The sequence below is a fragment of the Ruegeria sp. AH7 genome, from assembly GCF_056541325.1.
The window spans coordinates 1-55,063 of the sequence record NZ_JBQFYF010000005.1; the positions used below are offsets into that span (position 1 = coordinate 1).

Here is a 55,063-nt window from a genome sequence, read left to right on the forward strand (position 1 = left end):
CCGGCGCGGGCATTGCCCGCGCCGGCCCGGCCCAACCATCACAGTCGTTTCGCCAGAAACGGCGAAGATGGGCGGGAGCCTTCCCTACACATCCAAAGACCGTGCAATGAGCTCCTTCATGACCTCATTGGTGCCGCCATAGATCATTTGCACACGCGCATCGGCATAGAGACGCGCAATCGGGTACTCCATCATGAAGCCATAGCCGCCAAACAACTGCAGGCATTCGTGCATGATCTCGTTCTGCACTTCAGAGCCCCAATATTTGACCATCGAAGCAGTGGCAGCGTCTAATTCACCGGCTTCCAGCTTGGCGATGCAGTCGTTTACGAAACTGCGCAGCACTTCGGCTTTGGTCTTACACTCTGCCAGCTTGAAGCGTGTGTTCTGGAAATCCATGACGCGCTGCCCAAAGGCCTTGCGCTCTTGCACATATTTCACCGTTTCGGCTATGGCGAAGTCGATCGCACCCAAGGCCATCAAACCAATCGTCAACCGCTCCCACGGCAACTGCTTCATCAGCTGATAGAACCCCTGACCTTCTTCCGCACCCAGCAGATTGGTCATTGGCACCTTGACGTCTTCGAAGAAAAGCTCGGCGGTATCGTTGCCCTTCATGCCAAGTTTCTTGAGGTTCCGACCGCGGCGGAACCCCTCGGTCCCTTCGGTCTCAACCGCGATCAGAGAAACACCTTTGGCACCCAGAGATTTATCCGTCTTCGCCGCGACGATCACCAGATCCGCCGACTGACCATTGGTGATAAAGATTTTTGAGCCATTGAGCTTGTAGGAATTGCCGTCCTTTTCGGCCAAGGTCCGCACGGCCTGAACATCAGATCCGGTGCTGGGTTCTGTCATAGCCAAAGCCCCAACCATCTCACCTGATGCCAACTTGGGCAGCCACTTCTGTTTCTGGTCTTCGCTGCCATAAGCCGTGATGTAGTGCGTCACAATGGATTGGATGCCATAGCCCCAACCCGCATCACCCCTTGCGGTTTGTTCGTAGATGGTAACGGCATCAAACCCCATGCCACCGCCAACGCCACCATATTCCTCGGGGATTGCGCCAGCCATCAGGCCCGCTTGCCCTGCTTTGTGCCAGAACGCGCGATCTACCACGCCATTGTCGACCCAGGTCTCAATATTGGGAACAAGTTCATCGTCCATGAAACGGCCTGCCATATCGGCAAACATGCGGTGTTCGTCAGTGACCCAGGCGGCGGATGAGGAAAAAAGCAACATCTTGAGCTCTCCGATAAGTGGTTATCCAAAGGCTACAGGTCTGCGTGCGTCTCGCCAATCCATGTGACGCGGCGTTTCTGGCGGTTTCAACGTTGCGTTCTTGCAGAAACCAAGCGGGAACGCGTCGTGTTTACAAAGAAATACCACGCACCCCTTGACCTTCCCGTCACTGGAACCCTCATCTAGGCATCAGCAAAGGATCGGGATGAGTCGGATGGCGGACGCTCAACAGATAAAGATCAAAATAGCTGGAATGAACTGCGCCTCCTGCGTTGCGCGGGTCGAAGCCGCGTTATCCGGCAGCGAAGGTGTCGAAACCGCCACGGTCAATTTCGCGACACAGTCAGCGCAGGTGACCGGCAATACAGCTATGTCTGTATTGAATGACGCATTGGAACAGGCCGGGTATCCTGCCGTCCTCGCAGACAGCGTTCTAAAGATTGACGGCATGAACTGCGCGTCATGCGTTTCTAAGATCGAACGGTCGCTGGCCAAAGCGTCGGGCGTTGTCCGCGCCGATGTCAATCTGGCCACCCAGACAGCGCATGTAACCTATGCCGAGGGAAGCACTACGCCCGCCATTCTTGCAGGGATCGTTACCGATATAGGCTATCCCACACAGGCGAACTCGTCAGAGGCGAATATCAGTTCGAACACGACTGAGGCGACCGACCTGCGCCGTGCGACGCTTCTTGCGGCAGTCCTAGCCCTACCGGTGTTTATCCTTGAAATGGGTGGTCACTTGGTCCCCGCCTTTCATCATTGGGTTCACGGAACAATCGGGGTACAGACCAGCCAGCTAATTCAGTTTGCACTAACCTCTGCCCTGCTGATCGGACCGGGGCGCATATTCTATCAAAAGGGTATTCCAGCGCTGCTGCGCGGCGCGCCAGACATGAATGCCTTGGTCGCGTTGGGAACGGGTGCTGCCTATCTGTATTCGGTCACGGCCGTTTTTGCGCCTGGGCTGTTGCCTCAGGGGTCAGCCAATATCTATTTCGAGTCTGCCGCCGTGATCGTGGTTTTGATACTTCTGGGTCGCTGGCTCGAGGCGCGGGCAAAAGGCAAAACTGGCGCGGCAATTCGCAGGCTGGTCGGGTTGCAGCCCAAAACCGCTCGGGTTGAGGTCGAGGGCGAGACCCAAGACCTCCCAATTGCTGAGATAGCCGCCGGTGATATCCTGCATATCCGTCCCGGAGAGCGCATTCCGGTCGACGGGCAGATACTGGAAGGCAGCACCTATGTCGACGAAAGCATGATCACGGGCGAACCCACCCCTGTGGGCAAAACTGCCGGTGATCCTGTTGTTGGCGGAACCGTCAACGGAACCGGAGCATTGAGAGTCGAGTCCACACATGTGGGGGCTGACACCGTATTGGCGCATGTCATTCGAATGGTAGAACAGGCGCAAGGAGCCAAACTGCCAATTCAGGGTTTGGTCGACCAAATCACCTATCGGTTTGTTCCTGCAGTCATGGTCGTTGCGGTTGTTGCCGTTGTCGCATGGCTGTTACTGGGTCCGGCACCTGCCCTGTCGTATGCCTTGGTCGCGGGGGTTTCAGTCCTGATAATTGCCTGCCCGTGTGCGATGGGTCTGGCCACGCCCACCTCGATCATGGTGGGAACCGGCCGCGCGGCTGAACTGGGCGTGCTGTTCCGGAAAGGCGACGCCTTGCAGCAGTTGCAGCAGGCAAAGGTGATTGCTTTGGACAAAACCGGGACGCTGACCCTTGGACGTCCCGAACTGGACAGCGTGACCCCAGTCAATGGATTTGCCTCGTCTGATGTTCTGCGGATTGCCGCGGCTTTGGAGGCGCGGTCTGAGCACCCCATTGCAACTGCAATCACCCGCGCTGGCCCCGCCAAGTTACCCGAGGCCTCAGAGATTCAGTCGCTCACCGGCCTTGGCCTGCACGGGCAGGTCGAAGGTCAATCCGTTTCAATTGGCTCCCAATCGCTCATGGATCAGCTTGGGATTTCGGTAAGTGACCTACAACCAGAGGCCGATAACCGTGCCTCCGAAGGCGCAACACCGTTGTACATAGCCGTCGACGGGCAGTTGGCGGCAGCGATCTATGTCTCGGACCCAATCAAACCCGGCACGCCCGAGGCGCTGGCGCGCTTACGCGAAACAGGTGTGGCCTTGGCTATGGTGACTGGCGACAACGCACGTACGGCTCAGGCACTGGCGGATCGTTTGGGCATTGATCACGTCACGGCGGAGGTTCTTCCCGACGGAAAGCGGGATGCAATTGAAGAGTTGCGTGACAAGTTTGGCACGGTGGCTTTTGTCGGCGACGGTATCAACGATGCCCCCGCCCTCGCAGCCGCGGACATCGGAGTGGCGATTGGCACTGGCACGGATGTGGCAATCGAAACCGCTGATGTGGTCCTGATGTCTGGCGATCTGCGCGGAGTTGCGAACGCTGTTGAAATCAGCCGCCAGACATTACGCAATATACGCCAGAATCTGGGCTGGGCATTCGGGTATAACATTCTACTGATCCCTGTCGCTGCAGGTGTCCTCTATCCCTTTGGCGGGTCTCTATTGTCACCGGCATTGGCCGCCGGGGCCATGGCCCTGTCGAGCGTTTTTGTCGTTTCCAATGCCCTGCGCCTGCGCCGGGTCAGGGCTGATTTACCCCAAGTCAGGACCAGCACATCGAAAGAGGCAACCGCATGAATATTGGAGATGTCGCCACCCGCACAGGTTTGCCCGCGAAGACCATCCGGTATTATGAAGAGATCGATCTGATCAAACCGCTGCGCGACAACAATGGCTATCGTGTTTTTCGCGCGCAGGATTTGCATAAGCTGAATTTCCTCGGACGCGCCCGCGCATTGGGTTTCACGATTGAGGATTGCCGGACCCTGCTTGCCTTGTATGAGGATGAGACCCGTGCGAGCGCAGATGTAAAACACGTCGCCCGAGATCATCTTGCGCAGATCGATGCGAAAATCGCGGATTTGAAAGCCATGCGGGATACGCTTGGTCATCTGATCGATGCATGTGCTGGGGATGATCGGCCCGATTGTCCGATCTTGCAGGATCTTGGCGGCAAGTCCTGACGCGGGGTTGCCCTTTGGGCGCAGCTTTGCTTTGTCTCTGCCCAACCGGTCTTGCCTGCGGAACGTCGCCGGCCTCAAGGCCCGATATCAGAGAGGTTATTCAAAATGGCAAAAGTCGCTTTTCTAGGCCTTGGCGTCATGGGTTACCCCATGGCGGGGCATTTGCAGGCTGCCGGTCATGACGTAACCGTCTACAATCGCACCGCTACAAAGGCCCAAACCTGGGTGGACCAACATGGTGGGTCAATGGCGACCACTCCGCAAGCTGCCACGCATGGGGCCGAGTTTGTCATGGCCTGTGTCGGCAATGATGATGACCTGCGCATGGTCTGCACAGGCAATGATGGCGCCTTTCACGGTATGGCCTCAGGCACGACGTTTGTCGATCACACCACGGTTTCCGCCAAGGTGACCCGCGAGCTGTATGCAGCGGGCCAAAGCAAGGGTATCGCTTTTGTAGATGCTCCAATCTCGGGCGGTCAGGCTGGTGCCGAGAATGGCGTTTTGTCGATCATGTGTGGCGGTGATCAGGCCGCTTACGAGGCTGCCGAGCCCATCATGCAAGTCTATTCGAAAATCTGCCGTCGGATCGGTGACAGTGGTGCAGGACAGATGACCAAGATGTGTAATCAGATCGCCATCGCCGGTCTGGTTCAGGGCCTCAGCGAAGCGCTGCATTTTGCCGAAAAGGCCGGGCTGGACGGCCGTTCGGTAGTCGAGGTTATCAGCCAAGGCGCAGCGGGCAGCTGGCAAATGGCCAACCGATATGAAACCATGCTGGACGATCATTTTGACCACGGATTCGCCGTGGATTGGATGCGTAAAGATCTGGGAATCTGCCTGGATACCGCCAATGAAACCGGGGCCTCACTGCCCGTCACAGCGCTGGTGGATCAGTTCTACAAGGATGTGCAAAAACTGGGCGGCGGTCGGTGGGATACGTCTTCTCTGTTCAAACGTTTGCGCGCTTTGGATTGACGTCGAAGGGGGCTGTCTGCCCCCCACCGCGCCTTTAGGCGTGCCTCCCCCCGAAGATATTTTTGACCAGATGAAGGATGGATCCTTCGGTCAGAAGGATAAGGTATGAGCGATACAGCTGCTTTCTGGACAACAGCGTTGCGCGCGCAATGGGGGCTTGAGGCGCGTTTGACGCGCTTGGATGGCGAGTATGATCTGAACTTTCTGGTCGAGGCCAAGAACGGGCAGGATTATGTGCTCAAGGTCATGCGTGCAGGATGTGAAACCGGCCTTGTGGATCTGCAAATCAAGGCATTGGCGCATATTGCCTCCGCTGCGCCAGGGCTGCCCTTTCCAAAGGTTTTTGCCGATCTGAATGGGCACCTTTTGCCCGAAGTTCAGGACGAAGCAAGAACCCCCCGGCTTGTTTGGTTGCTGGAGCGCTTGCCCGGTCAATGCTACGCCAAGACCGCGCCCAAGAGCGAGGAGCTGATCTTAAAACTGGGGCGCGTTCTGGGCGCGACGGATCGTGCGCTGGAGGGTTTCACCCATGCCACCTTGGAGCGGCCAAATTTCAAATGGGACCTCATGCAAGCGGGTTGGATTGAAGCGCATCTGGATGCTGTTTCAGACCCAGATCGGCGTAGGTTGCTCGCCGAGATAACACAGGGATTCAGGGCGCTTTCTGATCAGCTTCTCCGCTTGCCAAAGCAGGCCATTCACAATGACGCAAATGACTACAATATTCTGGTCGATGGCGATTTTGGGCAACGTCATAAGGTTTCGGGCCTGATTGATCTGGGGGATATGTGTGCGTCCCCTCGGATTTGCGATCTCGCGATCGCGGCAGCTTACATTGTTCTGGATCATCCCAAACCCGAACGCGCGCTGACCGCCTTGGTGCGCGGCTATCACGCAGCAAACCAACTGAGCGCGCAAGAGATCGATCTGGTCTGGCCGCTGCTGCGCATGCGTCTAGCGGTTTCGGTAGTGAACTCGACCCTGATGGCCGCCGAGAACCCGGACGACCCTTATGTCACAGTCTCGCAAGCACCCGCATGGCGGTTCCTGGAGAACGTATCTGTCAACGGCGGCCTGATGTCTGCGCGCCTACGCGCAGCCTGCGGCCTGCCCGTGACTGATGGAGCTGATCGTGTTCGCGCCTTCCTCGCCGATAATCGCGGTGGGTTCGCACCGATGTTCGGGGAAGACCTGAGCAATGCCCCTATGGGGTCCCTATCTGTTGAAAACTCGGTCTGGCCGCAGAACCCGTTCCACATGCCGCTGGAAGAAGCCGCTCGCGTGGGAGAGGAGTTCGGGGAAGGGCTCTGGCTGGGCTACTACAACGAACCGCGTCTGATCTATGCAGAGCCAGGGTTTCGCAAGGGTCCTTGGAAAGCCTCGGACCGGCGGACTGTGCATCTGGCCGTGGATGTGTTCGCCCCGGCCGGTACTGCACTGCATACGCCACTGAGCGGGCGGGTTGAGGTCGCAGAGAACCGCAACATGCATCTGGACTATGGCGGCATTGTAATCCTGCGTCATGAAACACCCGAGGGCGATCCGTTTTACACGCTCTACGGTCATCTGGACCCTGAGGTTTGTGAGCGGCTGCAACCCGGCGACCCGGTGGCGCAAGGGGCGGCTTTTGCCCAGCTTGGGGATGCCAGCCAGAATGGCGGATGGGCCCCGCATGTCCATTTCCAGCTGGCACTGACCACGGATGGGATGGAGAGCGACTGGCCCGGCGTTGGTGATCCCGACGAAATGTTCCTATGGCACAAGCTCTGCCCAAATCCTGCCGCGCTGCTGAACCTGCCAGACGAAAAGGTTTTCTATCAGCCTACCGACAAAACCACTGTTTTGAAGGGTCGACATGATCATTTCGGCGGCAACCTCAGCCTGACTTACGATGACCCGGTCATGCTAGTGCGGGGCTGGAAACATCATTTGTTCGATGAATGGGGCCGCCCCTATCTGGACGCGTACAACAACGTCCCACATGTGGGGCATGCACATCCTCGGATACAGGCCGTTGCTGCGGATCAGCTGAAGCGGATGAATTCAAACACGCGCTATCTGCACCCGGCACAAACGGCGTTTGCAGATAAGATATTGCCCAAACTGCCCGATCATTTGCAGGTCTGTTTCTTCGTCAATTCCGGCACCGAAGCCAATGAGCTTGCCCTGCGACTGGCCCGTGCCCATACCGGCGCCAAAGGGATCGTAACACCGGATCATGGGTATCACGGCAACACCAACACTGCCGTTGCAATTTCAGCCTATAAGTTCAACAAACCCGGCGGTGTTGGGCAGGCCGATTGGGTCGAACTGGTTGAGGTAGCTGACGACTTTCGCGGATCTTTCAAACGCGACGACCCCGACCGCTCCGCTAAATTCGCCGCGCTTGTGGACCCTGCCATTGCAGCACTGCGTGACAGAGGCCATGGGATAGCCGGCTTTATCGCTGAAACCTTTCCATCGGTTGGGGGGCAAATCATCCCTCCGAAAGGATATCTGCCTGCGGTTTACGAGAAAATCCGGGCAGCCGGGGGCGTTTGTATCGCTGATGAAGTACAAACGGGACTTGGCCGTTTGGGGGAATACTACTTCGGCTTCGAACATCAGGGGGCTTTGCCCGATATCGTCGTGTTAGGCAAACCCATTGGCAACGGCCACCCCCTTGGCATTGTGGTCACCACCAAGGAAATCACCCGAAGCTTCGATAACGGGATCGAGTTCTTTTCAACCTTCGGCGGCTCGACCCTTTCCTGCCGGATCGGCAAAGAGGTGTTGGATATCGTCGATGACGAAGGCCTTCAGGGCAACGCACGGGACATGGGCGCACGGTTGATCGAAGGGCTGAAACAGATCGAATCTGATTTCACATGCGTCGGGGATGTACGCGGGATGGGGCTGTTCCTGGGGGTTGAGCTGATCAACCCTGATGGCTCGGAAAGCACAGAGATCTGCCAATATGTCAAAAACCGAATGCGCGATCACCGCATCCTGATCGGCAGCGAGGGGCCCAAGGACAACATCCTGAAAATTCGCCCACCCCTGACAATCGAGGCCGAAGATGTGGATATGATCCTATGGGCTCTGCGGGATGTGTTATCAGAGGTAGGAGATTATACTCCTGAACCGGCGTGCGATCATGATCACCATCACGCCGGATGCGGGTGTTGTTAGGGGACTAGTGCAAAACAGTTGACGGTGTCTGATGACCGGTGCTTGGCGGCGGTACAGATTTCGTCATCCGGCGCAGGGCAAACCCCAAATCCTCGGACAATGACGCCAAGGCCGGGGCAAAATCCGGACGCACGATCAAAGACGCCATCATCATGGCATCCTCGCGTGCACCATCAGCCGCCGCCCCGATCATCTGCGCGAAACAGTTCTCATCGGCACCAAGGCACGCGCATCCAAGGCCATGCCGTACCAACTGGCGGCGACCGTGAGTGGCGCAAAGCGAGCATAACCGGTCCAGCGTCAGCATCGCGGCCTGTCCGTGATCCACGCCCAGCGCGATATCAAAGTCGCTTGCGGCGTCTGCACGGCCTGCGGGACCATCACCCCACAGCCGCAAATACATCACCGCGCCTGCTTCTATTGGGCTCAGGTCGGATAGCCTGCCAACGGCTGCACCGCCACGGGGTGATGCGCTGCTCATTTCGTGAGGATCAGCTTACCTGCGCGGGTAATCCGCAGCGTATACAGTTGATCCCCCAGCTCGATATGCGCAAGATTGCCGCCTTTGGTCAGATCATCGGCTTTGTAGGATGGCAAGATGGACATTGAATAAGACTGGCTGGGATTCGGGTTCTGCACATTCATCGGTCAACTCCAGAAGGGTCAAGGCAAACGCCTGATCTGTTCGCGTTTCTCAAGTTCTGGCTGACCCGAAACCGGGTTGGCTCACTGTCATGGCTCTTAACCTGATTAATTTAGTAAGATATGTCAAGCGTCCAATCTATCGTTACCAAAGATTGACGGTTTACCGCCCAAGATCCGGCGCGCTAGACAGCAAATCTAACGGCAAAGAAGGAATGTGATCTATGGCAGCGGCAATCATTTTCGACCTTGATGGAACGCTTGTCGACAGCCTTGGAGATATCGCAGCAGCGGCCAACCGAACGCTGGAAGACATCGATTTTCCGCCACTACCGAAAGAGGTCATTGCCTCTTTCGTAGGCAATGGGTTGCCTAAACTGGTAGAACGAATGATCCGGCATGTGGGACTTCCTGCGGAACGACACACCGAATTGACCAAACGCATGCGCGCCCATTACGACGCCGCCGCCAGCAGCACGACAGTTCCTTATCCGGGCATCCCTGGTGCGTTGGAAAAGTTGCAGGCCAAGGGCCATTCCTTTGGGGTGTGTACGAACAAACCCGATGCCCCTGCACGCCACATTCTAGATGCGCTGGGTCTGTCGCGTTTCTTCGGTGTGGTTCTGGGTGGAGACAGCATGGCTATGCGCAAACCGGATCCTCGGCATCTGCTGGCCAGCTTCGACGCCTTAGACAGCGCAGGGCCGCGCTTGTTTGTCGGCGACAGCGAGGTTGATGCAGAAACAGCGGTCCGTGCTGACGTACCGTTTCTATTGTTCACGCAGGGCTATCGAAAAACACCCGTTGTCAACATCCCACACACAGCGGCCTATGATCACGCAGCAGAGTTGCCATCGCGGGTCACCCAACTGCTTGAGGTGAAGTGACCCCAAACTAAGTGAGGGGCCGGCCAGAAGGGGGTATAGGCCAGCCCCTCATCGGGGAAAAACTATTTGGTCGCGAAGGACCTGACAGACTTCACCCTGATACAGCATCCCAAACTGACGCGATATTGGGGGTTTCCCGTAGGGAAACAAAAAACTTAAAAAATGTTGGATTGGGGCGCCGTGTCAGGGCCTAAGTTCCATTTGATCGCACATCAACGGAGCTACTAAAAATATTTTTCGCCATATGAAAAATCCTGAATTCCACGTACCGTTCTCGCAAGACGCAGGAGGACCCGAATTTGGACATTCAGAAACGACCGCGCGGCAGGCCCAAATCGTTGTTCAAGGAAAGTTCCGCTGGGACGCTGCAATCCCTCGATCGCGCTCTGGAAGCGCTCAGCACCCTTGCACGGCTTGAACGCAGCACCCTCAGCGATCTCAGCCGCGAAACGGGAATACCCACCGCAACCACACACCGCATCCTGACCACACTCGCCAAGCACAGCTTTGTCAGGTTCGACGAAATCCGCCAGGAATGGATGATCGGGATCGAGGCCTATCGCGCCGGTGCCTCGTTCCTCAAGCGCAACAGCGTGATCGAGGTGTCGCAACCCATCATGCACCGGCTGATGAACGATACCGGAGAAACGGCGAATCTGGCAGTACCCGATGCGAGTGACGTTGTATTTGTAGGCCAGATCGAAACCAAAAATCCGATCCGCGCGTTCTTTCCGCCCGGTGCACGGTCGCCGATGTACGCCTCGGGCATCGGTAAGGCCATCCTGTCAGCGATGGAGCCCGAGGCCGTTTCAAGGGTATTGGCCGCGAGTGAACCCGAGGCATTTACCGACCGAACACTGAGTGATCCCAAGGCACTGATGGCTGATCTTGAAACCACCCGGCAACGTGGGTGGTCTTATGACATAGAAGAACGCTATGTTGGGATGTCCTGCATCGGCGCGGTGATTTTCAACGAACAGAACAGTCCCTGCGCCGGGATTTCAGTCTCTGGTCCGACGGCCCGCTTCAACCCTGATACATTTGAGAACCTTGGCAGACTGGTTGCCGAAGCCGCACGAGATATTACCTTGGCCGTCGGCGGGCGTCCCCGATAGTTCAGATGTCCTGTCCCGGAGGGACCAGCAAACCACCCGGCTGCAACAAGGCGCGTTCTGACAGCCATGGATTAAGCTCGAGCGCTTGTTTCAGTGTGGCCCTGGCCTCATCCAGCCGTTTCAGGCCCATTAACGACAACGCCCGCCCACTGATTGCAGCAACATGGTTTGGCGACAATTCAATGGCCACATCAAGGTCTTGTAAGGCCGATCCGAAATCCTGCCTGAGGTAGTTCACAAAGGCCCGCTGGTTGTAGCCTTCGGCAAATTCCGGGCAGTATTCTACCAGCTGATTAAGCTCCTCCAAAGCGCCGACCAGATCCCATGTCTCGCGCCGTGCCATACCACGATCCAGCAGGGTCTGTGACTTTGCGTCTGGCGCGTCTGTCCAAAGCTCCCACATCTGGTTGGAATACGTGCGCGCCACAACCTCAGACTCGGCTTGTTGAAGCTGTGAAATCAGATCGCTCACTCCCTGCGTATGGTCCGGAGCATCCGGGCAGGTTTGCGCGGCTGCGGATGTGGTCAGAGCCACGCTAATGATCAGACCGTGAAGCATATGTGTCATACCGCAAGGATGACCCTGTTCCGCGTTCTGTCAAGTTGCAGGGAAATGACCCGGTGCGGCATAAGCTGTTCTTGACGCCGCGCTTGGAAAAGCCCAGCGTCGCGCCATGTTTCCGATCCGCGATCATAACCCCTCGGGGCGTACACCCTATGTCGTCTACGCACTCATGGCCGCCAATATCCTGATCTTTGTCAGCTATGTGGGGATCATGAATGACGCGCCGCTGATCAACCGGTTGTACTACGACTACGCGATCATTCCCGCGCGGATCACGGATGGCTATGCGTTCGAAACCTTCGTGACCTCCATGTTCCTGCATGGCGGTTGGATGCACCTGGCAGGCAACATGCTGTTTTTATGGATTTTCGGCGACAATCTGGAAGATGAGATGGGTCATCTGCCCTTCCTCCTGTTCTACCTTGTGGCCGGAGTCGGCGCCGGGTTGATCCATGTCATCACCGCGCCAGACTCGGTGGTGCCAACGATCGGCGCGTCTGGCGCAATTGCCGGGGTAATGGGTGGCTATCTTCTGCTGTTCCCAAAGGCCCGCGTCGACATCCTGCTGATCCTGATCGTGTATTTCCGTGTGTTTTCGATCCCGGCCTTTGTGATGCTGGGTGTCTGGTTGGGAATGCAGTTTGTGGGCAGCTTGAACAGCAATCCTGACGAAGGCGGCGTTGCCTATTGGGCCCATACCGGGGGGTTCTTTGTCGGGCTGATCCTGTGCATTCCACTGTGGTTGAAACGCGGTGGCGCGGCATATTGGGATCGCACGCATGGCCATCCGCCTCATCCCGAGGCAAAATACAAACTGTCGCAATCCCGCATCCCGCGCGTGCCCCGCAGGTAAAGGCGTTTAGCCCCGGATCACCTTGGCAAAGCTGTCAAAAATGGGCTCGTTGGCGCAGATCACTTCGCCATCGTCCAGAACGCTGCCTTCGGGATTGAGGGGCTGCACAAAGCCACCGGCCTCTTTCACGATGATGATGCCTGCGGCCAGATCCCAAGCATTCAGGCGGCGCTCCCAGAAGCCTTCGTAGCGGCCGGCGGCCACATAAGCCATATCGAGCGCAGCAGCGCCCCAGCGGCGCACACCGGCGCAGGCAGGCATCAGACGCGCAAGGTCTTGCAGGGTCGCTGGCAGATCGGACCGGCCACCGAAGGGCAGACCCGTTGAGAAGATCGATTCAATCATGCGATGACGACCAGAGACGCGAATCCGCATGTCGTTCATCCAGGCGCCCTCGCCTTTTTCGGCAAAGAACATCTCGTCCTTGGCGGCGTCATAGATCACTCCTGCAACGATCTTACCTTTGTGTTCCAGTGCGATGGACACCGCCCAATGCGGCAAACCGTGCAGGAAGTTGGTGGTGCCGTCCAGCGGATCGACGATCCAGCGGCGGGTCGGGTCCTCGCCGTCAATCGCACCGCCCTCTTCGGCCAGCCAGCCATAGGTCGGACGCGCGCCCAGCAGTTCCTCTTTCAGGATGGCTTCGGCGGCGATATCGGCCTTGGACACAAAATCGCCTGCGCCTTTCATCGACACCTGCAGGTTCTCGACTTCACGAAAATCCTTGACCAGAGACCGCCCCGCTTTGCGCGCGGCTTTGATCATGATGTTGAGATTTGCACTGCCAACCATTTTGAAAAGGCTCCTGTCCGGTCAAACCGCGCGTATACTGATGCAATGCGCCCTTGCCAAGAGGAATGATCGCATAGCAGCCCCGTGCAAAACGCCGCTACTGAGCCTGCAGCTTGCGCGCCTCGTCGCGCGCCAATTTGACCAACTCTTGCACGAAGGGTTTTTCCAGGTCTTCCGAGCGGACAGCGGCATACAGACGGCGGGTGATCCCTTCTTTCGTCAATGGCCGGGCAACGTAATCTGAGTTGTATTTGACCTCGCGCACGACCCAATCCGGCAGGACTGAAATCCCCCGGTTCGAGGCGACTAGCAGCAGGATGACAGCGGTCAGTTCAACCTGTCGGATGGCGGCGGGTTCAACCCGCGCCGGGATCAACAATTGGCTGAAAACATCCAGACGTGTGCGCTCAACCGGATAAGTAATCAGGGTCTGACCCCGAAAATCCTCAGCCTCGATATAGTCCTTCTCGGCCAGCGGATGCGACGAGGCGGCGACAAATACAGCATTGTAATCAAAGAGTTCGACAAATTCGACACCCGGCAGATCTTCGGGGTCGGAAGAGACGACCAGATCAACCTCTTCCTTCTGCAAAGCGGGCAAGGCGTCAAAGGCCAGACCGGGGCGAATGTCCACATCAACATCGCCCCAGGATTTCCGAAACGATTCCAGCACCGGAAACAGCCATTCGAAACAGGCATGGCATTCGATTGCGATATGCATGCGGCCCGTGCGCCCATCGCGCAGCGACGTGAATTCTTGCTGCGCGGCTTCGACCTGCGGCAGGATCTGTTCGGCCAACCGCAACAGGCGCAGACCGGCAGCAGACAGTTTCATCGGCTTCGACCGGCGCAGGAACAATTCAACCCCGGCCTGATCCTCCAACCCTTTGATCTGATGGCTCAGTGCGGATTGAGTGATGTTCAGCTGGTCGGCCGCACGTGCCAGACCGCCGCATTCATGGATGGCTTTGATGGTCCGCAGGTGCCGGAACTCGATATGCATATGTCGCACAACTCATGTTGTTCTTGAAGAATATGAGTTTGTCTCACATCGCTTCACATGGCACAAGAGGCTCAATTGATCCTGCGAGGCCGTGATGACCAGACCTGAAATTTCATTTGAGTTCTTTCCGCCCAAAACACTTGAGGCGTCATTCCGCCTTTGGGACACGGTGCAGACTCTGGCCCCTTTAGAGCCCCGCTTTGTCTCGGTTACTTATGGCGCTGGTGGCACCACACGAGAGCTAACACGGGATGCGGTTGCGACGTTACACAAGTCGTCTGGCTTGCCGGTTGCGGCGCATCTGACTTGCGTTGATGCGTCGCGTCAGGAAACGCTGGAGATCGCAGACAGGTTCGCCCGAGCGGGCGTCGAGAACATTGTGGCCTTGCGCGGTGATCCACCAAAAGGGCAGAACACGTTCGTCGCTCATTCCGAGGGCTTTGCCCATTCCGTCGAACTGATCGAAGCGCTGGCCGAGACCGAGATGTTCAGCATCCGCGTTGGTGCCTATCCCGACAAACACCCTGAAGCCCGCGATATGCAGGCAGATGTAGACTGGTTAAAGGCAAAGCTGGATGCAGGCGCGGATGAGGCTTTGACCCAGTTCTTTTTCGAAGCAGAAACCTTTTTCCGCTTCCGCGATGCCTGCGTGAAGTCCGGGATCGACAAGCCCATCGTGCCGGGCATTCTGCCAATCGAAAACTGGAAAGGCGCGCGCAGCTTTGCCCAGCGTTGCGGAGCCCATATCCCGGATTGGATCGATCAGGCATTTGAGAAAGCCGTGCGCGACGACCGCGAGGATCTATTGGCCACCGCTCTTTGCACCGAGCTGTGTTCTGACCTGATCGAAGGCGGTGTGGATAAGTTGCATTTCTATACTCTGAACCGTCCGGAACTGACCCGCGATGTATGCTTTGCATTGGGGATCACCCCGAAAACCGAACTTCAGAACGTCGCCTAACAAAACCGTTTCTTTTGGATTTCTGCCCGGACTGCATCGCGGTCTGGGCTTTCCATATTACAAGGCTCAGTTGTTGCCGCATTGTGGTTCTGCCCAAGGTGAGCATTGAATTCAAAAACAATCCGCAAACCATGCGCACATTGTCATCCCTAACCACCCCAATACTCTGTAAAAATTGACAAAAATGTGACGATGCCGAAACTCGGATCATGTGTTTGTAAAGAGTGTATTGAGTATGGAGACTGTTGACAAAGTTAAGGCACGCACCGACGCATTGGCGGACCTCGGGTTGGACCCAAATGCCGCTCCGGATGATATCCGGGATGCGTGGCGACGTATCGCCTTTCACGCCCATCCCGATCACACGGGTGGGGATTCTGCAAACTTCGCACGGGCCAAAGCGGCCTATGATTATCTGCGCAAAGAAGGCTTGACCGCCAAAGGGGCCAATAACGGGCCCAGCCAACCGCGGCGACCACGTCTGCGGCGGCGCATTATCGAGCTGGAACCCGAAGATATCGCCAATTGTGTAGCCATGCTGGACCCGGGCCGTGCCTTGCCAAGTGCGGAATCGCATAGTGCCACTGACCCTGACGCGGCCACGCTAGCGGAATCGGATCACGTTCCTGACGCAGTTGGATGCTATGGGCGCGATCTAACTTATTTTGTGCCAACGCCGGTGTGTGAAGGCGCAAATCGTATTGCTCTGCCGACCTCGGTTCTAAGCTCGTCGAGAAACAGCGAAACCGAGGTTCTGAGCTTTCAGTCAAACGACCAGGGCGCTGGTGAGGTCGTCATTCCGGATACGATCTGCGAAAGCAAATTCCCCGGCGCGAAAAGCGTGCGTATTCGGTTCGAAGCTGATCAGGCGATCCGGAACGAGTATTGGCTCGCCAGCTGATCAGCATAAGGCCCGGCTTATGGGGGTAAGCCGGGCCTTGTTTCGTGAGTGGTCGGTTAGTTGCTAACCGGGCCTTCCGAGGTGAATTTGGGGATAACACTGGTCGACGCATCACCGGTTTCAATGCCCGGCCAGTTGCCTTCGGCCAGATTGATATTGCCCGGCACATCTTCTTCCCAGAAGCCAACCACGACATCCGTGATGTTCAGATACAGTTTGTCATCAACGATGCGCCACAGGTTCGGGTTCGCCGGAACCTTGCCACCTTTTGAGACACCATAAGCGCAGTGGCCATCGTACTGGGGCGCATAGTAGGCCGGGTTTTCCAGAAACTTGTCGCGGTTTTCTTCGGTCGAAAACGCCCAGGTCGCACCGTTGTATTCAGCGGTGATATCCGCATTTCCACGAACGCCCGAGGGCTGACTTTGGCCAACAGGAACCTGATCCAGGTTGCGATAGGCAACCACGTCATAGCCCGAGACGGCAAATCCGGTGCCGTCAACATATTGCGGGCCGGCGAAGGCCGGAACAGCCAGTGTCATGGCCGCAGCGAAAGTCAAAGCAAAGCGTTTCATATGGTCATTCCTTTTCTAGGTCATGTGCCCAAGGGCGCCGTGTTGGCGGGACTGCGCTAACAATAAGCGAATTTGTTTCCCGTCGTAGCCCTGCTCGCGCCGCTGTGACCCAGAACGAGAAATCGTGAGATGTTCGCCGGGGAATATTACAGGAAGCACCGATAGGCGGGGTTGGACTCGGAAGATTGCAACATTAGCTGTAGGAGGATCGGGCGCGCGGGCACCCGGATTTGGTAAGAAAGGCACTAGATGAGCGATCAATCCACATACACTCCCCCCAAGGTCTGGACATGGGACAGCGAAAGCGGCGGGCGATTTGCTAACATCAACCGGCCTATCGCGGGCGCGACCCATGACAAGGATCTTCCCGTTGGACGCCATCCTTTGCAGCTGTATTCGCTGGCCACGCCCAATGGCGTCAAAGTTACCGTGATGCTGGAAGAGCTGTTGGCCCTGGGTCACGAAGGTGCCGAATATAATGCCTGGTTGATCAACATAGGAGAAGGTGATCAGTTCAGCTCGGGCTTTGTTGGGGCCAACCCAAACTCGAAAATCCCTGCGCTTTGGGATCGATCCGGCGACCAACCGCTCCGCGTTTTCGAAAGCGCCTCGATCCTGTTTCATCTGGCCGAGAAATTCGACGCCTTCCTGCCCAAGTCCGGCCCAGAACGGACCGAGGTGATGAACTGGGTCTTCTGGCAAATGGGCAGTGCACCGTATCTAGGCGGCGGTTTTGGCCATTTCTATGCTTATGCACCTGAAAAATGGGAATACCCGATCGACCGTTTCGCAATGGAAACCAAGCGCCAGTTGGACGTTCTGGACCGAGAGCTCGCCGAGAAAACCTATATCGCGGGCGAAGACTACACCATTGCAGACATGGCCATCTGGCCCTGGTATGGGCAACTGGTTCTGGGCCGCCTCTATGACGCTGCAGAGTTTCTGGATGTCGAATCCTACAAAAACGTCATGCGTTGGGCCAAAGCGATTGATGCGCGTCCGGCGGTTCAACGGGGTCGCATGGTCAACCGCCCGTTCGGCGAGCCGCACACACAATTGCACGAACGCCACGAGGCCAGCGATTTCGAAACGCGCACGCAGGACAAGCTGGAAACAGCATCCGAATAAGACAGATCATATCCTTCCGCGGTGTCGCTTTGGCGCCGCGTAAAGGGTAGGTCGTCACTTCAGGATCGGTGGCTTTTCAGGATCACTCCCCGGAGCTGGGCGTATAGTATCCGGTTTTTCCAGCTGTGGCAGGTCGAACCGTAAGCCTGTTTTCGCCAGCAGCCCAGCCGCGACATCATCCATCGCGAAGAACCCAACATCCATCGCACCCGCTTCGACACCTGAAAAGGTCAACGCCTCGGATGCGGCTTTGGCTAGAGCCGCCTCGGCCCCTTCAATCGCACCTACAAACCCCAGCAGATGTCCTGATGCACCGTGTGCTGATTTCGTCGCGACCAAATAGGCCGATTGGGCCAGCCCACCGGCGGTTGCGAGTTTTGTATCAAGTGCAGTCAGCAGGTTGTCGGGCAGCCCTTTCGGTGGCAGAAACTCAGCGATCCTTTCCTGCACTTCTTCCGGGCCGTGCTGCAAGGTCGTCGCCAACCAGCCCAGCGCCTCGGCCGGGATCAACATCGAAGACGGGGCCACCTCCAGGTTCAGACCCAGGCCGATCCCCTGCCCCGCAAGCAACGATGACAGCACCCGACCGGACAACGCAACGTAAGGCACCGGGCGGTCCGCGAACTGCGCCAGCCTGTCTTCGCGATCAAACGCCAACACAAACTGCCCGTCCGCCACGTCGAACACCTCGGGCGAGATGTTGTCGCCCTGGACCTCTTCGGTCAGCATCAGGAACAGTTCACTATCTGCTAAACGCTCGAAGAACTTCAACCGAGCTTTGTCATCGTTCGGGGCGGCGTGCATCGCGGCGTGGGCCGTATCCAAGGCCGTTGTTTCAGTCATCCAGTACCTCTTGCACTCTGGCCCGCAAAACTGGCAGCAGCTCGGCTTCGAACCACGGGTTTTTCTTTAACCATGCCGTATTGCGCCAGGACGGATGAGGCAAGGGGAAGACATGTGGTGCGTGAGACTTCCAGTCTTTGACCGTATCTGTGACCGAACCACGCGCACCAAGGTGGTACTTATGCGCATGACCACCTACAAGAACCGTTAGCGGAACCTTACCAAGCGCCTCAACCACGCGGTCATGCCATGTCTTTCGGCAAATCGCAGGAGGCGGCAAGTCCGCGCCCTTGGCGTCATATCCCGGAAAACAAAAGGCCATGGGCACGATGGACAGTTTGTCCCGGTCATAGAAGACGGAATCATCAATGCCCAACCAAGAGCGCAATCGATCCCCGGAGGGATCCGTGAAGGGGCGGCCTGACTCATGTACGCGCGCGCCCGGCGCCTGCCCAGCAATCAGGATAGGTGTGTCCGGCTTAAACCAAACGACAGGGCGCGGCGAATGGGCCGTCTCAGTTTGCGCGAATTGATCAGCGCAAAGGCGGCAAGCTTGAATCTCATCGATCAGATTGACCATGGAATGTTACCTGTTCCTTCCAACCGCTGGCGGATATTGATGATTTGTTTCATAATTCGACATAATGTAGCCAACATGGACCGATAGGAAATGCACCTCATCGCCATGTGATAAGAGCGACACAATACTGGATTGAGCAGCAGAGAGCAGATGCTTGAGTTCGAGAATGTCAGCAAATCCTTCTGGACCGGGAGCAGCCGAAAGGTGATCCTGGATCAGGTCTCATTCCGGGTTGAGCTGGGCAAATCGCTTGGCGTTCTCGCCCCCAATGGAACCGGAAAAACCACTCTTATCAATATGATGGCGGGGCTGGAAAAGCCGGATGAAGGGGTCATTCGCCGTGATTGCAAAGTGTCGTTTCCGATGGGATTTACTGGCGGTGTGTCCAGCAAAATGTCGGCGCTGGAAAATGCGCGCTACATCGCCAAAATATACGGCATGGATCCCGATTATGTTGAGGCCTATTGCAGTTGGCTTTGCGGTTTGGGTGAATATTTCAACCAGCCACTTGCGACCTATTCCTCGGGGATGCGGGCGCGATTCACCTTTTCGCTGCTGCTGGCGCTGGATTTTGACATGTATCTGATTGATGAGGGGATGCCCTCTTCTACGGATGTTGAGTTCAACAAAAAAGCTGGGGACATCCTGCAGGAGCGTCTGCGCACGACGACCTTGGTGATTGTATCGCACAGCCCCGAAACACTAGAGAAGTTTGCCCAACAGGCGGCGGTTCTGTTGGACGGGCAGCTTTACATGTTTGAAACCTTGGAAGAGGCAAAACAGCTATATGACTACGAAACCCAAGGTTAGAAAGTACAATCTGGGCCGCAAGCGGCAGGTCGATGCCTCGGCCGAGGCGCGCGCGGATGCTATTGCGCGCATCCGCAACGCCACGCAAAGCCCCGCCGCCGCCAATCAAACCCAGCCCGGAACAGAACTGGACGACATAAAGCGCGAAGGTTTGACCGGACGCCAATTACGCATCGCACGACGTCTTGCCCAAAAGCACGGGCTTGCCGCGTCCTCGGACTATGACGCCGTGCGCCTGCTGCGCAAAAAGGGCATTGATCCGTTCGAGCGAACAAATCTGCTAGAACTTGCCGCTGCAAAAGAGCCGGGCGCGGACGCAAATCCCGGCAAACCCAAAGACAAAGTCCGGGTTCAGCTGCCTCAAACCACGCAGGAAAAACAGTATGGCGTTCCGGGCCCTGAAATGAGCCCGGCCGAACGGCGCAATCTGGAAATCGGGCAAATTCAGAAAGAGATCGCGCGCAGGCGGCGCATCAAACTGTTCACCCTATTCGCCAGATTGGCCGCGTTTGTTCTGCTGCCGACCTTTGTGGTGGGGTTCTATTTCTATCGCATCGCGACGCCGATGTATGCCAGCAACTCCTCCTTCTCAATCCTGCAAGCGGATGCTGCGGGTGGCTCTGTAGGCGGCTTACTGTCGGGCACACAGTTTGCCACGGCCCAGGATTCGGTTTCGGTGCAGGATTTTCTGGAATCAAAAGAAGCACTGCTGCTGCTGGACCGGGACGCGGGGTTCGCTGAGGTGTTCAAGCAGGATTGGATTGATCCGGTCCAACGTCTGGCTCCAGACGCAACACTTGAAGAGGCATATAAGCTTTATAAGCGCATCGTAACGATCGGATACGATCCTACCGACGGAATCATCCGGATGGAAATCATCGCCCCGGACCCGCAAACCTCGACCGAGTTTTCTGAGCGCCTGATTTCCTACGCAGAAAGCCGCGTGAACACGCTGTCTGGTGAAAAGCGCGATGACCAAATGCGGGATGCGCTTGAAAGTTTCGAAGCAGCGCAAGAGGCGCGCAGACAAGCCCAGGAAGACCTGATCGAACTACAGCTTCAAGGCGCGGTTCTTGACCCCGAAAACGTTCTTGCAGGTCTGCGTGGTCGGATTAACGAGATCGAGATTTTGCTGCAAGACAAACGCCTTGAGCTGGCTGCCTTGCTGGACAATCTGCGCCCCAACCAGGCCAAGGTCGACGGGGTGAACGCAGATATTACCCGACTGGAAAACGTGCTGGACGAGCTGAATGCCGAGATGCTGGATGTCTCGGCAGGCGAAAACTCGCTGGCCCGCCTGAGCGTTCGGATTCAAATGGCACAGGCTGATTTGGTCGCACGGGATATGTTGCTGCAAACCGCGATGCAGTACATGGAAACCACACGAACCGAGGCCAACCGGCAGGTGCGGTATCTGACCGTCTCGGTCAATCCTGTGCCAAGCCAAGATCCCAGCTATCCGCGCAAGTTCGAAAATACGATTTTGGCTTTCCTGTTGTTTGCTGGTATCTACCTGATGATCTCGCTTACCGCGTCGGTCCTTCGTGAACAGGTATCCTCGTAAAACACATGAAACATGTCAAAATCTCCGACCTGACGGTCGGCAACGATCTTCCGCTGACCATTATTGCCGGTCCGTGCCAGCTTGAAACAGCCGAACATGCCCAGATGATTGCGGGCAAGATGAAAGAAGCCTGCGAGGCTGCGGGCGCGCAATACGTGTTCAAGGCCTCGTATGACAAGGCCAACCGGACCTCGCTGTCGGGCAAACGCGGTATGGGTATTGATGCGGGGCTGAAAGTTCTGGACGACATCCGTAAAACCATTGGTGTGCCGGTGTTGACAGACGTCCACACCGAAGCCCAATGCGCCATCGCCGCAGAGGCGGTGGATGTCTTGCAGATCCCTGCCTTCCTGTGCCGTCAAACGGATATGCTGTTGGCTGCCGGAAACACCGGTGCTGTGGTCAATGTTAAAAAGGGGCAATTTCTGGCCCCGTGGGAGATGGGCAATATCGTCGACAAGATTGAAAGCACCGGGAACCAGAACATTCTTTTGACAGAACGCGGTACGTCTTTTGGCTACAACACCTTGGTGGCCGACATGCGAGGACTGCCCGAGATGGCCAAGACAGGCTATCCGGTTGTGATGGACGCGACCCACTCGGTACAGCAGCCGGGCGGTCAAGGCGGTTCATCTGGCGGCCAGCGTGAGTTTGCTCCCGTTATGGCACGAGCCGCTGTGTCTCTCGGTATTGGTGCTGTTTTTATTGAAACGCACCAAGAACCAGATGGCGCACCTTCGGATGGTCCAAACATGATCCCGCTAGACCAAATGCCAAAACTCATCGACACATTGATGCGTTTCGATGAGCTCGCCAAAGCGAACCCCATCCAGATTTAACGATTGAGTGCTGTTGTGACCAAACCTATCCCCGAGGTGTCCCCTAACACCTGGAGCTTTCTGCGCGACGCAATGATCAAGCCCACAGGGTTTCGGGAATATGACGCGCGCTGGAAATACCCAGAAGAGATCAACCTGCCCGGGATGACGGCGCTTGGCCTGGGTTTGGGCACACAAATTCAGCGGCGCGGGATCGAGCCTGTCATAGCGGTTGGAAACGATTACCGCGACTATTCCCTATCGATCAAAAACGCGCTGATCCTGGGGCTGATACAGGCGGGTATTCAGGTCAAGGACATTGGCCCGGCGCTCAGCCCCATGGCCTATTTCGCGCAGTTTCATTTGGACGTTCCGGCCGTCGCCATGGTCACGGCCAGCCACAATCCAAACGGCTGGACCGGCGTGAAGATGGGGTTCGAGCGTCCTCTGACCCACGGCCCTGATGAGATGGCCGAGCTGCGCGACATCGTTCTGAGCGGCGAAGGGCAGCCCCAATCAGGCGGGTCATATGAGTTCGTCGATGGCGTGAAAGACGCCTATATCGACGATCTGGTTGGCGATTTCAAAATGACTCGCCCGCTGAAAGTGGTTTGCGCCACCGGAAACGGCACAGCTTCAGCGTTCGCGCCCGAAGTCCTCGAACGGATCGGGGTTGAAGTCGTGCCCAGCCACACCCGGCTGGACTACACGTTCCCCAACTACAACCCTAATCCAGAAGCCATGGAGATGCTGCACGACATGGCCGATACCGTTAAATCAAGCGGTGCCGATCTGGCGCTTGGCTTTGACGGGGACGGCGATCGTTGCGGTGTTGTCGATGATGAAGGCGAAGAGATATTCGCCGACAAGGTCGGTGTCATCATGGCCCGCGATCTTGCCAAACTACATCCAGGGGCGACATTTGTTGCGGATGTGAAATCCACTGGCCTATTCGCCAGCGACCCAAAGCTACAGGCCCTGGGCATCAAAGCCGACTATTGGAAAACCGGGCACAGCCACATGAAACGGCGCGTCAAAGAGATTGGCGCTTTAGCAGGGTTCGAGAAATCCGGGCACTACTTTCTGGCCGAACCGGTCGGGCGTGGTTACGACTGCGGCATGCGCGTCGCCGTTGAGATTTGCAAGCTGATGGATCGTAATCCGGACCAAAGCATGTCGGACCTGCGCAAGGCCTTGCCTAAGACATGGTCCACACCAACCATGTCGCCCTACGCGGCGGATACAGAAAAATACGATATTCTGAACCGGCTGGTCGACAAGCTGGTCGCCAAAGCAGAAGCGGGCGAAAGCCTTGCGGGCCGCGCGATCAAAGAGGTGGTGACCGTCAACGGTGCCCGCGTCATTCTGGACAATGGCAGTTGGGGGTTGGTGCGTGCGTCTTCGAACACACCCAACCTAGTGGTTGTCTGCGAAAGCAGCGAAAGCGAGGCCGAAATGCGCGCCATCTTTTCGGATATCGATGCCGTGATCCGCTCGGAGCCCGGAGTCGGTGACTACGATCAGACTATCTAAGGACAAGGGGCGCTGAGGCCCCAGCCCAGTCAGCTCAATCGCCGCCGAACAATTTCAGCAGGCCTTTCTTGGCCTCTTCCTCCAGCTTGTTCTTCAGCGCGTCTTCGATCTGATCGCTATCAGTCACAGTTGTGTCCAGCTCTTGCCCGACCTTGTCGAACACCTTCTGTTTGGCGCTGTCTTCCAGTTCCTTGACCTTCCCTTCAGCCGCAGCCTCGATGACTTTCGTGAGATCGGGTTTGATCGAGGGGTTGCTCCACGGCCCTTCAATGCGCACCGGGACCGAAATACCATCGCCAGAATTGGCCCGCAGCGCGGTTGGCGTGAACAGATAATCGATGCTACGCGAACCCAGATTGACGCTGCCTTTGCCATCGGCGCGGAAGTTCTTAAGCGACATCAACAGGTCATTATTGGTCAGCACACCTTTGTCGATCACATAGCTGGCGGTCAGGCTGTTAAACACCGTTGTGCCGCCTGATCCCGTGCCGCGGCCCATAAGCCGATCCAGATCAAAGCCTGAGATCACACCGCTCTCAACATCTACGTTGCCCTTGCCGCTGAGCGAGCGCATGATCTGATCTTCGGTCTGCCCCACCCCCAGAAACTCGACCGCCCCTGATGCGGTACCGGACAGGCGCTCTACCCCTGCGAGGGTCGTTAACGCCTGTTGCAGATCGAGGCCGCTGGCTTTCAGGTTGCCGCCCACGGACAAGCCGTTTCGATTGTTCGCGACCACCTGCCCGTTCAGCTGACCGGAAAACAACGTCGCGGGCTGCATTTCCAACACCGCGCGAGCGCGATCCAAACTGAGTGTAAGGTCCGACGCGCCAAACTCCATGCCCGGAACCGCAATAGACTTCGCGGTCAGGCGAATTTGGCCATTCGCCAGAGACAAGGCCGATGCATCAATCGGGTCTTTGGACCAGCCTTCGCTGGCTGAGGGCGCCGACCCCCCATCCGATCCCTCCACCGCGCCAGTTGCCTTGGTCAGATCCAACGCCCCCGCGTCCAACCGGGCGACGATGTTCGGCGTCGTGGCAATCGTGATATCGGCTTCGCCCGCAAAACGGTTGTTATCAAGCTGGGCCACCATATCGCGCAGTGACACCTTCCCGTCTTTTGTGTAGGTCATCTGGGTCGAGATATCCGCCGTCTGACCCAAGCCATAGGGAACGCCGACACCTCCCTGACCGAAAGCGGCTAACATCTTTTCAGTGCTTTGGGTGGTGATTAGTGTTTTTCCGTCCATCTCTCCGGACAGGTTGACCCGACCGTCGAACCCTATCTCGCCACCAGGCGCTTTCAATGACAGTTCTAGGGGCGTCACCTCACCAGCGGAAAACGCAGGTAGATCGGGGATCTTCAGGTCCACCTGCACCGCACCGCCCGGCACACCCATGTTGGCCTGCATGACCATAGGGGCCGACACATCAGGCCAGCTGGCCGACAGCGTCACACCCGAGAAATCCATCTGGGTTTCGCCGTTTTCAATGTAGATGAGGCGGGCGTCCGTAAGCTCTAACCGTTCCAGCGTCACCGCTGCACTCGATTCAGTTGGCGCTGCGCTAGAGGCGCTACCACCTCCGGACGATGCAGAAGAAGGCGCGCCCAACACCCAGTTTCCCCGCCCCTCTGACAGTTCGAGGCGCAGAACAGGATTATCTGCAAAGACACGTTTGATCTTCAAATCACCTGCCAGCAGAGCGGCGGCATCAACACCCACAGCAAGGCTTTGCGCGCTTAGCATCGGTTCGGGACCGGCCCAGAGGGCGTTGCCGAATGTCACAGGACCGGTTTCCATACCCAGAACTGGCCAGAACGACAGGTTTACGTCACCTGTCAGGGTCAGATCGCGGCCGGTTTGGGCCTTCACCTGCTCGGACAAGATTTTGGCCAGCTTGTCGCCAGGCATCAGCAGTAAGGCACCAATGACCAGCCCAACAACAGCGACCAGAATGAACACGATGCGTATTAGCCATTTCATGTGTCTGCTCTCCACCTGCTGGCCTGTTTGATTTCATCATCCAAATGCATCGCGACATTTGCAAGGGGAAGCTTTCCCCACTATATGCCGCGCCATGACCACAAACCCGCCAAATCTACGCCCCGACCTGGCGCCCGCCGCCCGGATGCCCGAGACGTCCCGTTCAAACCAGCCAACCATTGGCATGGTGTCGTTGGGTTGCCCCAAAGCACTGGTCGACAGCGAGCGCATCCTGACCCGCCTGAGGGCCGAAGGATATGGTATCTCACCCGATTATGCCGGGGCCGATGCCGTCATCGTGAACACCTGTGGGTTTCTGGACAGTGCCAAAGCCGAGTCGCTGGATGCGATTGGTGAAGCACTGGTTGAAAACGGCAAAGTGATCGTCACCGGCTGCCTTGGGGCGGAACCGGATTATATCCGCGAACATCACCCGCGCATCATGGCCGTCACCGGACCCCATCAATACGAACAGGTTCTGGATGCGGTACATTCGGCGGTTCCGCCGGACCCGGACCCGTTCGTCGACCTGCTACCTGCCAGCAGCGTGCAACTAACCCCGCGCCACTACAGCTATTTGAAAATTTCGGAAGGCTGTAACCACAAATGCAAGTTCTGCATCATCCCCGACATGCGTGGGAAGCTGGCCAGCCGCCCGGCCCATGCGGTGCTGCGGGAGGCAGAAAAATTAGTCGATAACGGCGTACGCGAGTTGCTGGTGATCTCGCAGGATACCTCGGCTTATGGTTTGGATCGGAAATACGATGTGAATCCCTGGAAAAATCGCGAGATCCGCAGCCATATCACCGATCTGGCGCGTGAGCTGGGGCAGTTGGATGCGTGGGTGCGTCTGCACTATGTCTACCCCTACCCGCATGTGCGCGAATTGATCCCGCTGATGGCGGATGCCGGATGCAACGTGTTGCCTTATCTGGATATCCCGTTCCAACACGCGCACCCGGATGTTCTGAAACGCATGGCGCGCCCTGCGGCAGCCGCAAAAACTCTGGATGAGATCCGGGCGTGGCGTGCCATATGCCCTGACATCACGCTGCGTTCGACCTTTATCGTTGGCTACCCGGGCGAGTCAGAGGCCGAGTTTCAAACGTTGCTAGACTGGATGGATGAGGCGCAGCTAGATCGCGTTGGCTGTTTTCAATACGAAAACGTCGCTGGCGCACGCTCGAACGATTTGCCGGATCATGTTCCCGACGAGGTCAAACAAGACCGGTGGGAACGCTTTATGGAGAAAGCACAGGCGATTTCCGAGGCGAAGCTTCAGGCCAAGGTCGGGCAAACCATCCAGGTGATCGTAGACGAAGTGGATGCCGAGGCCGCCACCTGCCGCACCAAAGCCGATGCACCGGAAATTGATGGGAACCTGTTCATTGACGAGCGGTTCGAAAACCTTAAACCGGGCGACATTCTACAGGTAACGGTTGACGAAGCTGGTGAATATGACCTGTGGGGAAAGATCAACTGAGCAGCGTCATTCGTGACTGGGTCGCTCGTATGTCCAAATTAAGCACAAAACAAAAAACCGCCTAGCAGGCGGCCTCATTCGCTTGGGGGACAGGCGGCCCAGACTGGACCGCCTGCAGAAAGCTTATTGTGTAACCGGGTTACAGACGGTCTCACCTGCTTCGGTCGTCGCCAGGTCATACCCGCCCGGGCAGCTTGGTGTGCCAGCCTTGTCATAGCTTGGCTGTACGTAGACAGGCGTAGGTTCTTCCTGCTGCGCGCAGGCAGTCAGGATCAGTGCGAAGGCGCCAACAGCAGCGAGTTTCAGTTTCATGTCCGTCTTTCCTCTATTACTTTTCTGATATTGCCCAGTTTTTCGGGGCCATTTTCAGGATAAAGTCAGAAAAACACTCTGGCAACAGAATCGATCACGAACCGGTGATCGGCAGCGAACCTATGCCTGTGTAACCGTCTATCTGAACACGATTTGTATTTGCCCTACCCTTTCCAGGGCATTGCCTTACTCTTCTAGGTGACATCAGCCAAGATCGGAGGAGCCACATGTCAGACGCACCAATCATTGCCAAAAAGGAACCCGTTCCCATCGATGTTGCCGAGGGCAAGACCTATTTCTGGTGCGCATGCGGCCGATCAGCGAAGCAGCCATTTTGTGATGGATCGCATAAGGGTACGGACTTTGAACCCCTGAAATACACGGCTGAATCCAACAAAAAGGTGTTTTTCTGCTGCTGCAAGCACAGCCAGAAAGCCCCTTTGTGCGATGGATCACATTCGAAGATTTGACCGTTAGCGCAAGGCAGCAAGCTGATCGGCATTTGCACAAAACTCGGGCGCCGACGTTGCGATATCTCGGTTCTTAGCCAACCAGATCGCGCATTCCTTGCTGCAGCCCGCCGCCCTGCAACGCGTCGCCAATGCCGCATATCCTTCGGCGGAAAGTCGCCCTTCGGCAATCACTTCAGTGAAAGAAATGCCCATTGAACGCGCTACAGAACGTGTCAACCAGAAGTGCTTTTCAATCTGGCCCAGCATTTGACGGGGCATCAGGCGTCTTCCATCTGCGCGCGTTTCAGCGCCGCGAACCGTGCTCGATTTGGACATCTGTTAGGGACGGCTGCAGCGACTTCGCGCTCGTTCAGCCATTCAGGGCATTGCTTTGCCCACATGCAGCCACGGCAACACCGGATCATCTCGGCCCAGTCTGCCTGACTGAGATGACCTGTGCGATGCGCAGCAACAAGATCGGTGCCGGTCGCCTGACCCATCCGTAAGACCAAACGGAGGTGGGTCATGATATCTCCGAGCCGTGGCATCAGATCACCGTTGTTAGGGTCTTAGCTTGTGCAGCAACTCCTGGTTGCGGCAATATTCCGGCGCACGATCCAGCGCGTCGGCATTCTGCAACAGGTTTTGGCAGTGTATCGGGTTTGGGCAATCGGCACACCGGACAACAGCATCCGAAATCTGATCAATCGATATGCCGCCTTCGATAGCGGTTTCCTGCAGGTCGATATCCAGCATCCGCGCCATGTCGTCGACCAATCCGGCGTGCAATCGCAAAGTCTCTCGGCTGGGCATGTCCTGTCCTTTCCCTGTCGCGCCACGAGGGAAAGGTATCCGCTGGCCAAGGCAAAACCTTGATTCAGGTCAAGCAGAAGCCGCGATATGGTCCAAATAGGCGCGCGTTGCATCTTGAACACGCCGAAAACGATCACCGCCCAGCTTTTTCCCGCCGTACCAACGGGTGACGATGATCACGTGATTCTGCAGTTCTTCGCGCTCCATCATCCGCAGGATGACCATGCCCGCGCCGCTTTCCCCGTCATCGGCCTTGAGTGACCCCGTCGGTAGGGTCGCGGCCCAGGTATTGTGAGTGGCTTTGGAGTAGGACTTATCACGTTTCAACGCAGTCAGTACCGCATCGACCTGTGTACGTGACGACACCGCCGCACCTGAGACCGCGTATTTTGATCCGCGATCCGTCAGGATCACACCCAGCCGCACCAGTTCTGTCACGGCGACAGCCCTAGTTTGCGAGAGGTTTCCAGAACAATCTGAACCCGCTCGGCATTCGGGGGGTGGGTTCCCAGAAAGCTGTCTCCGGGATCTGGGATGCGATCAAAGTATTTTGCGCCAACCAACGGGTTGTAACCAGCGTTGAAGGTTATGATCGTTCCTAGTTGGTCTGCTTCAAGCTCAAAGTCCTGAACATAGGCCTGCACCCCAACCTTCGCCCCCAGCTTCTGCGCCCGCTCCACAGCGGCGTCCCCCTTACCCCGTATACGTTCCGCCTCACCAAATTTCGCAGCACCTATGCTGGCGTTCTTACTTTGTCGGGCAATGTGGTTCAGTACGTGGTGCGCCGCTTCATGTCCCATCACGAAGGCCAGTTCATCAGTGTTCCGGGTCGATTCGATCATCGACCGGGTAAAGATGATGGCAGGCCGCTTTTGATCATCCAAAGTTTGAAATGCATTTGGTGGGGCAGACGGATTCAAATCGACAAAAATGCCAAAATCACAATTCTCTGCGCTGGCGGACCGCTTGCATTGCGTACGCGCCTCCTGACCAACTTCTCGGCTCACAGCCCGAAAGGCCGCAGCACTGGCAGCCTCGTCGGGTGTCAGCCCGCGCCACTCCTCAGCAGGAACCAAACGCAACTCACCTGTTGAGCACGCCGCAAGAAACACGGCCGACATAAGCAGAGCAAAGCGATGCATGGATTGTTCCTTTTGCCGATCAGGCTTTCAGCCCAACATAGTCATACCCGACGGTCAGTACCACTGCGGTTTCGATCAGTTGCGGGTTGCATTGAGAGGCTGTGGGCTGCACTCTGACTTCATGTTTTCGATTGAGCATGAATTCGACTCGACAGTCATTACTCTGGTGGATGAAGGCCCCAAGCCTTTACACGAGGATGTCGTCATCAACAGTTTTGCCGAATGTGTGACTCTGGAACAACTGGACCCCCGGACCGAGCAAATTCAGAAGATTACCCTGTCGCCTGAACAGGTGCGTGATCTGGCGGCGGCCCTAGATTTGCCCGAAGGTGTTTACCAGATCCGAGAAACACTGGATCAGCGTGAATAGACCCTCGAACCAATCTGCCCAGCCCTAAAAACCCGCGCCGCGTTCAGGCGGCGCAGCCGGAATTTTATGCGCTATTCCACTTGCACGGCACAGGTTGAAGTGAAATTGATCCGCCAAATACATAAGCGCGCCCTTGAAACGCCAGCTACACCGCCCAAGATAGACAGAGCTGATGTAAAGGAAGTTAACATATGTCCCTGAAAAACCCTTCCGCATTGGAGTTTTTGTTGTCGCGCCGGTCTCGGCCTGCAAAGACGCTGGTCGCTCCGGCACCGACGCGGGATCAACTATTGCCTTTGCTGACAGCCGCTGCGCGCAGTCCGGATCACGGCAAGCTAGAGCCCTGGCGCTTTATCGTGATCGAAAATGGCGCGATGGCTCGTCTGGCGAAGTTGACCGAGACATGTGGGCAGTCGCTTGGAAAAACGCCGGAAGATATAGCCAAGGCCCGCAGTCAGTTTGACCTTGGACATCTGGCCGTCGCTGTTGTAGAGGTTCAAAAACCTTCAGAGAAAATCCCATCGATTGAACAGACCTATTCTGCCGGGGCTGTTTGCCTTGCCTTGCTGAACGCCGCATTGGCCGCGGGCTGGGGTGCGAACTGGTTGTCTGGCTGGCAATCTCATGACCCCGCATTCTGTAAAGCAGCATTCGGGTTGGCCGATAACGAACGTTTGGCCGGGCTGATCCATATCGCCACCGAAGGCGCCATCCCCCCTGAACGCCCTCGCCCTGACATTGATGCACTGACCGACTGGGTTTCTGAATGATCATCCTCAACGCGTTTTTTGCAGCGCTCGGTCAGGTCGGCGACCCAAAGTTCCGGTCTGTTTTGCTGCGTGGAATCGGGCTGACGATCCTTTTGCTCTTTCTCGCCTGCGCGGGCGCCATCTGGTTCATCAATTCCTTGTCCGGCAGTGAAATCTCGCTGCCTTTCGTCGGCGAGGTGTCTTGGCTGAACGATGTACTGAACTACTCGGGCATCTTTTTGGTGATGATACTGCCCGTATTCCTTATGGTGCCCGTGGCCTCGGCCATCACCTCGATCTTTCTGGAGGAGGTGGCGCAAGCGGTTGAAGACAAGCACTATACCCACCTGCCGCCCGTCCCTCGCATCCCGCTCAGCGAAGCGGTGATGGACGGTCTCAGCTTTATGGGTGTGTTGATTCTGGCAAACCTTCTGGCTCTGATCCTCTATGCTATGTTCCCCCCATTCGCGCCTTTCATCTTCTGGGCAATGAACGGATTCCTGCTAGGACGCGAGTACTTTACCTTGGCAGCAATGCGCCGGTTGGGGCGCGACGGCGCGCGCCAGTTGCGCGCGAAGCATGCCTCCACGATCTGGCTTGCAGGTACGCTGATGGCCATACCGCTCTCGGTCCCGCTGGTGAATTTGGTGATCCCAATTATCGGGGCTGCGACGTTCACCCATATCTATCACGCTGTGTCGGCCCGCACAGCCTGACACCGATCAGCGGGGTTCCAGCTGGTTCAGCCAGTCGAAATCCCGCACCGAAATCCATCCGGACAGGATGATCCCTGCGATGATCGCCCACAGAACGAACGTGATACCGGTCGTGATCCATATCTTTTTCTTCATATAGTGCACTTCCGGTGCGCCCGCATGGGTGCCCGGTACGATATCGCCCAGATCGCCCTGCGTTTTTATGCGAATGGGAAGCACAACAAGCAGCGTCAAAAACCAGATGACTGCAAACAGCACCAGCGCAGCGGTGATGGTCATTTCGGGGCCTCCGGGCTTTGAATTATACCTGCTCTAGCTCGACCAGGCAGCCGTTGAAATCCTTGGGATGCAAGAACAAAACGGGTTTGCCATGCGCACCAATTTTCGGTTCGCCACTGCCCAATACACGCGCACCGGTTTCTTTCAGGTGATCGCGGGCTGCGATTATATCTTCGACCTCATAGCACACATGGTGAATGCCACCTGCGGGGTTTTTTTCGAGGAACCCGTTGATCGGACTATCATCGCCCAGCGGATACAGAAGTTCGATTTTGGTGTTGGGCAGCTCGATGAACACGACCGTGACACCATGATCCGGCTCATCCTGCGGGGCACCCACCTTAGCGCCCAGCGCAGAACTATACTGCTCGGATGCGGCTTCTAGGTCGGGTACGGCGATGGCGACGTGGTTCAGGCGTCCGATCATATTAGTCTCCTCAAGCTTGCGTTACATGGGTTATGGGGGCAGCCCTGGCAAAGAACAAGTGCGCCAAATCGCCCGTTAACCCTGTGTTAGCCAGAAGTTCCTAGCGTGAACCAACTGTTGGATAGGAGAGCTGCCATGGACGATTCGGTCCCCTTCGCCACCACCATCGCCGCGCCCACGGCAACGCGGCCACTGCTGGGGCAAACCATTTTGGTCGTCGAAGACAGTCGCTACGCCTGCGATGCCATTCGTTTGATGTGCCTGCACAGTGGGGCAAGGATCAGGCGCGCGGACTGTCTGAAATCCGCACGCCGCCATCTGCAGATCTATCGCCCGTCTGTCATTCTGGTGGATATGGGATTGCCGGACGGATCGGGCGCCGATTTGATCGCTGAACTCAGCGCGGCATCCCCACGGATCAGCGTGATTCTGGGCATGTCAGGCGATGATGAAAACCAGACTGTAGCTCAGAGCGTCGGGGCGGATGGCTTCCTGCCCAAGCCTTTAAAATCCATGTCTTATTTTCAGAAATCCATCCTTGAATGCCTGCCCGAAGATCGACGCCCCAGTGGCCTGCATTCGGTCCGGGATGAGGTCATTCAGCCGGACCCTCTGGCTTATCAGGATGACATGGCCCATATCGCAGATGTTCTGGCCGGACCCACCGATCCACGCACCTTGGATTATGCCGCCCAGTTTCTGCAGGGCGTTGCGCGCGAGGCCGAAGATACTGTCCTTGCGGAAGCCGCGCGCAAGCTTGCCCAATCGCGCGCTCAAGGCACCCCGATCACGGCACTGGCTGCGCAGGTTGCGGGCCTTGTTCAAACACGGCTGGAACAGCGAGAGGCGATCTGAAATGGCAACCGCATATTTTATCACCGCATCACTGCTGTTCGTCTGGATATACCGCCACACCCGCCAAACCGCCCGATCCATTCGGGTCAACCGAAAGGGGTTTGAAAAGCTGATCGACTAGCCTCGGGTTTTCGCGCCAGTTCAATCGGCGTCGCCGCACCCTCGCCCGCAATGCGCGGAGGAGGGAATTGTGACGCGGTTACCTGCCAGGGGCAAGTCGATCTGGGTTTCACGCTCTGCCCGCGGGTCTAAGCGATCTGACTAAAGCACCTTAATCCTGCGGAATGATCCGCAGACCTAGTTCCATCAACTGATCCGAGCTCGGATCAGACGGTGCATCCATCATCAGGTCTTCGGCGCGCTGGTTCATGGGGAACATCATGACCTCGCGAATATTGGCTTCATCGGCCAGCAGCATCACGATCCGGTCGATACCCGCAGCACAACCACCGTGTGGCGGCGCGCCGTAGTGGAACGCGTTGAACAAAGCGCCAAAGCGAGATTTGACTTCTTCCTCGCCATAGCCGGCTAGTTCAAAGGCTTTCAGCATGATTTCCGGTTTATGGTTTCGGATGGCGCCTGAAACCAGTTCATACCCATTGCAGGCCAGATCGTACTGATAGCCGCGCACATCCAGCGGGTTGCCCTGCAACGCCTCTATGCCGCCCTGCGGCATAGAGAACGGGTTGTGTTCGAAATCGATCGCGCCAGTTTCCTCGTCCTGTTCATAGATCGGGAAATCCACGATCCACGCAAACGCAAAACGGTCTTTTTCCGTCAGGTTCAGTTCTTCGCCGATGACATCGCGCGCCTTGCCAGCGACCTTCTCAAAGGCTTTCGGCTTGCCACCCAGGAAGAACGCTGCGTCGCCGACGCCCAGACCCAACTGTTGACGGATTGCCTCGGTTCGCTCGGGGCCGATGTTCTTGGCCAGCGGGCCAGCGGCCTCCATCCCTTCGCCCTGATCACGCCAGAAGATGTAACCCATCCCCGGTAGACCCTCTTTCTGGGCAAACGCGTTCATACGATCACAGAACTTGCGGCTGCCCCCGGTCGGCGCTGGGATGGCGCGGATTTCGGTGCCGTCCTGCTCCAACAGCTTCGCGAAAATCGCGAAGCCAGACCCGCGGAAGTGGTCGGAGACCACTTGCATTTTAATAGGGTTCCGCAGGTCGGGCTTGTCGCTGCCGTACCACAGGGCCGCATCCTTGTAGGAGATCTGAGGCCAGTCCTGATCAACCTTGCGACCACCGCCGAACTCTTCGAACACGCCGGTCAGAACGGGCTGGATTGTGTCGAACACGTCCTGCTGTTCGACAAACGACATCTCAAGGTCGAGTTGGTAAAAATCGGTCGGCGAGCGATCCGCGCGCGGGTCTTCGTCGCGGAAGCACGGTGCGATCTGGAAATACTTGTCGAAACCCGACACCATGATCAGCTGTTTGAACTGCTGAGGCGCTTGCGGCAGCGCGTAGAACTTGCCCGGGTGCAGACGCGAGGGCACCAGGAAGTCGCGCGCGCCTTCGGGCGAAGAGGCGGTGATGATCGGTGTCTGGTATTCACGGAAGCCTTGATCCCACATCCGGCGGCGCATCGAGGCCACGACGTCCGAGCGCAGGGTCATGTTCTGCTGCATCGCCTCGCGGCGCAGGTCCAGATAGCGATAGCGCAAGCGGGTTTCCTCGGGGTATTCCTGATCGCCAAACACCATCAGCGGCAGCTCGTCGGCTGCGCCCAGAACTTCTAGTTCGCGCACATAAACCTCGATCTCACCAGTTGGCAGTTTCGGGTTCACCAGATCGGCGTCGCGCGCTTTGACGGTGCCATCGATGCGGATACACCATTCGGACCGAACCTTCTCCAGTTCGGCAAAGGCCGCGCTGTCGCCATCGCACAGAACTTGTGTCACACCGAAATGGTCGCGCAGGTCGATGAACAACACGCCACCATGATCTCGGACACGATGCACCCAACCGGACAGGCGGACGGTTTCACCAACATTGGCGGCGGTCAGAGCGGCGCAGGTGTGGCTGCGATAGGCGTGCATGGATCATATCCCTTCGGGCGCAGAATTCGTCGCGCCGATACACCCCGTCAGGCTTGGAAAGTCAAGGCAGGTCGCGCGGTCAGAACCGCCTTTGCACATTGCCTGAATAGAAATACACACCCAGACCCACGGCAAAGATGATATTCCCCGCAACCGCGTGCAGCAAAACCGCGTAGAAGAACGAACCGCGCTTGCGATAGGCCCAGCTAAAGAACAGCCCACCAACAAAGGTCATGATGGCTACAATCCAGCTCCAATACATCAGATGAGCGAAGGAAAAGATGGCTGCGTTCAGCAAGTCTGCCCGGCGTCTTTCGGGTAGCAAGGCGTGATACCGGCGGAAGAATAACGGGCGAAACAGCAATTCCTGTGGTAAAGCAGACAGCAACGGATAGCCAACCCAGATGAAGGCCAGCAACTCGGGCCGGTACCGTAGAAGCGCAAAAGCCGCGTCCGGGCGTGTGACATAGATCAGCGCGATACAGAATGCAGCGGTCGCCCCTGCAAACAGCGCCAGTTCACGCAGCGACCAATTCGCCCAGCCGTATCTCAGTTCGGCCCAGCGAAACCCCGGTGTCGCGTGCAGCAGAATGATACCCAGACCGGTGAAGGCAAATAGCGCCGGAAACATCCAGTTGGGCGGCAGGAAAACCGCGATGGCCAAAGGGGCTGCGATAAAAAACAGGCAAAACTCAAACCTTAAGCGCGTCAGCGCGACCGGAGGGGTTGTTAATGTCGCGTTTCTATTCACAGGCTCACCAACTCAGCCGGGATCAGGCCGCGCAGGGAATTCCCCATATAAACCGCCTTCGCATCCTTCAAGTCGTTCAACGTCAGTACTGCCTCAGCAAAATCCTGTTCCAGCAACTCTTCTCGCAAGATACCGGGCAACAACCCGCTCGACAGTTTCGGAGTTAAGTGACGACCGTCGGGTGTTTCAAGGAACAGATTGGTGATTGACCCCTCGCACAGCTCGCCCCGCTCGTTCAGAAACAACAACTCATCCACAGCTCTGGGCATCGACGCGCGCGCAGTATCATAGATCACACGACGGGTTGTTTTGTGGCGGAGCCAGATGTCGTCGGAACTCAACTTGATGTTAGAGACGGCAAGTCGCCAGAGTGGGGGATTGTCCGCCAGGAGGGCGGCCGTCAGATCGAACTGACCAGCGACATCCATCGTCAGCCTGCACCGAAGGGCGACATCACACTCCACCTCGGACAACATCGCCTGCGCCGCGGCATGGTCAAACGGCAAGGCCAGAGCCGATGCTGTTTGGCTCATACGGTTCAGGTGCCGATCCTCCCGCTCGAACCCTTGCCCGGGCCGAAAGCAGAGCGTTTCGATCAGACGGAAGTCAGGCTCAACTGGTGGGCAAAGCGGGCTTTCCATAATGCCTCCTCGTATTCCGATGGGGCCGTGCTGTCCCAGACCACGCCGCCGCCGACATTCAGGGTCGCTTTGCCACCCTCCGTCATAAGCGTACGGATGGCGACGTTGAACTCGGACCGGCCATCCGGCGCGGCCCAGCCAATTGTGCCGCAATAGATGTCGCGCGGCCAAGGCTCCAACTCAGACAATATCTCCATCGCGCGGATTTTGGGGGCACCGGTGATTGACCCACACGGGAAGAGAGCCGTTAGGATGTCCGACAGCCCAGCACCAATCTGCAATTTTGCCCGCACCAGCGAAACCATCTGGTGCACAGTCGCGTAGGTTTCGACTTTGAACAGTTCAGGCACATGAACCGACCCCGGCAGGGCAACCCGGCTGATATCGTTGCGCAGCAGATCAACGATCATCAGGTTCTCGGCCCGGTTCTTCTCATCGCTGGACAAGAAGTTTCGGCGGCGGGCATCCTCGGCCATATCCTCGCTTCGCGGCTGTGTGCCTTTCATCGGACGCGTTTCGATCTGCCCGACCTCATCTGTACGCATAAACAACTCGGGCGAGCGGCTGAGCAGATCGGGCAATCCGTCTTGCTGAACCAACGCCCCGTGTCCGACCGGCTGGCCCGAGGTCAGCGCCGCATAAAGCGAGGCGCTGTCGCCGTCGATTTCCAGATCAATCGGGAATGTCAGATTGGCCTGATAAATATCGCCCGCGCCGATTGCGTCATGCACGGATTTGAACGCCCGGCTGTATCGCGCCTCGTCCCAACGCGGCTGAAACTTTGATACACCGCCCGAGGCTTTGGGCAATTCGCTTTGCTTTGGCAGGTCATAGACGCCAAAGCACAGCAAAGGCAGCTTTCGCCCCTCTGGTAGTCGCGCAGCCAGACGGGGCTCAAGCGTGTAGCCAAGCTCATAGCTGGCATAGCCGGCCAGCCACCCGCCCGATGCGCGCGCCTCATCCAAGGTCGCCAGCGCATGCGGCACCTGATCCGCTCTGTCCGCGCGGATGATGTGGGATGGCCGGTCAAACCGGGTTCCCGGACCGGCAGGGCCCTGATCGAAACGAATACGCAAGTGCATCCTCATCAACAGTGCTGCGCGATATAGAGAATACGCCGCCAAAGGAAAGAGAATAAAGCGGCATTTTAGCTCCGATTTCCGATACCTCTTGCACCTTTCGGCGCGGACCCTATAACGCAGAACAATTTGGGCACTGGGGCGGTGCCGGTGACTCGTACATTGTGAAGGGGCAAAGCCATGCCGAGAAGAACCGACATCCAGTCGATTATGATCATCGGGGCGGGCCCCATTGTCATCGGGCAGGCGTGCGAGTTCGACTATTCCGGCGCTCAGGCCTGTAAGGCGCTGCGCGAGGAAGGTTATCGGGTCATTCTGGTCAACTCGAACCCCGCCACGATCATGACCGATCCTGGTCTAGCCGATGCCACCTATATCGAACCGATCACACCCGAAGTTGTCGCCAAGATTATCGAAAAAGAACGCCCCGACGCCTTGCTGCCCACGATGGGCGGACAAACCGGCCTGAACACCTCGCTCGCATTGGAAGAGATGGGCGTGCTTGAAGAATTCGGTGTCGAGATGATCGGCGCGAAACGAGACGCGATCGAGATGGCCGAAGACCGCAAGCTGTTCCGCGAGGCGATGGACAGGCTGGGAATCGAGAATCCCAAGGCTGAGATCGTGACCGCCCCCAAGAACGCAGAGGGCAAGAAAGATCTGGAGGCCGGTGTGGCGCTGGCTCTGGACACTTTGGAAACGGTTGGCCTACCCGCCATCATCCGCCCCGCCTTCACCCTGGGCGGCACCGGCGGTGGCGTGGCCTATAACCGTGAGGATTATATCCACATTTGCCGCTCGGGGATGGATGCCTCGCCCGTGGGTCAGATTCTGATCGACGAAAGCCTGCTGGGCTGGAAAGAGTATGAGATGGAGGTGGTGCGCGACACCGCCGACAACGCCATCATCGTGTGTTCCATTGAAAACGTCGATCCGATGGGGGTGCATACGGGAGACTCGATCACCGTGGCCCCGGCGCTCACGTTGACCGACAAAGAATACCAGATCATGCGCAATCACTCGATTGCCGTGCTGCGCGAGATCGGCGTCGAAACCGGTGGGTCGAACGTGCAATGGGCGATCAACCCGGTTGATGGCCGCATGGTCGTGATCGAGATGAATCCGCGCGTGTCACGGTCCTCGGCGCTGGCGTCCAAAGCGACCGGGTTCCCGATTGCCAAGATCGCCGCAAAGTTGGCCGTAGGCTACACGCTAGATGAATTGGACAATGACATCACCAAGGTCACGCCCGCCTCATTCGAGCCGACCATCGACTATGTCGTCACCAAGATACCAAAATTTGCCTTCGAGAAGTTCCCGGGCTCTGAACCTCACCTGACCACCGCGATGAAATCGGTGGGTGAGGCTATGTCCATTGGCCGCACCATCCACGAATCGATGCAAAAAGCACTGGCTTCAATGGAATCGGGCCTGACCGGCTTTGATGAGGTCGAAATCCCCGGTTTGAATGTGGGTGTCTGGGACGCAGCCGACGACAAGGCTGCCGTAATCAAGGCGATCAGCAAGCAAACTCCGGATCGTCTGCGCACCATCGCACAAGCGATGCGACACGGCCTGAGCGATGACGAGATTTTTGGCGTTACCAAGTTCGACCCCTGGTTTCTGTCCCGTATCCGCGAGATCGTCGAGGCCGAGCAACAGGTACGCAAAAACGGCCTGCCGATAACCGAGGAAGGCATTCGCAGGCTGAAGATGCTGGGCTTCACCGATGCGCGTCTGGGCAACCTGACTGGTCGGGACGAGGACAACGTCCGCCGCGCCCGTCGCAATCTAGGCGTGACCGCCGTCTTCAAACGCATCGACACCTGCGCCGCGGAGTTCGAAGCGCAGACGCCTTATATGTATTCGACCTACGAAGCCCCGATGATGGGCGAGGTCGAATGCGAAGCGCGCCCAAGCGACCGCAAGAAGGTCGTTATCCTTGGTGGTGGCCCGAACCGGATCGGTCAGGGGATCGAGTTCGACTATTGCTGCTGCCACGCCTGTTTCGCGCTGACCGACGCGGGGTATGAGACCATCATGGTCAACTGCAACCCCGAGACGGTCTCGACCGACTATGACACCTCGGACCGTCTGTATTTTGAACCGCTGACCTTCGAGCACGTCATGGAAATTCTGACGAAGGAACAGGAAAACGGCACATTGCATGGCGTCATCGTTCAATTTGGTGGGCAAACGCCGCTGAAACTGGCCAACGCGCTAGAGGCCGAAGGCATTCCGATCCTCGGCACCACACCGGACGCGATTGACCTGGCCGAAGACCGCGAGCGGTTCCAGGCTCTGGTGAACGATCTGGGCCTGAAACAGCCGAAGAATGGCATTGCCTCGACCGATGCCGAAGCGCTAGCCATTGCGGATGAAATTGGCTTCCCCCTCGTGATCCGCCCCTCTTACGTTCTGGGTGGCCGCGCGATGGAAATCGTGCGTGATATGGACCAGCTGAAACGCTACATCAACGAGGCCGTGGTGGTTTCGGGTGACAGCCCCGTCCTGCTGGACAGCTACCTGGCGGGCGCGGTTGAGCTGGATGTGGATGCCCTGTGTGATGGCGCCGATGTGCATGTCGCAGGCATCATGCAGCATATCGAAGAGGCAGGTGTACACTCAGGCGACTCGGCCTGTTCGCTGCCGCCCTATTCGCTAACGAAAGAGATCATCGCGCAGATCAAGAATCAGACGTTCAAACTGGCCAAGGCGCTGAACGTCGTGGGCCTGATGAACGTTCAGTTCGCGATCAAAGATGATGAGATCTACCTGATCGAAGTAAACCCACGCGCCTCGCGGACCGTGCCTTTCGTTGCCAAGGCGACAGACAGTGCCATCGCATCCATCGCCGCGCGGTTGATGGCGGGAGAGAAGCTTTCGAACTTCCCGCAACGCCCGCCGTATCAGGAAGGTCAGGACACCAAGATCGCTGATCAGATGACACTGGCCGACCCGGACATGCCGTGGTTCTCGGTGAAAGAGGCCGTTCTGCCCTTCGCCCGGTTCCCCGGTGTCGACACCATTCTGGGCCCCGAAATGCGCTCGACCGGTGAGGTCATGGGTTGGGATCGTGACTTCCCACGCGCATTCCTCAAGGCTCAGATGGGCGCTGGCATGGTTCTGCCGGCATCGGGCCGCGCGTTCATTTCGATCAAGGATGCCGACAAAACCCCCGCGATGCTCGAAGCCGCACAGGTTTTGTCCGCACAGGGCTTTGCCCTTGTCGCCACCCGCGGCACGCAAATCTGGCTAGCGGAACAAGGCGTTGCCTGCGATCTGGTCAACAAAGTCTATGAGGGCCGCCCGGATGTGGCAGACATGCTGAAAGACGGTCAGGTGCAGCTGGTGATGAACACAACCGAAGGCGCTCAGGCAGTTGAGGACAGCAAGGTCATCCGTTCCGTCGCTCTTTATGACAAGATCCCTTATTTCACCACAGCCGCTGCCAGCCACGCCGCCGCACTGGCCATCAAGGCGCAGGCCGAAGGCGATGTCGAGGTACAGTCACTGCAGGGGTAAATTCCCCAAAGGGTAGAGCAAAATCCCCCGGTCGCGGACCGGGGGATTTTCATCTAAGCAGCGGATTGCTCGGCCGCCTGAAGCCGCTCATCCCGTTTGAAAAACAGCATGTAGAACACGGGCGCGGCGACCATCGTCAAGACGGTAGCAAAGGCCAACCCACCCATAATCGTCACCGCCATCGATACAAAGAACGCATCCGTCAGCAGCGGGGCCATGCCCAGGATCGTGGTGATCGCGGCCAGCATGACCGGGCGCAGACGCGAGATCGAGGCTTCGATGATCGAGTCCTGCAACGGTTTGCCGGTCGCGCGGACCAGATCGATTTCCTCAACCAGTACAATGCCGTTCTTAATCAGCATCCCCGACAGGCTCAGGAGACCCAAAAGCGCGGTAAAGGTGAAGGGCAACCCGGTGCCCAACAGGCCAATCACCACTCCGTTCACGGACATCGGTACCAACAGCCAGATAATGATCGGTTGACGGATCGCGTTGAACAACAGAACCGAGATCAGCACCATGATCAATAAGCTGAGCGGCAGCTGCCGCCCGAGGCTTTCTTGTGCATCACGAGAGTTCTCAAACTCGCCGCCCCATTCCATTTGGTATCCGGGTGGCAAATCAATAGCCTCAATCGCATCTCGAACCTCGGAATGCACTTGGGCAGCCGTGAAGCCGGGCGGAATGTCAGCGCCAACCGTGATGGTCAGAACACGATCACGCCGGTGGACCAATGTGTTCAGCGAGCGGTATTCAAACCCGTCCACCATCTGTTCGATCGGAACAAAACGCTGCGATTGATCGGAATAGACCACCTGATCGACGATCGAATATTCGCCATCGGCCGGGCGACGCAGGATAATCGGGATCAGACGATCCCGCTCACGTAGCACGCCTCCGGTGATCCCATCAGTGGAAAACTGCAATGTCGCCGCGATGTCTTCACGCGTCACCCCAGCCGTCTGCGCCCGTTCGGTCGCATAGATCGGTTGTACCGCAAGCTCTTGCTCACGCCAGTCATGAGAGATGTTTAACGCGTTCGGCGATGCGGCCGCCATGCGCTGCACCGCTTCGTCGGCCAATTGCCGCAAGATCACCGGGTCGCTGCCCGAAAAACGTGCCTGGATCGGGTCGCCGCCGCCAGGTCCAAAAACCAGCCGCTTGGTCCGGAACTCACCTTCGGGGAACTGGACAGAGCCGAACTCTTCCAGATCAGCCTGCAACAGCGGGATGTCCTCCAGCGTTTCGGTACGGATGATCATATGACCATAGCTTGGGTTCGGATCCTCAGCCGAATAGGTCAGCATAAACCGCGTTGCCCCCTGCCCGACAAAGGTTGTGACCGAGACGACATCTTCCCGTTGATTCAGCCACTCTTCGAACACCGCCATGTCTTCGGCGGTACGGGCGACGGTTGTCCCTTGCGGCAGTTTGTAGTGCACGAAGAACAGCGGTGTATTCGAATCCGGGAAAAACTGTTGCTTTACAAGCCCGAAACCGGCGTAGCATGCGACAGTGACTGCAACCAACCCGACAACAACCAGCCACCTCAACCGCAATGCGCCGCGCAGGATCGATCCGTAGATACGGAACAAAATCCCGCCATAAGCATCTACGTCCCCCTCTACGCCCTGTTTGAAGAAATAGTGCCCCAGCATCGGTGTCACGGTGATCGCCAACACCCAGCTGAGCAGAAGCGAGATCCCAATCACCGCGAATAGCGAGAAAAGGAACTCTCCGGTTGCGTCTGAACTCAGGCCGATACCCGCAAAGGCCATGATCCCGATTACCGTCGCACCCAGCAGCGGAATTTGCGTTTTTGAAGCGACCTCTTCCGCCGCATCGCGAGAGGATTTGCCACGCAGCATGGCAATCTGCATCCCCTCAGCAACAACAATGGCGTTATCGACAAGCATTCCCATCGCAATGATCAATGCGCCAAGCGAAATCCGCTCCATCTCAATCGAGAACATGGACATGAAAAGCAGCGTGCCGACCACAGTCAGCAACAGGGTTGATCCAACTACAATGGCGGCGCGCCAGCCCATGAACAGGCCCAGCACTGCCACCACGATGGCCACAGACATCGCCAGATTCACCAGAAAGTCATTCGACGCCTGCTCAACCACAACATGCTGCTGATAGATCGGAAGGATGTCGACGCCATAGGGGATCGCGATATCAAGTTCAGCAAATTTTGCGTCTACGCGTTTGCCGACTTCGACGATGTTTTCGGTCGACAGACCCGCAACGCCGAGCGTGAAGGCTTCGACCCCGTCGAACCGGATGATTACGTCCGGGTCGGTCTGCCGCGCGCGGTAAACGTTGGACATATCAAACAGGTTGATCACCTGCCCCTGAGAGCCAACCGATAGCCCGGCGATAGCGGAAACGCTGTCAGACCCTTCAGCCGTTAGAATCGTGGTACGGTCATCGGCCGACCGCACCGAGCCCGAAGCATTGACGGAATCAGCGTTCGAAATCGCCTCGTTAATCGCCTGAATCGGGACGTTTTGATTGACCGAAATTGCAAGGTCGGGCTCAATAAAGATTGCCTCTTGCGGCAGGCCCTGAACCTCGACATCCGCAACGCCAGAGACGGTCAGCAATTCGCGCCTCAGAAAGGTCGCCAGTTCATGCTTTTCTGCGTCCGAAAACCCCTCGGCTGTGACCGCATAGAACAGACCGAACACATCCCCAAAGCCATCGTTGACGAAGGGCTGGTCAACCCCCGAGGGCAGCCCACGCGCCGCATCGCGTATTTTGGCGCGTAATCGGGTCCAAACGGCAGGCAATTCGCTGCCATCATAGGTGGATTTGATCTCAACCTCGATCAGGGATCGCCCGGGCTGATTGACTGACGTGATCGTGTCCACCTCACCCATCTGCTGAATGGCCGATTCAAGGGGCTCGGACACTTCCAGCGCCACCTGTTCGGCCGTCGCACCGGGATATTGCGTGACAATGACGGCGTTTTTGATGGTAAAGGCCGGATCTTCCAAGCGACCCAGTGACAGAAATCCCCAGATACCGCCGAACAAGGCAATGAGGATGATCAGCCACGTATAGATAGGCCGGTCAATCGAGGCGCGCGCGATGTTCATATCTCAGCCCCTCAGTTGGCGAAGCCGGAAAAGCGGCGCACCGCCTGACCATCTGTCAGCACGGCCCCTCCGGCGACGACAATCTCGTCGCCGCTGGACAAGCCAGTCAGCACCCGAACATCGCCTGACTGGGTTGGCTCGATTGTGACGGGCACACGGCGCACTGTGCCCTCATCGGCGCCAGCAGGCGAAAACACCATCACTGAGAGAGCGCCGCTGGCGTCAGAGACAATAGCGGTTGCGGGAATTGTAATGCCCCGATTGTGATCCTGCACCTGCGCAGTCACGGTCACAGAAGACCCAGGCAGAATCTGCAGGCCCTCGGGCGGGGTCAGGCCGAACTGAATACGGAAGGTCTGCCCGACGCTGGAGGACTCGGCATCAAATTCTCGGATCTCCAGCGGGAACACTTCATCGCTGACCGGGAACTTCGCGGTCAGGACAATGTCATCCTGCTGCCCAGTACGCTGGAATAATATCTCTGGCACGTCTACTTCGATCCGCAGCTCGGACATATCGTGGATCCGCACAATTGGCGTACCCGACGAGACGGTTGTAAAGGCTTCGACCGCGCGGCTGGACACCAGCGCATCGAAAGGAGCGGTCAGGGTTGCATGTTCTAGCTCGTATTCCGCATCGCGCAGGGCGATAGCCGCTAACTGTGCTTCAGTCACGGCGTCATCGACGGCAACCTGGCTGGCAGTTGTTCCGCGCAGGCGTGACAAACGGGCTTCGGTCCGGTCTGCCTGTTCCTTTTGCAGCTTTGCCCGATCCAAACGCAGCTGAAAGGGTTCCTGATCAAGGCGCGCAATCAGCTGGCCCTTGGGGATGACAAACCCTTCGGTGACCGGCATTTCGACAATCTGACCTGACACCTGAAAGGCCAGATCGACGGTTTGCCGCGCCGCGACACGCCCGAAGAACTGGCGCGAAAACCCCGGCATCGTCTCCTGCACCAGCATCAACTTAACTGGCTTGGCGACATCCTGTGCAGCCAGCGGTGACGAAAGAACAGTCAGGGCAAGGCCCAGAAAAGTCAGCAATTTCATTTCTTCAGTCCCTCGGGAATTCCCGTTTTCAGAATGGTATCACGGATTTTGTGCGCCAATTGCGCGAATTGAGCGGTCTCGTCCGCATTCAGACCCGACGCGCGGTGGAACAGTGCCCCGGCTTCGGCGACCAGCATGTTTCGGGCATCTTCGCCTTTCGGGGTCAAAACTAACAACCAGGCGCGCCGGTCCATTGGGTCACGCTCCCGCTTGAGGTACCCCGACTTCTCCAGCGCATCTGCCGTCGCCGTGATCGTGGACGGAACGGTCAGCATATCAGCCGCCAGAACGCCCATACGCTTGGGTTGATCCAGTTTGATCAACATGTGGCATTCGGGATGGCTCAGCTCTGTTTCGATGCTCTCAAACGCCTCTTCCAGTTTCCAGTACAGGGCATAGACCCCCATTATCGACTGAATTTCAGGGCTCAGGCGGCAAAGCCTTTCGCTGACATCTTCTGACAAAGGATTTCTCCACTTAGGTGGTCGCCATATACTTCATTATCTGAAATATTCAAGTTATGAAGCTGCGCTAAGGCAAGCTCGCGCTCATTCCCTTGGGTCAACTCCCCTTGATCAAAACCCCCGGTGACTGCATTTTAGGCGGATTCGAAACTTTCAGGACACGTCATGCATACGCCCGCCATCACCGGTACTGGTGTTTTCACGCCAGAAAACGTCATCACCAACGCTGAGCTTGTTCAAGCGTTCAACGCCTATGCTGACAAGCAGAACGCGGAAAACGCCGAAGCCATTGCCAATGGTGAGATGGAGCCGATGCAGCATTCATCGGAAGAGTTCATCGTAAAGGCATCCGGCATCGAAAACCGATATGTCATGGACAAAACCGGCGTACTTGATCCGGACAAGATGTACCCAGCACTGCGTCAGCGCAGCGATGATGAACCGGGTATCATGACGGAAATGGCGATCGACGCTTGCAACAAAGCACTGGCGCAGGCCGGGCGCACCGCCGCGGATGTCGATCTGGTCATTTGCGCTGCTTCGAACCACGAACGGGCCTATCCCGCGGTTGCGATTGAAATCCAACAAGCCCTGGACATTGACGGGTTCGGGTTCGACATGAATGTCGCCTGCTCATCGGCCACATTCGGCATTCAAGCCGCAGCTGACATGGTGCGGTCTGGTTCAATTCGGGCCGCGCTAGTTGTGAACCCTGAGATATGTTCGGGTCATCTGGAATGGCGAGATCGGGATTGCCACTTCATCTTCGGCGACGTGGCAACGGCAACTCTGATCGAACGGATCGAGGACGCACAAGGACCTCATTTCGAGATTCTCTCGACCCGCTGCGCCACAGCATTTTCCAACAACATTCGCAACAACAACGGCTTTCTGCGCCGTTCGCGCCCCGACGGGATGGATGATCGCCGCGACATGCAGTTCATGCAGAACGGTCGCAAGGTCTTCAAGGAAGTGCTGCCCATGGTCAGCAAACATATCAGTGATCACATGAGCGCCGAGGGCGTGGGCAGCGAAGACCTCAAACGTCTCTGGCTGCATCAGGCTAATAAGACCATGAACGATTTTATTGGCAAAAAGGTGCTGGGGCGCGAGCCCGAAGCGGATGAGCAGCCCAATATCCTTCAGGATTATGCCAACACCTCATCTGCCGGTTCGATCATCGCGTTTTCCAAACATTCGGACGACTTGGAAGACGGAGATGTCGGGCTGATCTGTTCGTTTGGCGCTGGCTATTCGGTCGGATCGGTGATCGTAAAACGGCACACCTGACCTAAGACCCCGTCGCATCCTGCACGCGGAAAATCTGGAACACCGCGTCGGCGCTGGAGGGTATCTCCAACACGTTTTCTGGCAGCTTGCCCTGGATTATACCTGCCGGGAACCCATCGCCGTCCGAGACGCTGGACCAATAGGTGGCGCGTGGGTGCGATTTGCAGATCAATATGTAGTCCGCACCCAGTTCGTTAAGACGCGGGCCGGCATCAACCGATTCGGACCGGAACAAGTCAATCTGCGCCAGCATACCGGCCTTGTTCCGATGGTAATTCCCCGCCAAAACCGAATGATCCGTATGCCGCAGGATCTGAGCGGCATAGTCGAAATCAGCGATTATGAAGCCCGGCTCAAGCTCCTGCAGCGGAAGAATGGCCTGCTGGGTGTTACATTCAAAAGCCGGTGCCGCTGTTTGCTCAGCCCCCGGTTCGTTCGAGGTTGTTCGGGGCGCTATACGATCCTCAATCGCGGAACCCGTTTTCGGTGACATGAAGACGACAAACAGAATCATCAGAATCCCAAAGGCCGAGCGGCCCTCGGCCCTGTATCTGCGATACAACACGGCCAGAACCTGCGCCTGCACGGCGACCAATGACATGGTCAGGAACGTCATCAGTCGGGACTGATACAAGAACAGAACAAGCCCCGCAGCAATCAGGCACAGAAACAGGGTGTATTCGATTTTCGCATCACTCCTACGGATGAACATCACAGATACAAGGATCAGGAAAATCGAGATCAGGATCAGGGCAATCGTCTCACCTGCATGTCTTTGCAGGACCACCAGAACGTTCTGAGACTCGGTGATCTGGCTGAGCCAAAATTGCCTGATGGCCAGCGGCATTTGATCAATTGGGTTTCCAAGACAATAGGGTGCATAAACATACGCCGCGAACACCGCGACGGCTGCAACCAACACAAGGCTTGTGAAACGCCCCCAGACAGCGCTTTGTGAGGTTAAGGCAGCCGCAACAAGCAATCCCAGCGCAGCCAGGCTAAGTGGTAATGCGACGCTGAGCGTCAGAGCATCGCAGCCTGGATAGAAGAAACTGGTGCGGCTGGCCGTCGCAAGGATTGCCACGAGCAAAGTCGCCAAAATCCCAAGGCACATCGCGATGGTTCTGCGCCGGGCCTCGGACCCCGACAGGGCCCAGTCGAGCGCTGCAAAAACTGCGATCAAGGCGATCTGTGCCAGCGACTCAGTGCCGATCGAAAGAGACAGTGCCAGACACGCGCCCAACCACAACCCGGCGTACCGCCTGTCTTGCCGTTGCGCAAAGAACATTAACGCCGCGGCAAACAGCAGAATCTGCAAACCGTGGTGATCAAAGGAATACTGATCGAACTTGCCTGAGTTCAGCAGGGCCAAAACGCCAAAAAGCAGCGCTGCAACCGCCCCTTCACGCCCGCCCAACGCGCCGCCTGTTGCTGCAAAAGCCCAAAGGGTGAGACCCGCCAGCAAGGTAGGCCAGACAAAGCCGGTAACCGCAAAGGCGGCTTCAGACGGCAAGAACACAGCACTGAGTTCATAAATCACCAAAATCGGTGCATCCACGAACCGGGACCAATGCATCAGCGTCCCCTCGCCTGGACCCAAACGATGCTGATAGGGGTCGAACCACCCCTGCCCGTTCCGCAAATCCTGAACCGAGACCCAGCGCATGAAGTCATCCGGCCCATCAATCGGACCCGCCAAAGTCATCAAGGCGACAAGGATCACCAAAGCAAACCAGTACAGGCGGAAAACCAACCTGTCGGACAGGATGCTATACGCCTCATGCCGTGTGTTCATTTTGGATTGCCTTTGACCGACCTGTCTTGGACGCTTTCATATCGACCAGAAATGACGGAATTGAGGCACCAGGCATCCGCACCAGAGCCTTGACGCATCACAGGGCTTGGGCCCTTGCTCAGCTGACGCTTTCTTCTTCCAGATGCAACTTCATCTCGATCAGAACCTGTTGTAGAAGGCTGGTTTCTTTCAGCAAACGCTTTGCCTCGTTCACGGTGATGATACCGTCTTCGATGGCGGCCTGGTATTCTGTCATCAGCATCGCAAAACGCTGGCTCAGGGCGATGACATCCGAGTTTACGCCACCAGTACGAGGTGCATCAGTATTACGTCCATCATAGGACAGCGTGATATTTTTGAGATCAGCCAACGCCGATGTGACATGCGGATAGGATGCGGCGTTTTCAAGTCGGGCGACCGCATCCACGGGCATGAACCGGTCGGCATGTTCCGCGTTGTCGGAATAATACCGGCCAAGTGTCGCCTTGGATTTTCCGGTAATCTCACAGGCCGCTTCGATTCCCACGTCTTTGACCAGCGCCTCGGTGTGTTTCTTCAGATAAGCCCCGATATCTGCCATTGTTTTACCTTTGTTACCTGCATCCGCTGTTCCACCGCCAGTATTGGGGGAAAGCGCCGGGAAATTTCCCATAACAGAGTCATAATTGAAATGTCATACATTGGCTATCCCTCAGATATGCGGGGGATTTTGTGAGTGAGTGGCGGCAGTTCCTGCCGGTAACGAGTGAACGTGAGGCAAGATTATTGGGTCTCACGCTGTTCAGGCCTAATGAAGGCCGATAGCGTCGCTGTTGTAGGCGCAGGGGTTCCATCCCCAAAGAGCCTGTGCTCGACCTTTGCAACTGCAATGGCGGCGTCTATTTTTTCAGGTGTTTTTTGAAGCCTTGTTCCGTCCGCCGATGCGATTTAGACCCGGCTCATGGCAAAGCTGTATTTTAACTATTCAACCATGAACGCGGGCAAATCGACCGTGTTGCTGCAGGCCTCGCACAACTATCGTGAGCGCGGCATGGAAACTTATCTGATGACGGCAGCCGTTGACGGGCGCGACGGCCAGGGACGTATCGCATCGCGTATCGGGATTTCGGAACAGGCAGACACCTTTCGACCCGATGATGATGTGTTTGTGATGATTGATGCCCGCCTAAAACGCGGCGCCGTCGCCTGTGTGTTTATTGATGAGGCTCAGTTTTTATCTGAGGATCAAGTCTGGCAACTGGCCCGCGCCGTCGATGACCTGAATGTCCCGGTTCTGGCCTACGGGTTGCGCGTCGACTTTCAGGGTAAGTTGTTTCCCGGCTCTGCCGCTCTATTGGCCCTGGCCGATGAAATGCGCGAGGTTCGCACCATCTGCAAATGCGGGCGCAAAGCCACTATGGTGATTCGTCAGGACGCGAACGGCAACGCAATCACCGAAGGCGCGCAGGTGCAGATCGGCGGGAATGAGACCTATGTCTCACTTTGCCGCAAACACTGGCGCGAGGCTGTCGGCGACTAGTTTCAGACACAGACCCAAAGTGTGTTCAGTGCATACGGCCGCCCAAAGGAACCTTCCCATCCGGTCCGATCAGCATGATCTCACCGCTTTCATCTGGCAGACCCAGAACCAGAACTTCGGACATAAATTTGCCAATCTGGCGCGGCGGAAAATTGACAACGGCCATGACCTGCTTGCCCACCAAAGTAGCGGGATCGTAATGGGCTGTGATCTGGGCCGAGGTTTTTCGCTCACCAATCTCATCACCAAAATCGATCCACATCTTGATCGCGGGCTTGCGGGCCTCGGGATAGGGTTCGGCACGGATGACCTCACCAACCCGGATATCCACTTTAAGAAAATCATCAAAGCTGATTTCACGCACGAGATAATTCCTTTGACCGGTCCGTCGCGGCTTTGACCGCGCGGTGCAGAAGATCGGGGAAGCCGTCCTTTTCATCCATCAACACCTTAAGCGCAGCCTGAGTGGTGCCGTTGGGTGAGGTGACGTTGAGGCGTAGCTGCGTCGGGCCGTCTTCGGCAGCGATGGCAAGCGCCCCTGCCCCGGCAACCGTAGACTTGGCCAGTTTCATGGCCAGATCATCCGGCAACCCTTGTGCTGCACCCGCAGCCGCCAGTGTTTCAATCAAATGGAACACATAGGCCGGACCTGAACCGCTGACACCGGTGACCGCATCAATCTGCGCCTCTTCCGACAGTCGGACGGTTTCACCAATCGCGGCAAGAAGGTCCTCGGCCAGTTTCTGTTCCTCCTCGCTTACATGCGCATTGCCAATCATCGCCGTGATCCCCCGCCGGATCGCCGCCGGTGTGTTGGGCATGGCGCGAATGATCGGGGTGCCTGCGCCCAAAACACTCTCGAATGTTGCAATCGACGTACCCGCGGCGACAGACACGAACAGGCTGCCACCACCGCCCAGCACCTGAATGGCAGGCAGAGCATCCCCCATCATCTGCGGTTTAACGGCAACCAGAACAACAGCAGGCGCGTTCGGCAATGTGGTGTTGATATGAACGCCCTGCGCCCGCAGCCAATCTGAGGGATAAGGATCGATCACCCAAACGGATGAAGCGGGCAGACCGTGTTCCAGCCAACCCGCCAACATCGCGGACCCCATCTTTCCGCAACCCAAAAGCACCAGGCCGTTTTCGGCCACGCGCGACATGTCCATGATTGCCCCTCCCCTTACATATCGGTTCGGGGCAAAGCTTTACGCCCGGCCGTATGCCTCTGCAATGGCAACCTGTATCGCATCTTCCGGATCGCGATTGCCCCATGTGACCAGTTGAATTGCGGGGTAGTAGCGTTCAGCGCTCATGACCGCAGCTGAGATCATGGTGTTGATCTGATCCGGGCTGGCCATCTGGCCACCAGCCAGAACCAGGCCATAACGGTAAACCATCAGCTTTTGGTTTGCCCAGTAGGTAAACGCACCCGCCCAGCACTGATCGTTCATCTTGTTCAGCAGCTCATAAAGCTCACTCTCACGCTCGGATGGGGGTTCCATCTCGAACGAACAGACCATGCGCAGTGTTTCGTCATAGTTCGACCAGGCCAGCGTGATTGAATATGTCCGCCACTGTCCTTCAACCGCCATGGCGATCTGGTCGTCACCGATGCGATCAAAATCCCAGTCGTGATGTTCGGCCAGGTGCTCAACAATATCGATTGGATGAAGGTCTTCTTCGAGAAACTGCTCGGAAAGGGCCATAATGCCACCTCACTTATCTCTAGCATGTTGGGGCTGGCAGCGCCCCAGCGCTAGTTGCCTGCTCTACAAGCCGGGCTTCCCCCGTAGGCCTGTACTAAATATGGTGCGACGCGAGGCGAGTTCTGGCAACCCTATTTCTTGGGGATAACAGCAATAAGTTGTGGACAGCTGGCAACGACGATCAAAATATTGGCGTTGGATGCAGCTTTGTCTTGATTAAATCCTGCAAGGCGGCAAGATACACAGCACCGCACAAACCGGGAAAGGTCTGCGCGGTGCTCGGTGTTTTCAGAAAATCAAACGTGTGGGCGCTATTTGTCCAGTTTCGCCTCAAGCGCGGCGATGCGGGCTTCGAGCGCCGTGTTCTCCTCGCGCGCTTTCTGAGCCATCGCGCGCACCGCATCAAACTCTTCCCGCGTTACGAAATCCCGGTCTGCCAGCCAGCGGTCCAGCATTGATTTCATCGCGTTCTCGGCCTCTTCCCGCGCGCCCTGCGCCACGCCCATGGCGTTGGTCATCAACTGAGAGACATCGTCGAGGATCTTGTTGCGGGTTTGCATGGCTTTACTCCGATAACGCTGTTGCTCTCTATATGGGGGATGATTGGCGCAGGCTCAAGGTTGACTTGCCATGCAAACCCCGGGCAATGAGACGCACATGCAGGCTGTTCTGAATTTCCCCGATCTGTCACCCGAACTCTTCTCGATCTCATTGTTCGGGATGGAGTTCGCTCTGAGGTGGTACGCATTGGCCTATATCGCGGGCATCCTGATCGCCTGGCGAATGGCTGTCATTGCCTTGCGGCGGCCTGCATTGTGGCGCAACGATGCACCGCCGATGCAGCCCGAACAGTTGGAGGACCTGATGACCTGGATCATTCTAGGCGTCATCCTCGGTGGGCGCCTTGGCTTCGTTCTGTTTTATCAACCAGCCTACTACCTAGCGCACCCGGTGGATATTCTGAAAGTCTGGCAAGGCGGCATGGCATTTCATGGCGGTCTGTTGGGGGTCATCGTTGCGTCTTACCTCTATGCGCGTCGTCATGCCCTGCCGATCCTGTCGCTGGGTGATCTGGTGGCCTATGCTGTGCCGCCCGGCCTGTTGCTGGGACGTTTGGCCAACTTCACCAACGCCGAATTATGGGGTCGCCCGAGCGAGCTGCCCTGGGCCGTGATCTTCCCCGGCACTGCCGCGCAGGATTGCCCAGGCGTCGTTGCGGGCTTTTGCGCGCGTCATCCATCGCAGCTTTATGAAGCCGCACTTGAAGGGTTGATCTTGGGTGCCGTGCTTCTGTGGCTGGTCTATCGCCGCGGTGCCTTTCGCAAACCCGGCCTGATCATGGGCGTGTTCCTCGCGGGCTATGGTGCCTCACGGTTCATTGTCGAGTTCTTTCGGCAGCCGGATGCTCAGTTCGTCTCACCCGGCAACCCGTTGGGCTTGGCCTGGCAGGTCGGAGGCTACGGCCTGACAATGGGCCAGGTATTATCGCTTCCGATGATCGCCATTGGCCTGTGGTTTGCCCTGCGTGCCCGGCGGGCGGCATGACGCTAAAGGACCATCTGATCGGTCGCATTCACCATGATGGCCCGATGAGCGTGGCTGACTTCATGTCTGAATGCCTGCTGCATCCCACGCTGGGTTACTACAGCACGCGCGACCCGTTTGGGGAGCAAGGGGATTTCATTACCGCCCCCGAGATCAGCCAGATGTTCGGAGAACTGATCGGTCTGTCACTTGCACAAAGCTGGATGGATCAGGGTTGCCCGAGCCCATTTACTTTGGCCGAGCTTGGCCCCGGACGCGGGACTTTGATGTCCGATATCCTGCGCGCCACCCGGCAGGTTCCAGGATTTCACGAAGCAGCACAGATGTATCTGGTCGAAGCTTCGACCGCGCTTAGACAGGTTCAGGCGAAAAAGCTGGGCCAGTACACGCCCAATTGGATCGGCGCTACCACCGAACTGCCCGAACAGCCCCTGTACCTGGTCGCTAATGAGTTCTTTGACGCCCTGCCCATTCGCCAGTTCATCCGAGAGGGCGAAGGTTGGCGAGAACGACGGATTGGCGTGACTGAAGGCGGTCTTGCATTCGGTCTGGGACCTAATGCGCCTCAGATTGCCTTGAACGACAGGCTCGGCGACACAAAGGATGGCGACCTTGTCGAAATATGCGTGGCCGCAACCCCAATCGTGACGGATATCGCCGCCCGGACAGCTTCCCATGGCGGAGTGACTTTGATCATCGACTACGGCGATTGGCGCTCGCTGGGCGATACGCTGCAAGCCGTGAAAGCGCATGAGAAGGTTAAACCGTTGGACAATCCGGGTCAGTCTGATCTGACCTCGCATGTTGATTTTGAGCCGCTGGCAATGGCGGCCCGTGCTTCAGGATGCGCGCATACCCGGCTGACGCCACAAGGCGTGTTTCTGGAACGATTGGGGATCACCGCACGCGCGCAGGCATTGACAAAAA

The 55,063-nt window shown here is 57.2% G+C and carries 56 protein-coding genes (1 of these 56 cut by a window edge); 25 read left to right on the forward strand and 31 right to left on the reverse strand.

Annotated features, from left to right (window positions below; translation table 11 throughout):
* Nucleotides 1-84 precede the first annotated feature (84 nt).
* Nucleotides 85-1,242, reverse strand: coding sequence for an acyl-CoA dehydrogenase family protein (locus ACR0JX_RS12485; RefSeq protein ID WP_480544129.1), 1,158 nt, complete (start codon nt 1,240-1,242; stop codon nt 85-87).
* Between the two features lie 214 nt (nt 1,243-1,456).
* Between ACR0JX_RS12485 and ACR0JX_RS12490 the strand changes: the two genes are divergently transcribed.
* From ACR0JX_RS12490 to ACR0JX_RS12505, 4 genes are all read left to right on the forward strand, one after another.
* Nucleotides 1,457-3,925, forward strand: coding sequence for a heavy metal translocating P-type ATPase (locus ACR0JX_RS12490; RefSeq protein ID WP_480544131.1), 2,469 nt, complete (start codon nt 1,457-1,459; stop codon nt 3,923-3,925).
* Nucleotides 3,922-4,311, forward strand: a complete 390-nt coding sequence (gene cueR, locus ACR0JX_RS12495; protein ID WP_480544132.1) for a Cu(I)-responsive transcriptional regulator — start codon at nt 3,922-3,924, stop codon at nt 4,309-4,311. Before ACR0JX_RS12490 ends, cueR begins: the two co-directional genes overlap by 4 nt.
* Before the next feature lie 105 nt (nt 4,312-4,416).
* Entirely contained in the window at nt 4,417-5,289 is an 873-nt protein-coding gene (locus ACR0JX_RS12500) for an NAD(P)-dependent oxidoreductase (protein WP_480544133.1), read from the forward strand.
* Nucleotides 5,290-5,394: 105 nt separating this feature from the next.
* Nucleotides 5,395-8,460, forward strand: coding sequence for an aminotransferase class III-fold pyridoxal phosphate-dependent enzyme (locus ACR0JX_RS12505; protein WP_480544134.1), 3,066 nt, complete (start codon nt 5,395-5,397; stop codon nt 8,458-8,460).
* A gap of 4 nt (nt 8,461-8,464) precedes the next feature.
* Here ACR0JX_RS12505 and ACR0JX_RS12510 read toward each other — a convergent pair whose 3' ends face one another.
* On the reverse strand, nt 8,465-8,941 hold the full coding sequence (locus tag ACR0JX_RS12510; RefSeq protein ID WP_480544136.1) for a hypothetical protein: 477 nt from the start codon (nt 8,939-8,941) through the stop codon (nt 8,465-8,467).
* Nucleotides 8,938-9,105: a hemin uptake protein HemP gene (hemP, locus tag ACR0JX_RS12515; protein ID WP_170536364.1), complete on the reverse strand. Its 168-nt coding sequence runs from the start codon at nt 9,103-9,105 to the stop codon at nt 8,938-8,940. Before hemP ends, ACR0JX_RS12510 begins: the two co-directional genes overlap by 4 nt.
* A gap of 221 nt (nt 9,106-9,326) precedes the next feature.
* On the opposite strand from hemP, the gene gph reads away from it, so the two are divergent.
* The gene (gph, locus tag ACR0JX_RS12520; RefSeq protein WP_480544137.1) at nt 9,327-9,989 is read left to right on the forward strand and encodes a phosphoglycolate phosphatase; all 663 of its coding nucleotides are present in this window, start codon (nt 9,327-9,329) and stop codon (nt 9,987-9,989) included.
* Nucleotides 9,990-10,288: 299 nt separating this feature from the next.
* The gene (locus ACR0JX_RS12525) at nt 10,289-11,104 is read left to right on the forward strand and encodes an IclR family transcriptional regulator (RefSeq protein ID WP_480544138.1); all 816 of its coding nucleotides are present in this window, start codon (nt 10,289-10,291) and stop codon (nt 11,102-11,104) included.
* 1 nt (nt 11,105) lies between these two features.
* On the opposite strand, the gene ACR0JX_RS12530 is transcribed toward ACR0JX_RS12525, so the two are convergent.
* On the reverse strand, nt 11,106-11,672 hold the full coding sequence (locus tag ACR0JX_RS12530) for a tetratricopeptide repeat protein (RefSeq protein ID WP_480544140.1): 567 nt from the start codon (nt 11,670-11,672) through the stop codon (nt 11,106-11,108).
* A gap of 106 nt (nt 11,673-11,778) precedes the next feature.
* Between ACR0JX_RS12530 and ACR0JX_RS12535 the strand changes: the two genes are divergently transcribed.
* On the forward strand, nt 11,779-12,522 hold the full coding sequence (locus ACR0JX_RS12535) for a rhomboid family intramembrane serine protease (protein ID WP_480544141.1): 744 nt from the start codon (nt 11,779-11,781) through the stop codon (nt 12,520-12,522).
* Between the two features lie 6 nt (nt 12,523-12,528).
* On the opposite strand, the gene ACR0JX_RS12540 is transcribed toward ACR0JX_RS12535, so the two are convergent.
* On the reverse strand, nt 12,529-13,314 hold the full coding sequence (locus tag ACR0JX_RS12540) for an inositol monophosphatase family protein (protein ID WP_480544142.1): 786 nt from the start codon (nt 13,312-13,314) through the stop codon (nt 12,529-12,531).
* Nucleotides 13,315-13,411: 97 nt separating this feature from the next.
* Nucleotides 13,412-14,317: a LysR family transcriptional regulator gene (locus tag ACR0JX_RS12545; RefSeq protein ID WP_480544144.1), complete on the reverse strand. Its 906-nt coding sequence runs from the start codon at nt 14,315-14,317 to the stop codon at nt 13,412-13,414.
* Nucleotides 14,318-14,411: 94 nt separating this feature from the next.
* On the opposite strand from ACR0JX_RS12545, the gene metF reads away from it, so the two are divergent.
* Together metF and ACR0JX_RS12555 are read left to right on the forward strand one after the other, a co-directional pair.
* Nucleotides 14,412-15,278, forward strand: a complete 867-nt coding sequence (gene metF / locus ACR0JX_RS12550) for a methylenetetrahydrofolate reductase [NAD(P)H] (RefSeq protein WP_480544146.1) — start codon at nt 14,412-14,414, stop codon at nt 15,276-15,278.
* A 235-nt stretch (nt 15,279-15,513) separates the two neighbouring features.
* Nucleotides 15,514-16,179, forward strand: coding sequence for a J domain-containing protein (locus ACR0JX_RS12555; RefSeq protein ID WP_480544148.1), 666 nt, complete (start codon nt 15,514-15,516; stop codon nt 16,177-16,179).
* 56 nt (nt 16,180-16,235) lie between these two features.
* Here ACR0JX_RS12555 and ACR0JX_RS12560 read toward each other — a convergent pair whose 3' ends face one another.
* Complete coding sequence (locus ACR0JX_RS12560; RefSeq protein ID WP_170536350.1) at nt 16,236-16,754, reverse strand: YHS domain-containing (seleno)protein; 519 nt, start codon at nt 16,752-16,754, stop codon at nt 16,236-16,238.
* Between the two features lie 249 nt (nt 16,755-17,003).
* On the opposite strand from ACR0JX_RS12560, the gene yghU reads away from it, so the two are divergent.
* Nucleotides 17,004-17,882, forward strand: coding sequence for a glutathione-dependent disulfide-bond oxidoreductase (gene yghU, locus ACR0JX_RS12565; protein ID WP_480544150.1), 879 nt, complete (start codon nt 17,004-17,006; stop codon nt 17,880-17,882).
* Between the two features lie 54 nt (nt 17,883-17,936).
* Here the strand turns inward: yghU and ACR0JX_RS12570 are convergent, their stop codons facing one another.
* Nucleotides 17,937-18,725: an SseB family protein gene (locus ACR0JX_RS12570; protein WP_480544152.1), complete on the reverse strand. Its 789-nt coding sequence runs from the start codon at nt 18,723-18,725 to the stop codon at nt 17,937-17,939.
* Nucleotides 18,718-19,305 (reverse strand): uracil-DNA glycosylase family protein, encoded by a 588-nt coding sequence (locus tag ACR0JX_RS12575; protein ID WP_480544154.1) that lies wholly within the window; start codon nt 19,303-19,305, stop codon nt 18,718-18,720. Before ACR0JX_RS12575 ends, ACR0JX_RS12570 begins: the two co-directional genes overlap by 8 nt.
* A 150-nt stretch (nt 19,306-19,455) precedes the next feature.
* Between ACR0JX_RS12575 and ACR0JX_RS12580 the strand changes: the two genes are divergently transcribed.
* Genes ACR0JX_RS12580 through ACR0JX_RS12595 form a run of 4 tightly spaced genes read left to right on the forward strand, consistent with a single transcriptional unit; the run spans nt 19,456 to nt 24,030 of the window.
* On the forward strand, nt 19,456-20,115 hold the full coding sequence (locus ACR0JX_RS12580) for an ABC transporter ATP-binding protein (protein WP_480544156.1): 660 nt from the start codon (nt 19,456-19,458) through the stop codon (nt 20,113-20,115).
* Nucleotides 20,093-21,679, forward strand: a complete 1,587-nt coding sequence (locus tag ACR0JX_RS12585) for a KpsE/RkpR family capsule polysaccharide export protein (RefSeq protein WP_480544157.1) — start codon at nt 20,093-20,095, stop codon at nt 21,677-21,679. Before ACR0JX_RS12580 ends, ACR0JX_RS12585 begins: the two co-directional genes overlap by 23 nt.
* A 5-nt stretch (nt 21,680-21,684) precedes the next feature.
* The gene (gene kdsA / locus ACR0JX_RS12590; protein WP_480544159.1) at nt 21,685-22,518 is read left to right on the forward strand and encodes a 3-deoxy-8-phosphooctulonate synthase; all 834 of its coding nucleotides are present in this window, start codon (nt 21,685-21,687) and stop codon (nt 22,516-22,518) included.
* A 15-nt stretch (nt 22,519-22,533) separates the two neighbouring features.
* Nucleotides 22,534-24,030 carry a phosphomannomutase/phosphoglucomutase gene (locus tag ACR0JX_RS12595; RefSeq protein ID WP_480544161.1) on the forward strand — a complete coding sequence of 499 codons (1,497 nt, stop codon included), beginning with the start codon at nt 22,534-22,536 and terminating at the stop codon, nt 24,028-24,030.
* Between the two features lie 34 nt (nt 24,031-24,064).
* On the opposite strand, the gene ACR0JX_RS12600 is transcribed toward ACR0JX_RS12595, so the two are convergent.
* Nucleotides 24,065-26,017 (reverse strand): AsmA family protein, encoded by a 1,953-nt coding sequence (locus ACR0JX_RS12600; RefSeq protein WP_480544163.1) that lies wholly within the window; start codon nt 26,015-26,017, stop codon nt 24,065-24,067.
* Between the two features lie 94 nt (nt 26,018-26,111).
* Between ACR0JX_RS12600 and rimO the strand changes: the two genes are divergently transcribed.
* The gene (rimO, locus tag ACR0JX_RS12605) at nt 26,112-27,500 is read left to right on the forward strand and encodes a 30S ribosomal protein S12 methylthiotransferase RimO (RefSeq protein ID WP_480544165.1); all 1,389 of its coding nucleotides are present in this window, start codon (nt 26,112-26,114) and stop codon (nt 27,498-27,500) included.
* A gap of 123 nt (nt 27,501-27,623) precedes the next feature.
* On the opposite strand, the gene ACR0JX_RS12610 is transcribed toward rimO, so the two are convergent.
* Entirely contained in the window at nt 27,624-27,812 is a 189-nt protein-coding gene (locus ACR0JX_RS12610) for a hypothetical protein (protein ID WP_170536329.1), read from the reverse strand.
* A 227-nt stretch (nt 27,813-28,039) separates the two neighbouring features.
* Here ACR0JX_RS12610 and ACR0JX_RS12615 point away from each other — a divergent pair, with 227 nt between their 5' ends.
* Nucleotides 28,040-28,282, forward strand: a complete 243-nt coding sequence (locus ACR0JX_RS12615; protein WP_480544167.1) for a CDGSH iron-sulfur domain-containing protein — start codon at nt 28,040-28,042, stop codon at nt 28,280-28,282.
* 3 nt (nt 28,283-28,285) lie between these two features.
* On the opposite strand, the gene ACR0JX_RS12620 is transcribed toward ACR0JX_RS12615, so the two are convergent.
* From ACR0JX_RS12620 to ACR0JX_RS12640, 5 genes are all read right to left on the reverse strand, one after another.
* Nucleotides 28,286-28,543 (reverse strand): DUF6455 family protein, encoded by a 258-nt coding sequence (locus ACR0JX_RS12620; RefSeq protein WP_480544169.1) that lies wholly within the window; start codon nt 28,541-28,543, stop codon nt 28,286-28,288.
* The gene (locus tag ACR0JX_RS12625) at nt 28,543-28,812 is read right to left on the reverse strand and encodes a DUF6455 family protein (RefSeq protein WP_480544171.1); all 270 of its coding nucleotides are present in this window, start codon (nt 28,810-28,812) and stop codon (nt 28,543-28,545) included. Before ACR0JX_RS12625 ends, ACR0JX_RS12620 begins: the two co-directional genes overlap by 1 nt.
* A gap of 13 nt (nt 28,813-28,825) precedes the next feature.
* Nucleotides 28,826-29,077 carry a DUF6455 family protein gene (locus ACR0JX_RS12630; protein WP_480544172.1) on the reverse strand — a complete coding sequence of 84 codons (252 nt, stop codon included), beginning with the start codon at nt 29,075-29,077 and terminating at the stop codon, nt 28,826-28,828.
* Nucleotides 29,078-29,146: 69 nt separating this feature from the next.
* Nucleotides 29,147-29,515: a YigZ family protein gene (locus ACR0JX_RS12635; protein ID WP_480544173.1), complete on the reverse strand. Its 369-nt coding sequence runs from the start codon at nt 29,513-29,515 to the stop codon at nt 29,147-29,149.
* Complete coding sequence (locus ACR0JX_RS12640) at nt 29,512-30,219, reverse strand: M48 family metallopeptidase (protein ID WP_480544174.1); 708 nt, start codon at nt 30,217-30,219, stop codon at nt 29,512-29,514. The genes ACR0JX_RS12635 and ACR0JX_RS12640 overlap by 4 nt, the downstream gene beginning before the upstream one ends.
* Before the next feature lie 121 nt (nt 30,220-30,340).
* On the opposite strand from ACR0JX_RS12640, the gene ACR0JX_RS12645 reads away from it, so the two are divergent.
* The 3 genes from ACR0JX_RS12645 to ACR0JX_RS12655 all read left to right on the forward strand — a co-directional run bounded on the left by ACR0JX_RS12645 (nt 30,341) and on the right by ACR0JX_RS12655 (nt 32,054).
* Complete coding sequence (locus ACR0JX_RS12645; RefSeq protein WP_353010497.1) at nt 30,341-30,589, forward strand: hypothetical protein; 249 nt, start codon at nt 30,341-30,343, stop codon at nt 30,587-30,589.
* 191 nt (nt 30,590-30,780) lie between these two features.
* Nucleotides 30,781-31,359, forward strand: a complete 579-nt coding sequence (locus ACR0JX_RS12650; RefSeq protein ID WP_480544175.1) for a nitroreductase family protein — start codon at nt 30,781-30,783, stop codon at nt 31,357-31,359.
* The gene (locus ACR0JX_RS12655; RefSeq protein WP_480544176.1) at nt 31,356-32,054 is read left to right on the forward strand and encodes an EI24 domain-containing protein; all 699 of its coding nucleotides are present in this window, start codon (nt 31,356-31,358) and stop codon (nt 32,052-32,054) included. Before ACR0JX_RS12650 ends, ACR0JX_RS12655 begins: the two co-directional genes overlap by 4 nt.
* Nucleotides 32,055-32,060: 6 nt before the next feature.
* Here the strand turns inward: ACR0JX_RS12655 and ACR0JX_RS12660 are convergent, their stop codons facing one another.
* Together ACR0JX_RS12660 and mce are read right to left on the reverse strand one after the other, a co-directional pair.
* Complete coding sequence (locus ACR0JX_RS12660) at nt 32,061-32,333, reverse strand: DUF1467 family protein (RefSeq protein ID WP_480544177.1); 273 nt, start codon at nt 32,331-32,333, stop codon at nt 32,061-32,063.
* A 22-nt stretch (nt 32,334-32,355) separates the two neighbouring features.
* Entirely contained in the window at nt 32,356-32,760 is a 405-nt protein-coding gene (gene mce, locus ACR0JX_RS12665) for a methylmalonyl-CoA epimerase (protein WP_480544178.1), read from the reverse strand.
* A 135-nt stretch (nt 32,761-32,895) separates the two neighbouring features.
* Here mce and ACR0JX_RS12670 point away from each other — a divergent pair, with 135 nt between their 5' ends.
* Nucleotides 32,896-33,615, forward strand: coding sequence for a response regulator (locus ACR0JX_RS12670; protein ID WP_480544179.1), 720 nt, complete (start codon nt 32,896-32,898; stop codon nt 33,613-33,615).
* Between the two features lie 271 nt (nt 33,616-33,886).
* On the opposite strand, the gene aspS is transcribed toward ACR0JX_RS12670, so the two are convergent.
* The 4 genes from aspS to ACR0JX_RS12690 form a co-directional block, all read right to left on the reverse strand.
* A complete protein-coding gene (gene aspS, locus ACR0JX_RS12675; RefSeq protein ID WP_480544180.1) occupies nt 33,887-35,662 on the reverse strand; it encodes an aspartate--tRNA ligase in 1,776 nt (591 codons plus the stop codon).
* A gap of 79 nt (nt 35,663-35,741) precedes the next feature.
* A complete protein-coding gene (locus tag ACR0JX_RS12680; protein ID WP_480544181.1) occupies nt 35,742-36,413 on the reverse strand; it encodes a CPBP family intramembrane glutamic endopeptidase in 672 nt (223 codons plus the stop codon).
* The gene (locus tag ACR0JX_RS12685) at nt 36,410-37,054 is read right to left on the reverse strand and encodes an aminotransferase class IV family protein (protein WP_480544182.1); all 645 of its coding nucleotides are present in this window, start codon (nt 37,052-37,054) and stop codon (nt 36,410-36,412) included. Before ACR0JX_RS12685 ends, ACR0JX_RS12680 begins: the two co-directional genes overlap by 4 nt.
* Nucleotides 37,009-38,136, reverse strand: a complete 1,128-nt coding sequence (locus ACR0JX_RS12690) for an aminodeoxychorismate synthase component I (RefSeq protein WP_480544489.1) — start codon at nt 38,134-38,136, stop codon at nt 37,009-37,011. Before ACR0JX_RS12690 ends, ACR0JX_RS12685 begins: the two co-directional genes overlap by 46 nt.
* A 177-nt stretch (nt 38,137-38,313) precedes the next feature.
* Between ACR0JX_RS12690 and carB the strand changes: the two genes are divergently transcribed.
* Nucleotides 38,314-41,658, forward strand: coding sequence for a carbamoyl-phosphate synthase large subunit (carB, locus tag ACR0JX_RS12695; RefSeq protein WP_480544183.1), 3,345 nt, complete (start codon nt 38,314-38,316; stop codon nt 41,656-41,658).
* 53 nt (nt 41,659-41,711) lie between these two features.
* On the opposite strand, the gene ACR0JX_RS12700 is transcribed toward carB, so the two are convergent.
* Genes ACR0JX_RS12700 through ACR0JX_RS12710 form a run of 3 tightly spaced genes read right to left on the reverse strand, consistent with a single transcriptional unit; the run spans nt 41,712 to nt 46,275 of the window.
* Nucleotides 41,712-44,762 (reverse strand): efflux RND transporter permease subunit, encoded by a 3,051-nt coding sequence (locus ACR0JX_RS12700; protein ID WP_480544184.1) that lies wholly within the window; start codon nt 44,760-44,762, stop codon nt 41,712-41,714.
* Nucleotides 44,763-44,773: 11 nt separating this feature from the next.
* A complete protein-coding gene (locus ACR0JX_RS12705; RefSeq protein ID WP_480544185.1) occupies nt 44,774-45,811 on the reverse strand; it encodes an efflux RND transporter periplasmic adaptor subunit in 1,038 nt (345 codons plus the stop codon).
* Nucleotides 45,808-46,275, reverse strand: coding sequence for a MarR family winged helix-turn-helix transcriptional regulator (locus ACR0JX_RS12710; RefSeq protein ID WP_480544186.1), 468 nt, complete (start codon nt 46,273-46,275; stop codon nt 45,808-45,810). The genes ACR0JX_RS12705 and ACR0JX_RS12710 overlap by 4 nt, the downstream gene beginning before the upstream one ends.
* Before the next feature lie 165 nt (nt 46,276-46,440).
* Here ACR0JX_RS12710 and ACR0JX_RS12715 point away from each other — a divergent pair, with 165 nt between their 5' ends.
* A complete protein-coding gene (locus ACR0JX_RS12715; RefSeq protein ID WP_480544187.1) occupies nt 46,441-47,565 on the forward strand; it encodes a beta-ketoacyl-ACP synthase III in 1,125 nt (374 codons plus the stop codon).
* A gap of 1 nt (nt 47,566) precedes the next feature.
* On the opposite strand, the gene ACR0JX_RS12720 is transcribed toward ACR0JX_RS12715, so the two are convergent.
* Nucleotides 47,567-49,360: a hypothetical protein gene (locus ACR0JX_RS12720; RefSeq protein WP_480544188.1), complete on the reverse strand. Its 1,794-nt coding sequence runs from the start codon at nt 49,358-49,360 to the stop codon at nt 47,567-47,569.
* 118 nt (nt 49,361-49,478) lie between these two features.
* On the reverse strand, nt 49,479-49,940 hold the full coding sequence (locus ACR0JX_RS12725; protein ID WP_170536584.1) for a hypothetical protein: 462 nt from the start codon (nt 49,938-49,940) through the stop codon (nt 49,479-49,481).
* 360 nt (nt 49,941-50,300) lie between these two features.
* Here ACR0JX_RS12725 and ACR0JX_RS12730 point away from each other — a divergent pair, with 360 nt between their 5' ends.
* A complete protein-coding gene (locus ACR0JX_RS12730) occupies nt 50,301-50,879 on the forward strand; it encodes a thymidine kinase (RefSeq protein ID WP_480544189.1) in 579 nt (192 codons plus the stop codon).
* 25 nt (nt 50,880-50,904) lie between these two features.
* Here the strand turns inward: ACR0JX_RS12730 and ACR0JX_RS12735 are convergent, their stop codons facing one another.
* The 4 genes from ACR0JX_RS12735 to ACR0JX_RS12750 all read right to left on the reverse strand — a co-directional run bounded on the left by ACR0JX_RS12735 (nt 50,905) and on the right by ACR0JX_RS12750 (nt 53,151).
* Complete coding sequence (locus tag ACR0JX_RS12735) at nt 50,905-51,243, reverse strand: tRNA-binding protein (RefSeq protein ID WP_353010469.1); 339 nt, start codon at nt 51,241-51,243, stop codon at nt 50,905-50,907.
* The gene (gene proC, locus ACR0JX_RS12740; protein ID WP_480544190.1) at nt 51,236-52,051 is read right to left on the reverse strand and encodes a pyrroline-5-carboxylate reductase; all 816 of its coding nucleotides are present in this window, start codon (nt 52,049-52,051) and stop codon (nt 51,236-51,238) included. Before proC ends, ACR0JX_RS12735 begins: the two co-directional genes overlap by 8 nt.
* A gap of 39 nt (nt 52,052-52,090) precedes the next feature.
* Complete coding sequence (locus ACR0JX_RS12745; RefSeq protein ID WP_170536283.1) at nt 52,091-52,591, reverse strand: type III secretion system chaperone family protein; 501 nt, start codon at nt 52,589-52,591, stop codon at nt 52,091-52,093.
* A gap of 311 nt (nt 52,592-52,902) precedes the next feature.
* Nucleotides 52,903-53,151, reverse strand: a complete 249-nt coding sequence (locus ACR0JX_RS12750) for an accessory factor UbiK family protein (RefSeq protein ID WP_353010465.1) — start codon at nt 53,149-53,151, stop codon at nt 52,903-52,905.
* 97 nt (nt 53,152-53,248) lie between these two features.
* Here ACR0JX_RS12750 and lgt point away from each other — a divergent pair, with 97 nt between their 5' ends.
* Together lgt and ACR0JX_RS12760 are read left to right on the forward strand one after the other, a co-directional pair.
* A complete protein-coding gene (gene lgt / locus ACR0JX_RS12755; RefSeq protein ID WP_480544191.1) occupies nt 53,249-54,136 on the forward strand; it encodes a prolipoprotein diacylglyceryl transferase in 888 nt (295 codons plus the stop codon).
* Nucleotides 54,133-55,063: the 5' portion of a class I SAM-dependent methyltransferase gene (locus ACR0JX_RS12760; RefSeq protein WP_480544192.1), read on the forward strand. Its footprint extends 137 nt past the window's final position; only the first 931 of its 1,068 coding nucleotides appear in the window; its start codon is at nt 54,133-54,135; the stop codon falls past the right edge of the window. The genes lgt and ACR0JX_RS12760 overlap by 4 nt, the downstream gene beginning before the upstream one ends.

Excerpts from the sequence above, each read along its gene's own strand:
- ACR0JX_RS12485 (WP_480544129.1), bottom strand. The coding sequence starts at position 1,242 with ATGTTGCTTTTTTCCTCATCCGCCGCCTGGGTCACTGACGAACACCGC.
- ACR0JX_RS12490 (WP_480544131.1), top strand. The coding sequence starts at position 1,457 with ATGGCGGACGCTCAACAGATAAAGATCAAAATAGCTGGAATGAACTGC.
- cueR (WP_480544132.1), top strand. The coding sequence starts at position 3,922 with ATGAATATTGGAGATGTCGCCACCCGCACAGGTTTGCCCGCGAAGACC.
- ACR0JX_RS12500 (WP_480544133.1), top strand. The coding sequence starts at position 4,417 with ATGGCAAAAGTCGCTTTTCTAGGCCTTGGCGTCATGGGTTACCCCATG.
- ACR0JX_RS12505 (WP_480544134.1), top strand. The coding sequence starts at position 5,395 with ATGAGCGATACAGCTGCTTTCTGGACAACAGCGTTGCGCGCGCAATGG.
- ACR0JX_RS12510 (WP_480544136.1), bottom strand. The coding sequence starts at position 8,941 with ATGAGCAGCGCATCACCCCGTGGCGGTGCAGCCGTTGGCAGGCTATCC.
- hemP (WP_170536364.1), bottom strand. The coding sequence starts at position 9,105 with ATGAATGTGCAGAACCCGAATCCCAGCCAGTCTTATTCAATGTCCATC.
- gph (WP_480544137.1), top strand. The coding sequence starts at position 9,327 with ATGGCAGCGGCAATCATTTTCGACCTTGATGGAACGCTTGTCGACAGC.
- ACR0JX_RS12530 (WP_480544140.1), bottom strand. The coding sequence starts at position 11,672 with ATGACACATATGCTTCACGGTCTGATCATTAGCGTGGCTCTGACCACA.
- ACR0JX_RS12535 (WP_480544141.1), top strand. The coding sequence starts at position 11,779 with ATGTTTCCGATCCGCGATCATAACCCCTCGGGGCGTACACCCTATGTC.
- ACR0JX_RS12540 (WP_480544142.1), bottom strand. The coding sequence starts at position 13,314 with ATGGTTGGCAGTGCAAATCTCAACATCATGATCAAAGCCGCGCGCAAA.
- ACR0JX_RS12545 (WP_480544144.1), bottom strand. The coding sequence starts at position 14,317 with ATGCATATCGAGTTCCGGCACCTGCGGACCATCAAAGCCATCCATGAA.
- metF (WP_480544146.1), top strand. The coding sequence starts at position 14,412 with ATGACCAGACCTGAAATTTCATTTGAGTTCTTTCCGCCCAAAACACTT.
- ACR0JX_RS12555 (WP_480544148.1), top strand. The coding sequence starts at position 15,514 with ATGGAGACTGTTGACAAAGTTAAGGCACGCACCGACGCATTGGCGGAC.
- ACR0JX_RS12560 (WP_170536350.1), bottom strand. The coding sequence starts at position 16,754 with ATGAAACGCTTTGCTTTGACTTTCGCTGCGGCCATGACACTGGCTGTT.
- yghU (WP_480544150.1), top strand. The coding sequence starts at position 17,004 with ATGAGCGATCAATCCACATACACTCCCCCCAAGGTCTGGACATGGGAC.
- ACR0JX_RS12570 (WP_480544152.1), bottom strand. The coding sequence starts at position 18,725 with ATGACTGAAACAACGGCCTTGGATACGGCCCACGCCGCGATGCACGCC.
- ACR0JX_RS12575 (WP_480544154.1), bottom strand. The coding sequence starts at position 19,305 with ATGGTCAATCTGATCGATGAGATTCAAGCTTGCCGCCTTTGCGCTGAT.
- ACR0JX_RS12580 (WP_480544156.1), top strand. The coding sequence starts at position 19,456 with ATGCTTGAGTTCGAGAATGTCAGCAAATCCTTCTGGACCGGGAGCAGC.
- ACR0JX_RS12585 (WP_480544157.1), top strand. The coding sequence starts at position 20,093 with ATGACTACGAAACCCAAGGTTAGAAAGTACAATCTGGGCCGCAAGCGG.
- kdsA (WP_480544159.1), top strand. The coding sequence starts at position 21,685 with ATGAAACATGTCAAAATCTCCGACCTGACGGTCGGCAACGATCTTCCG.
- ACR0JX_RS12600 (WP_480544163.1), bottom strand. The coding sequence starts at position 26,017 with ATGAAATGGCTAATACGCATCGTGTTCATTCTGGTCGCTGTTGTTGGG.
- rimO (WP_480544165.1), top strand. The coding sequence starts at position 26,112 with ATGACCACAAACCCGCCAAATCTACGCCCCGACCTGGCGCCCGCCGCC.
- ACR0JX_RS12610 (WP_170536329.1), bottom strand. The coding sequence starts at position 27,812 with ATGAAACTGAAACTCGCTGCTGTTGGCGCCTTCGCACTGATCCTGACT.
- ACR0JX_RS12615 (WP_480544167.1), top strand. The coding sequence starts at position 28,040 with ATGTCAGACGCACCAATCATTGCCAAAAAGGAACCCGTTCCCATCGAT.
- ACR0JX_RS12620 (WP_480544169.1), bottom strand. The coding sequence starts at position 28,543 with ATGCCCCGTCAAATGCTGGGCCAGATTGAAAAGCACTTCTGGTTGACA.
- ACR0JX_RS12625 (WP_480544171.1), bottom strand. The coding sequence starts at position 28,812 with ATGCCACGGCTCGGAGATATCATGACCCACCTCCGTTTGGTCTTACGG.
- ACR0JX_RS12630 (WP_480544172.1), bottom strand. The coding sequence starts at position 29,077 with ATGCCCAGCCGAGAGACTTTGCGATTGCACGCCGGATTGGTCGACGAC.
- ACR0JX_RS12640 (WP_480544174.1), bottom strand. The coding sequence starts at position 30,219 with ATGCATCGCTTTGCTCTGCTTATGTCGGCCGTGTTTCTTGCGGCGTGC.
- ACR0JX_RS12645 (WP_353010497.1), top strand. The coding sequence starts at position 30,341 with ATGTTTTCGATTGAGCATGAATTCGACTCGACAGTCATTACTCTGGTG.
- ACR0JX_RS12650 (WP_480544175.1), top strand. The coding sequence starts at position 30,781 with ATGTCCCTGAAAAACCCTTCCGCATTGGAGTTTTTGTTGTCGCGCCGG.
- ACR0JX_RS12655 (WP_480544176.1), top strand. The coding sequence starts at position 31,356 with ATGATCATCCTCAACGCGTTTTTTGCAGCGCTCGGTCAGGTCGGCGAC.
- ACR0JX_RS12660 (WP_480544177.1), bottom strand. The coding sequence starts at position 32,333 with ATGACCATCACCGCTGCGCTGGTGCTGTTTGCAGTCATCTGGTTTTTG.
- mce (WP_480544178.1), bottom strand. The coding sequence starts at position 32,760 with ATGATCGGACGCCTGAACCACGTCGCCATCGCCGTACCCGACCTAGAA.
- ACR0JX_RS12670 (WP_480544179.1), top strand. The coding sequence starts at position 32,896 with ATGGACGATTCGGTCCCCTTCGCCACCACCATCGCCGCGCCCACGGCA.
- aspS (WP_480544180.1), bottom strand. The coding sequence starts at position 35,662 with ATGCACGCCTATCGCAGCCACACCTGCGCCGCTCTGACCGCCGCCAAT.
- ACR0JX_RS12685 (WP_480544182.1), bottom strand. The coding sequence starts at position 37,054 with ATGGAAAGCCCGCTTTGCCCACCAGTTGAGCCTGACTTCCGTCTGATC.
- ACR0JX_RS12690 (WP_480544489.1), bottom strand. The coding sequence starts at position 38,136 with ATGCACTTGCGTATTCGTTTCGATCAGGGCCCTGCCGGTCCGGGAACC.
- carB (WP_480544183.1), top strand. The coding sequence starts at position 38,314 with ATGCCGAGAAGAACCGACATCCAGTCGATTATGATCATCGGGGCGGGC.
- ACR0JX_RS12700 (WP_480544184.1), bottom strand. The coding sequence starts at position 44,762 with ATGAACATCGCGCGCGCCTCGATTGACCGGCCTATCTATACGTGGCTG.
- ACR0JX_RS12705 (WP_480544185.1), bottom strand. The coding sequence starts at position 45,811 with ATGAAATTGCTGACTTTTCTGGGCCTTGCCCTGACTGTTCTTTCGTCA.
- ACR0JX_RS12715 (WP_480544187.1), top strand. The coding sequence starts at position 46,441 with ATGCATACGCCCGCCATCACCGGTACTGGTGTTTTCACGCCAGAAAAC.
- ACR0JX_RS12720 (WP_480544188.1), bottom strand. The coding sequence starts at position 49,360 with ATGAACACACGGCATGAGGCGTATAGCATCCTGTCCGACAGGTTGGTT.
- ACR0JX_RS12725 (WP_170536584.1), bottom strand. The coding sequence starts at position 49,940 with ATGGCAGATATCGGGGCTTATCTGAAGAAACACACCGAGGCGCTGGTC.
- ACR0JX_RS12730 (WP_480544189.1), top strand. The coding sequence starts at position 50,301 with ATGGCAAAGCTGTATTTTAACTATTCAACCATGAACGCGGGCAAATCG.
- proC (WP_480544190.1), bottom strand. The coding sequence starts at position 52,051 with ATGGACATGTCGCGCGTGGCCGAAAACGGCCTGGTGCTTTTGGGTTGC.
- ACR0JX_RS12745 (WP_170536283.1), bottom strand. The coding sequence starts at position 52,591 with ATGGCCCTTTCCGAGCAGTTTCTCGAAGAAGACCTTCATCCAATCGAT.
- ACR0JX_RS12750 (WP_353010465.1), bottom strand. The coding sequence starts at position 53,151 with ATGCAAACCCGCAACAAGATCCTCGACGATGTCTCTCAGTTGATGACC.
- lgt (WP_480544191.1), top strand. The coding sequence starts at position 53,249 with ATGCAGGCTGTTCTGAATTTCCCCGATCTGTCACCCGAACTCTTCTCG.